Here is a 56088-nt window from a genome sequence, read left to right on the forward strand (position 1 = left end):
CTCTGGTATCTGATATAGCCCATCAGCACCCCTATGCCGACGGTGCTTCCATTGGCGACGCTTCCCCAGGGACTTCCGGATCTTTGCCGCATCTGTTGCAAGAATGGACGGCGGAGGAGTAATCCCGAACCTCGGCAGTGCAGTTCTGCTTCCTGAAGTGTTTCTCAAGGCCCTGTCTATAGCCCGGAACCTGGGAAACAACTTCAGAAACATTATTACGGCCAATATGGACATGATCCAGCATTACCGGCCCCTGACCGACGTTGTGACCCGTCCGGTCATTTCTGGAGGACAGGGATACTTATTTTCGGGTCATCACGAAATCATGATTCTCCTCCTTGCGGCCGCTGTTTGCGAGGAAGCATTTTGTGAAGAGATGAGCCCCGTATTCCGGGGGTCCGGGATGATTCTTTCCTCGGAAAGGAAACTGAACAAATGATGCAGAATCCTGAAAGGTTCAAAAACCTCAACATCCTTGTCCTCGGGGATGTGATGCTTGACCGGTATGTTTCAGGGGATGTTCTCAGGGTCTCCCCGGAGGCTCCGGTCCCGGTCCTGTCGGTTCGGAGCAGAAGGGAAGTGCTTGGTGGTGCGGGGAACGTGGCTGCCAACCTTGCCGCCCTGGGATGTTCAGTGAATCTGCTGGGTGCCTTAGGTAATGACTATGAGGGAAAGAGGATAACGAAACTGCTTGATGAAAAGGGAATCAGGAACTACCTTGTCGAGACAGATGACCGGCCGACAACCACAAAAACGAGGATTATCGGAGGAAACCAACAGATAGTCCGGTTTGATGAAGAAACAGCCGAAGTCGTTTCTCCGGGTACAGAAGAGAGGATTTCCGCGGCAATGCTCCGTTTGCTCGAGTCTGCTAATGGTGTTCTGCTCTCCGATTACGGCAAAGGAGTGCTGAAAGGAAACCTGTGCAAAACTGTGATATCCGGGGCTCTTCGACGGGGGGTGCCGGTTTTTGTCGATCCAAAGGGCCGTGACTGGGAACGATATCGCGGTGCGACGTGCGTCACCCCCAACGAAGCGGAGTTCTTTGCTGTTTCCGGAGAATCAACTGACGAACGTGGAGATTTTTCGCGGAATGCCCTGGAAATAAAAAGCAGGTTTGATATTAATAATTTGCTCGTCACCAGGGGCGCGAAAGGAATCGCCTTTTTCCCGGAGGAGGGGGATCCCTGTTTTGCTCCCGCCCCCAGGGTTAGGGAAGTATACGACGTCTCGGGAGCAGGCGACACGGTTGTTGCGGTTCTCGCGGCATCAGTGGTTTCAGGATATTCCTGGGACTATGGAGTATCTCTCGCCAACAGGGCGGCGGGAATCGTCATAACACGGGCGGGTACTTCACCTGTGTCTATTGAAGATTTGTCCGGTCCGGCAGATGAGGACACGAAGATTTGTACCTGGGCTGAAGCTGAAAGAAGGGTAGCGCTCTGGAAAAAGAACGGGGCTTCCGTTGTTTTTACGAACGGGTGTTTCGATCTTCTTCATCCTGGTCATATAAAGGTGCTTCGCCAGGCCGCACAGGAAGGTGACAGGCTCGTTGTCGGGCTGAACTCCGACGCGTCGATACGCCGCCTCAAGGGACCTGACCGCCCGGTTCTCCCCCAGGCTGACCGTGCCTCCATTCTGGCTGCCCTTGATTGCGTGGATCTTGTTGTTGTGTTCGATGAAGATACACCAGAGAAATTAATTCGTGCCCTTATACCCTCCGTTCTTGTCAAAGGAGGAGACTACACCCCGGAAAGCGTCGTAGGAAGGCAAATTGTCGAAGAGGGGGGCGGCAGAGTTGTTATCGTTCCCCTGATGGAAGGAAAAAGCACGTCCAAAATTCTCCTATCCTTTAAGAAACGGTGAAAGCGGCTTGGATAAAATATCCTCCGACGGGAGTGAATCAAGGGTGAAAATCATCCATATCCTTCCAGAACTCGAGGAAGGAGGAGTCGAACGCCATGTTCTCTGGCTGACGGAAGAACTTTCCTTCCGGGGACATGATGTGACCGTTATTTCGTCCGGAGGGAAAATGGTTTCCCGGCTGGCATCGGGAGTGAATCACCTTGCCTTGCCGGTGGACGTAAAAAATCCGCTGACGGCTTTCTTCTGCGCGAGGAAGATAGCACGCTTAGCGGCAAGGGAGAATGTTCAGCTTCTTCATGCCCATTCGAGAGTCCCGGCGTGGGTAGCTTACTGGGCATCGAGGATGGCTAAAATTCCTTTTGTAGTCACTGCTCACGGCGTATTCAGCAATAAGACGGCATGGATTTATCGTCCCTACAGGAAAGCTGAAAGGGTGATCTGTGTCAGTTCTGCTGTGAAAAGAACCATGGAGCCATGTTTCGGTAATAATACAACAGTTATTCTCAACGGAATGCCGGAGAAGGACCTTTCATGGAAGGGTTCCAAGGATGGAATGTTCCGCTTTCTCTTTATCGGTCGCCTTTCTCCCGTAAAGGGGATTCAGGATATAGTGGAGATTCTTCCTCTGCTGCAAGGCGACTGGACGCTTGACGTAGTGGGAAACGGCCCGCTTTTCAGCACACTATCGGCGAAAATAAAAGAACTTGCTCTGAACGATCGGGTTTTCCTCCATGGTTTCCGGGATGATACGGACCGCTGGCTTTCGGAGTGCTCTTGCCTGCTTTTTCCCTCCTACACGGAAGGGATGCCCCTGACACTGGCCAGGGCGGTCCAGATGGGTGTGCCTGTACTTGCTTCATCCATCCCCCCTGTCATCGAGATGGCTGAAACTGAAGAAGGATTATTGCCGCCGGGGGAAAAAGATCTTTGGAGAAGGGCGTTACAGGGGGTACTGGAGGGAAATAAAAGTTTCCCCCGCTTCTCTTCGGAGAAAATCCCTACGATCAAAAAAATGACTGACGAAGTTGAAGCAGTGTATGCCGAGGTGTCTTGCAGCAGGTGAAATCGCGGAATAACCGTGTCGCAAGAAGACAAGTCGAAGGAGAGAGGAGTAAGCCGTTTGAAGGTGCTCCATTACGTTAACGAATCCGTTCTTTCCTGGTCGGTTCCCTTCCTTCAGCTCTTGAGGGCCCTTGAGGACAAAAGTATAAACAATGTCGTGCTTTGTTCTCCCGGGGGAAGATTATCGAATGAAGTTGAAAAAATCGGAGTGGAGTGTGTTGTTGCCAAAGCCCTCTTTCCGTGGTGTCCCCGTTTGTGTAAGAAAATTGGAAAGATAATTGGTGACGTCCAGCCTGACATTATCGTCACCCGTCTTTCGTCCGCTGCCCTTATCGGCGGGTATTGGGGCAAAAGACTAGGAATCCCCGTAATAGGTGCTCTCGACAAGTTCTCTAAACCCAGGTATTATCGTCACGTTCAAACTGTGCTGGCAGTGTCGTCATTGTTGGCATCATTTGCGAAGAATGCCGGAATGCCTGATGTGGTTGCAATACCGAACGGAATCGAAACGAACTTCTACCGGCCACCGGAATCCCATGAAGCGAAAAATCGTCTTCGGGAACAATGGTCCGTCGGCAGTGATGAAAGAATTGTCCTTGCCGCTGGGCGTTTCGTGGAATGGAAAGGATTCGATGTTCTCCTGAACGCCTTTGCTAATGTACATAGGCGTTTCCTTTCTTCTGGGAAGGATTTTCCGGTCCGACTTTTTCTTGCGGGGGACGGGGAAGAAAAAGACAACTATAGAAATTTAGTAAAAAGCTTGGGTATCGAAAATCTCGTTATATTTCCCGGTTTTGTCAGGGATATACGTCCGTTTCTTCAAATGTCGGATATTTTTGTCCTTCCGTCAAAAGAACCGGAGCCCTTCGGTTTGGTTCTCCTGGAAGCGATGGCTGCTGGAAAACCGTCTATTGCCACCTCCTGCGGCGGACCTCAGGATATGATAGAACACGGCCGAAACGGATGGTTGGTACCCTGCAACGAAAAGGATGCTCTTGCTGATGCTTTATCTGAAGCCCTTCTTTCTTCTGATCTTCTCTCCATCGGCGAACGGGCAATGTCCAAGGCTTCTGAATTCGATGTCACCCGTGTTGCTGAGCGGCTACTTTGCCTTTTTGAAAATATGATTTTGAATTATCCGAAATAGTTTTCCTCCTGTGTTTTGCCGCGGGATACTGACTGGCCTTCTTGGCCAGCAATTCCCAGCAATAATAGGTTCCGATGCATGTTCAGAAGAAGTTTACGGAAGGTCGGTTTTATTATGAACTTCAGGATTTTCAAGCCGGATTTCTGGCAATCGGTCACCCTGGTGGAATTCGGTTTTCTATGGTCGGTGTTGTTTGCGGTCTGGGGTCCTGTTCCCAGGTATCTTGGGTGGCTTCTGGCCATTATCGGCCTCCTTTCCGGGAAGCTCCGGGGAAATGGGCGGACAGGTGTGCTTCATCCTTTCCTGAAGGCGGGGTTGTTGTTTGTTCTTCTTTGGGGGCTGCCGTCCAGCTTTTTCAGAAAACCGGACTTATTTACTTTTTTGAAGGGGTATTCTTTAGCCTTGGAGTTTGCTTTTTCCCTGTGGCTTGCTGCAAGAGTCTTTTCAAAAGAATCTCTGCAGAGATTCTGGGTCGTTCTTTCCGCTTCGGTCGTTCTTGCCATCATTCAGACACTTTACGCTTTCTTCTTTGAGAATCATTTTGCCGGACTCTTCAGCAACATCAATACGCTTGGATTTTACGGGGTTATTCTGCTCCCCCTCTTTCTTTCAAGGACTTTCGAGAAAGGAAGCGTAATATCGTGGCTGGTTTCGGCAGGTATTCTGTTCGTTATCTGCTTAAGTTCCAGCTCGTCTGCCTGGATTGCGGGAGCGTTCAGCCTTGTCCTTCTTTCGATAATGGGGGGGGCGAAGTATCTTTTCAAGATGTTTTTTCTTTTTTCCCTCTTTGCTGTTATCTTTGCCGGTGTATGGGGCGGCCTGGAAAGATTAAATCCGGAACTGAAGCAGACTTTTGCCAGATACATGGACCGTGAACTGGAACAGCTTCTTTCTTTTGGGAATCCGTCAAAATTCACGACAAACCGGTCGTTCATATGGCAGGGAGCGGCTAATCTTATCGAAAAATACCCCCTTTCCGGCTGGGGATGGGGGGCTTTTAACGATCCTTTCGCCAAAATAAACAGTTCCTGGTGGGATGTGAAGAAAACCCGCCTGAGAGCCCAGAATGTTGATGATGCCCACAATATGTACCTGAATCTGTCCGTTTACGGCGGAATCCCGACAACTTTGTCTGTGCTTGCTCTATTTCTGTTTTCCGCATATAGGGCTTATGTATTTTCCAGAAAAAAAGCAGGGGATCAGTGGTTCTGGATTGCAGTATCCGCGTCAATTTTATCCATTCTCTTTTATAGCCTTGCAGGAGATGTTTTTTCCATACGATATAAATTCGCCTGTATCTTCTGGTACTACATGGGTTTTGCCGGAAGATCGGATGTGGAGTGATTCCCATGCTGTTCTCGCAACCGTACCTTGCGCTCCTTGGGAAGGGAGAAGGGGAGAAAATCCTCTTCATCCGCTACAGTGCCCTGGGAGACATCCTTATCGCGACTCCTTTCGCAAGGGCCTTGAAAGAGAGATACCCCAAGTCTGAATTGATATGGCTTGCGGCCTGCCCTTATGAGCGGATTCTCGAGGGACAGCCCTATATAGACGGGATCTTGCCCTGGGACAGAAGGCTGGACAATAAGGCTTTTTTTCAGCTTCTCCGCAGAATAAGAACAATGCGCTTCACCAGGATTGTTTCTCTCCAGGCCACGGACAGGGGAGCGTTGATGGCTCTCTTTTCCGGTGTTCCCCAGCGTTTTTGCACGGCCGGAAAATGGGAGTTTCTTTATAACGGAGGGAAATCATCGTCCTTCTGGGAAACGTATGACATTCCCGTCCCTGAGGGTCCGGGGAGCGGTTTTGTAACTACCGAAAAAATGATAAAAAGTGCCTCGGATATTCTTGGGGAAGTTAAACCTCCTTTTTTGCTTGCCGCCATAGGGGCGAGCAAGGAAGTAAAACAGTGGCCTGCACGGAATTGGGTTGAGTTTTGCAGAAATGCCTGTGACAATGGAATTCCTGTGGTTCTTGCCGGAGACGGGGCCGAAGAACTGGAGAAAGCGGAGGAAATCTGCGGATCTGTCTCCAGCGATCTTCTGTACGACCTTGTGGGGCGGATTCCTCTTTCCGTTCTCGGAGGCGTTGTGGGGATGGCATCTCTCGTCCTTGCGGGCGATACAGGGATTCTCAACATGGCACGGATCATGGGCGTTCCCTCCATGGCTCTTCTGGGGCCGACTCCTCTTCCAGTCGGCGTCGGCCTTATGGATCCGGAACAGGTTTTCAGCGCCGATTGCAGTTATCTTGGGTGCGGTAAAAACCATTGCAGGAAAGCCTGCCTTGAATCCGTTGAAGCTGAAAATGTATTTCAGGCAGTCGCCACGGCATGGAAAAGCAAATTTTCTCAGTAATTTTACGTAAAATAGTTCTTAGGTCCTATTTGCAGAAATGCGGTCCTCGTCTACAATGCATCAGGAAACGGTGTATTGGCGTACTTTGACAATATAACCTTGGATTCATCAGCTTCTACGCTTCCGTGAAGAAATCCCGACGGCGCGAAAGGAGGTGCAAACCCCCGGCCAACAAGGACGAGCGGGAGCTGAAGGCGGAAAAAATCTGTTTTGCGAAGCGGAAGGGAAAAGGGAAAAGGAAACGAGGAAACTTCGTCCCGGACCCCCGAAGCGGAAAAAGCAGAAACCGCGAAATAAAAAAAACACACAAACCAAGGGGGTTAACACACAATGAAAAAGATTCTTGCGCTTGTTGCAGTAATCGCGCTCGTGGCCTTCGCAGCTCCTGCGTTTGCCGCCGCCAATCCTTTCATGGATGTTCCTATGAACCACTGGGCATACGACGCAATCGGCCAGCTTGCCGCCCGTGGCGTGCTTTCCGGCTATCCCGATGGCACCTACAAGGGCAACCAGCCCATGACCCGGTACGAAGTTGCTTCCGCAGTCGCCCGCGCTCTGGCAGTCGTCGACATGACCAAGGCCAGCAAGCAGGACGTCGAAATGCTGAAGAAACTCGTTGTCGAATTCAAGGACGAACTTGACGCCCTCGGCGTGAAGGTCGACAAGCTCGACGGCAGGGTCGCAGCACTTGAAGCCGGTGTCGGCGGATGGAAATTCTGGGGCCAGTTCCGTATGGATGCCAAGTGGGCAAGCGAAAAAGATGGCCTTTACACCACTGGCGATACGGACTTCAACCTGAACCGCTTCCGGATTTTCGGGCAGAAAAAAGTTGATGATAACATCTCTGTAACTTTCCGTATCGGCAAGAGTGGTGTGAATACCGTAGCATGGGAACGTTACTTTGTCACCGCCAAGATGCCTTGGGACGTTACAATGCATGCTGGTCTGTATCTCACCGACTGGGAAGGCGACGACAGGCTGTACCACGGTTCCGAAAACGATGCCAAGTTCACTGATCGGAGCATGACCGGGTTCTGGTTTACGAAGGATTTCGGCATGGGAATGTTCCAGGTGTTTGCTGCTCACTTCGACGAGGATCTTAACACCTCTCCGACACAAAAATGGTTCTATGATAACAATCTTGGACAGTATATTCTGAAGACAACTCACGAAAAAGAAGGCTATGAGTTCGGCGCAAGGTTCCGTGTGAACTTTAATGAGAACTTCTGGCTTTCCGGAAACTACATCAAGAGAACCTTTGATGATTCTCCTTTCCTTGGAGAATCCTATGGCAGACCTGACCCTTCGCCCAATCCGTCCGGTACTGTGGGTGTAACCGAAGACAAGCAGGCCTGGTGGGTAGCTCTCGGCGGTAAGTTCAACAGCGGTTGGACCGCAACGTTTGCTTACTATGATGTTGATAACGGCGGCACGAATAACAGTGGCAACGCTTACCAGGGAATCGTCAACATCGACCAGAGTGTCCTTAAGTTTACGTCCCTCTGGCTCGAGTACATGAAGATCGATGATGCCACCTTCAACGTCTGGACTGCCGGTACGTGGGATACTTACGGAACGGTTACCGGTACATCGCTCGGAAACTACGACGATATTCTCTTTGTTCGTGCCGACCAGAAGTGGAACGACAAGTGGGCCACCTTCCTTCGCTATTTCCATGGAAGCGCCAGAAATCCAGCTGCTGACAATACGAAGAACTACACATTTGGCGTGAAGTACTGGTACGCTCCTGCAATGTCCTTTGAGCTTGCCTATGACAAGATCGAGTCTGCTGGTACTGTTGCAGGTGCAGACGACCACGTTATTCGCCTCCGCACCATAGTTGATTTCTAGGTCAAGCGAAATAAAAAGGAACCCGAAAGGGTTCCTTTTTTTGTTGCCATTCTGTATAATCAACATCTAAGAATTATTGATTTGGGGGCGGCGCAAATGAAAATTCACAAGTATCTAATGACGGTTATTTGGGTTTTAGCAGTTTGTTTTGCACCTTCGCCGGTGACGGGTGATGAGAAAGTACTCAACAGATGGAGCCAGAAGCAGGATTTCTACGATAAGTTCGGCAGCGAGCTCGAGGTTCGGGCGACCTATTATTCAGCCGAATATATCGAAGCTCTTGTACAGGTGGAAGCCCAGAAGAACCTATGGACTTCGGACGAAACGGAGCAATACAAGTACCAGTTGCTGAAATCCCTTTCCCTTGACGAATACATCCCCATCCATATCGCATTTGACAACAGGGGGCCCGCCATGCATATGTCCCCTTTTGACAAGTTGGCCACACTCTGGATCGGTAAAAACAAGGTATCTCCGGTCGACTACGACAAACGGTTTAACTTTCGTCTTCAGGGAAAACGTGATGGTCTCGTCTTCTTTCCCAGATACAACGAAAAAGGGAAGCCGTACCTCGAGAATGCCAAAACGATCCGTTTTTCTCTGAGCAATGCGATTAGCAGTACGACTATGGACAGGTCTGCTGTTGACTTTTTCTGGGACGTTCACCGCGACAACCCCGAAGGTCTCTACAAGGGCCGTGCGGCAGCCAGACTCGAACTCGATCGCCTCATCAAGAGAATCGAAAAGCTCAACGCAGAAAAACGGGACCTGGAAAGCAAGCTGAATGAACTGAACAATGAGTTATCTTCCGTAAACAAACGGGTAGAGGAGCTCCAGAAGCAGTAAAACAAGCTGAAAGTGAAAGAGGGTCCGGTTTCGGGCCCTCTTTTTTTGTGCCTGCTGTGGTAGGATAATTCCTGTCTTTATTCAGCGGGTTCAGGAGGGAAGAAGGGAATCATGATGAAGCGCATTGCGGTACTGACGAGCGGGGGAGATTCGCCGGGAATGAACGCGGCCGTACGGGCGGTGGTCCGGACAGCCCTGTATCATGGCATGGAGACCATCGGGGTGATGCGGGGCTTTGAAGGGCTCATGGACGGCGACTGCATGACCCTGGACCGTGCCGCCGTAGGGGGCATTATCCACCGGGGGGGTACCATCCTCCGGACGGCCCGGAGCGAACGGTTCAAGACCGAAGCAGGGCAGCGGGCAGCCCTTGTGCAGATGGAGAACCGCAAGGTGGACGCCCTGGTGGTGATCGGCGGCGACGGCTCCTTCCGGGGGGCCCTTGAACTGGAGAAGAAAGGACTGCCAGTTATCGGCATACCGGGCACCATCGACAACGACATCGCGGGGACGGACGTGACCATCGGCTACGATACGGCGGTGAACACGGCCCTTTCGGCGGTGCAGAAGCTCCGGGACACGGCGAGCAGCCATGACCGGCTGTTCATCGTAGAGGTCATGGGGCGGGACGCCGGTTTCCTTGCCCTTGAAGTGGCCGTTTCCAGCGGTGCGGAGTACGTGGTGGTGCCCGAGATCCAGCTTGACATAGCAAAAATGTGCGACCATCTCCACTACTCCCGGAAGCGGGGAAAGACCCATTCCCTCATCATCCTGGCCGAGGGGGTCATGTCGGCCCACGAGCTGAAGAACCGCCTCCAGGACACGGGCGGGTATGACGCCCGGGTGACGGTGCTCGGCTATATCCAGCGGGGAGGGAGCCCGTCCTCTTTCGATACCGTGCTGGCGTCCCGGATGGGGGCCTTCGCGGTGGAGTCCCTGCTTGAGGGGAAATCGGGATCCATGGTGTGCTCCATCTGCGGGCAGATGACCCTCTGCCCCCTGGAGGACGCATGGAAATCGCCGAAGCATCTCAATCCTGAACTGCTGGCCCTCGTGGAAAAGCTGAGCGTGTGAGATGGATATCCGCGGCTCCGTCGAAAAGCTGATAGCCGCTGACCGTGGGGGGAGAAAGGTCTCTTCTCTCTTCCGCCCCGGTTTTCTGGACGACGCCCTCGGATTGCTGGAGGGTTCGTCCAGAGTTGCCGTGGTGACGGGCTTTTTTGTTCCGGCCTGCGGCGCCCCGGAGACCGACGGGCCGGGCGGGGCCGTGATGCTTGGACGGTCTCTTGTGCGGAGCGGAAAAGAAACGGTGCTGTGTACCGACAGGCTGTGCCTCGAGGCGGTGAAGGCCTGCTCAGCATCGGTCGGGGGGCCGGTGGTTCGGGAGGCGGCCGGTGTGGAGGAGATTCTCGCTTTCCGGCCCGACCTGCTGGTCTTCATCGAGCGGCTGGGGCGGGCGGAAGACGGGCTGTACTATAACATGCGGGGCGAGGACGTCTCCGCGACCACCGCTCCCCTGGACGGAGCGGCTCTCTCCGGGAACGGCCTGAAGGTCCTGGCGGTGGGCGACGGGGGGAATGAGGCCGGCATGGGCCTGTTCAGGGAAAAACTGGCGGAGCTCCTCCCCGGCTATGCTCCCTGCCTCTCCGTGGTGGGGGCGGACACGGCCCTTCCGGTGGATGTCTCTGACTGGGGAGGATATGCCCTTGCCTCCCTGCTTTCTCTGGAGTGCGGGGAATGGATCGGCCCGGAGGACCGGGAAACGGGCACCATGCTGGACGCCCTGATTTCTGCCGGTGCGGTGGACGGTGTGACCCGGCGCCGTGAACCCACCGTGGACGGCTTCCCGGAAGAGGAGCACCGGCATGTCATCAGGGAGCTGAAGGAGCTTGTTACATTCCGTCTCCGGAGCTCCGGGAAAGGGCTTTCCTGAGGGGTTTCAGCGCCGCCAGGGCAAGGGCGGCCCCCATGCCGCACTGTACCAGGTCTGTGACCAGTTCCACCGGTGCGGCGGCCCATCCGTAGAGCACTCCGGCCATGGTGGTATAGCCTGCGATCATGACGGCGGCTCCGGCGGCGATGCCGAGGAGAGGTGACCGTTTCCCGAGCTTTCCTGTGACGTAGCCTTCGGCACCCTTGATGATCAGGGTGAAGGGAGCCCAGAGCGGATAGCCGAGGACAAGATCCGCCAGGGACGCGCCGATGCCCCCGGCTGCCGCTCCCCAAGCCGGGCCGAGGAGCAGGGCGGCAAGGTAGATGATCCCCTCCCCGAAGTTGAAGTAGAGCCGGAAGCCGGGCACGGGGATGCTGAGCATGGTGGCTCCGGTGACGGCGGCGATGAGGAGCCCGCGAAGGGCGACTTTTTTCGAGAGTGTTGCGTTCATGGGATGATGCCTCCTTTTTTGAGTCTGGTTGAGGAACGTCATGTCTTCGTTTCTGTCATCCCGATGAGGTTCCTCAAGAGCGAGATCCTTCGCTCCGCTCAGGATGACAGGCAAGGGCAACCCCGCGATCACTCTGTTAGGGATGACAACGGTTTGGTGTCATCCTGAGGGTAGGCTTCACCGCCCGAAGGATCTCGCTTTTGATCATGGCCCCATTCAAACCCGAGATCCTTCGTCGCTGCGCTCCTCAGGATGACAAGCAAGGGCAAAACCGAGATTCCTCCCCTCCGGGGATGCTCCGCGATCGCTTCGCTCGGGATGACAACAAGAGCAAGACCGAGATCCCTCCCCTGCAGGGATGCTTCGCGATCGCTTCGCTCAGAATGACAGGCAAGGGCAACCCCGCGATCACTCCGTTAGGGATGACAACGGTTTGGTGTCTTCCTGAGGGTAGGCTTCACCGCCCGAAGGATCTCGCTTTTGATCATGGCCCCATTCAAACCCGAGATCCTTCGTCGCTGCGCTCCTCAGGATGACAAGCAAGGGCAAAACCGAGATTCCTCCCCTCTGGGGATGCTCCGCGATCGCTTCGCTCAGGATGACAGGCAAGGGCAACCCCGCGATCACTCCGTTAGGGATGACAACGGTTTGGTGTCTTCCTGAGGGTAGGCTTCACCGCCCGAAGGATCTCGTTTTTGACTCTGGGTTCCTCAAGAGCGAGATCCTTCGCTCCGCTCAGGATGACAGCAGGGGAGAATCCTCCCTCGCTGAAACCCGTTCCTTCTTGCCTTCTACATGATATTCGTGGTAGAGTGCTTCGGGGAAGATCCAGGCGGCGCGGTTTTTTCGTTTTTCTGGACTGGTTTTCGCGGCCGTTCCGGATAAAGGCATCTTCTTTTTCTTCGTGCACTTGTGTTTTTTCGGGGGCGGTGGGTATAATGTCGAGGAACGGAAGATTTTTTCTTCTTCTGATGTCCTGTGTTATTATTTTGCTGCTGTTTTTCTCTTTTTGGGCTGTGCGCTCGAACAAGGCTGCGGGATCCTTCGAGATTCACAACGTTCTCATGTGTGACGAAGTGGACGACCGGATGCAGCCTCTCGGTGCGGGATCGGTGTTCAGCTACGGTGCCAGGCAGTTGTGCCTCTGGTTCGATTATTCCCGGGCTTCCGGCGGAGACGGGGTTAGGGTCCGCTGGTATTTCCGGGGGCGGCCGATTCATTCCGAAGTGCTCAGGCTGACGCCTGGCGACGGGGCCAAGGCATATTGCCTTCTTCTCGAGGATGGCTCCCCTCTTCCCAAGGGTTCGTATTCTGTTCGCATTTCAATGTATGACAGGGTTTTTTCGGATGTGCCCTTTGTAATTTCCGAGTGAGCTTTGCCGCTATTCATTTTGCCGCGTTCCGGCGGCTTCGGGCATTCATTGCCGGGTTCCGGGACGGGGGTTTCAGGAAGGGGATGCTTTTTTTCGTGTTGTCAATTCTTTCCATTTCCCGCGCAGTATTCCAGAGTCCTCCGGGGCCGGGGAACCGGTAATTCCGATCATGTCCGACACCATACTCGAAAACGAATTGAACGGGCAGGAAGCGGAGCCGGTCGAACAGGACCTTCCGGCGGTCACCGCCGGACAGGATTCTGAAGGCGAAGCGACGCTCAAGCCCGCGCCCAAACCGCGGTACACCTTCGGGCAGCTTGCCGCCCTCCTCAATCCCGAGCTTCGCAAAATTGCGAAAGAGCTCGGCCTTACAGGTTTTTCCTCTCTCCGCAAGGACGACCTCATCATAGCCATCCTCAAAGCCCAGGCCGAGGAGCTGAATTACAGGTTCGGTGGCGGAACCCTCGAAATTCTCCAGGAAGGGTACGGTTTCCTGAGGCCGAAGGGGCTGCTTCCCAGCGATCATGACGTGTACGTGTCCGCTTCCCAGATCCGCCGGTTCGGTCTCCGGAACGGCGACGTCATCTGGGGCCTGGTCCGCCCTCCCAGGGATTCCGAGCACTACGAGGCCCTGCTGCGGGTGGAGATGGTCAATTTTTCCGATCCCGAGGCTGCGAGACGCAGACCCCACTTCAGCGCCATCACCCCCATATTTCCCGATGAACGGCTTGCCCTGGAGACAGATCCCAGGGAGATTTCCACCCGGCTCGTGGACCTTTTCGCTCCCATAGGAAAGGGCCAGAGGGCGCTGCTCGTGTCGCCCCCCAAGGCGGGAAAGACCACCCTGCTGAAGAAGATCGCCAACGCCGTCACGGTGAACTACCCGGACATCATCCTCATGGTGCTCCTCATCGACGAGCGGCCGGAAGAGGTGACGGACATGTCCCGTTCCGTGGACGGCGAGATCATCGCCTCCACCTTCGACCGTCCCGCCGACGAGCACCTCCGGGTGGCCAACCTCGCCCTCGAGAAGGCGAAGCGCCTCGTGGAAGTGGGGAAGGACGTGGTCCTTCTCCTTGACTCCATCACCCGTCTCGCCCGGGCGTCGAACCTGGTGGTTCCCCCGTCGGGGCGGACCCTCTCGGGCGGCATGGACCCGGCGGCCCTGTATTTCCCCAAGCGCTTTTTCGGCGCCGCCAGGAACATCGAGGAGGGAGGCAGCCTGACCATCATCGGCACTGCTCTTGTGGATACGGGCAGCCGCATGGACGAGGTCATCTACGAGGAATTCAAGGGTACGGGCAACATGGAGCTCCACCTGTCCCGGAAACTCTCCGAGCAGCGGATTTTCCCCGCCATCGACATCACGAAGTCCGGTACCCGGAGGGAGGAGCTTCTCCTCGGGGAGGACGAGCTGAGCCGTGTCTGGCTTCTGCGGAGGCGCATCGTGAACGTGGACGAATCAGGGGCGCTGAACCTGATCATCGATAAACTGAAACAGTCCGGCACCAACAGGGATTTCCTGCTGACCATCAAGAAATCGTAAGACGGAGGCGGGATTGACCCCAAAAATTGAAAGTGCAGAGGAGGTTGAGGAGATGAAGAAAAAAAGAACTTCTCCTTCATCCTATGGAGTCCGCGGCGATCGCCCAAAGGAGCATTTCCCCGCAAAGGGCGGTTCCGGCGGACTGAAAACAGGGCGTTTCGGTTTTATGCTTGTTATTTTATGCATGGTCGGTGCCGCAGTGCTTCTCGCCGTGGGGGCGGGAAACAGGACGGCAGGAGTGGCCTGGGGCGGTCTCTCCGATTCCGATGGCCCGGAGGAATTTGTCCTTCCCTCTTCGGGATTTATCGTGGTTGATATGTCCAGCGTGTACCTGACTGACGACGGCAGGGAACTGAGCCACCGCTCCCTGAAGCCCCGGGGCTCCTCCGGAAAGAATGCGGCCGCCCCGTCGGGCGCCCCTGTGTGGAGCTTCCCCGAAAGGGTTGTGGTCAGTGCGGGAGGCGACGGCGTTTCCGGCTCCCTGTCCGCCAATTCAGGCACCTCCCGCCTTTCAGGCTTCCGCCTGAAGATGCCGGAGCAGCTTCCTGTGGAGGGAGAGGCCTTCGGGCTGTCCGCCGAATCCCTTTCCAGCACGGGGATGTCCCGGCTTTCGGGATTCCGGATCCCCCTGCCCGAAACCCTTCCTGTGGAGGGAACTCTCTTCGGAACCGGTGGAGCGGATATGGCGAATTCGGCCGAGTTTCGCCTCGGAGCCTTTGCGGTGAACACTCCTGCGTCCGAAGCGGCCCCGACTGCGTCAGGGACCGCCCCCCCTGACCTTGGAAGCCTGATGCCCGGCAAAATGGAATCGGACTACGATTTCGTCGTGCTGAGCACTGCTTCTGACGGAAGGAGCCTTCCGGCCGAAGAGGACCCGGAACTGGCGGCAGAGGAGGAGGACGTGGTGCTCACGGAGGTGAAGCCTCTCTGGAAGGAGCATATCGTGAAGGCCGGCGAGACCATGTCCGACATCGCCGTTTCCTATAATGTTCCCATGAGCGACATCGTGAAAGCCAACGAGCTGAAGGATCCCAACAGGCTCTCAGAGAAGCAGCTTCTTCTCATTCCCGACAGCAGCGACGCCGTGGATGCCACCCTGGAAGAAGTGATGACCCGGAAGGCCCGGGTTCTTGCCGCCCAGGAGAAAGTCGTTCCCGTGAAGGTGACCGCCTACGTGGTGGCCCAGGGCGACAGCCTGTGGTCCATCGCCAACTCCCAGAATCTCGAAATCGACACCCTTTTCGGATGCAACGACCTTAAGAATCCCGACCTTCTGAAACCCGGGGTGACCCTGCGGATTCCCAACCAGGACGGCATTTTCTATACCGTGAAGAAGGGCGACACCCTGGAGAAGATCGCGAAGACCTACGGCATTCCCGTGGACAGGATCCGGAAGGGGAATGCCGCCGATTCCCTGAACCCTCTTCAGGAAGGCCGCGAAGTGTTCCTGCCCGGTGCCAGGCCGGAAGCCGCCGATTCTTCCCCGGCCCCGAAGGGCGGAAGCGGAAAAAGTTCTCCCAGGAGCGGCGGGAGCACTGTTTCTTCTCCTGCCTCCAGGAGCTACCGGTGGCCGGTGGTGGGGAAGATAAGCAGCCCCTTCGGATGGAGGCGGCACCCGGTGACCCGCAGAAGGGACTTCCATACGGGCATCGACATCAGGGCCCCCAGGGGCAGGGTAATCAAGGCGGCGAAAGCGGGCCGGGTGGAGTATGCCGGCTGGATGGGCGGTTACGGCAGGGTTGTGGTTATCCGGCACAACGACGGCTATTCTACCCTTTATGCCCACTGCAACTCACTGTCGGTGCGGAACGGACAGTCGGTGTCCCAGGGACAGACCATCGCGTCGGTGGGAACGTCGGGCAGGACCACCGGACCTCATCTTCACTTCGAGATACGGCAGGGAAAGAGCCCCATGAACCCTCTGAAGCTGTTAAGATAGGCAATAGTGACCATGACATACCGTGACAATTTCGCTATTCTGGACCGGGGAATTCCCTGGTCCATGTTTTTTTGAAGCTGTCTGACGAAAATTTCTTGATCGTGGAGGATGGAGGAAATGGCGAAGTACGTTTTTGTTACCGGCGGGGTTGTTTCTTCGTTGGGCAAGGGAATTACCGCGGCGTCCCTCGGGGTGCTTCTGAAAAAACGGGGATTCAGGGTATCCATAATCAAGCTCGATCCCTATCTGAACGTGGATGCCGGGACCATGAACCCCTTCCAGCACGGGGAAGTTTTCGTGACCGACGACGGCGCCGAGACCGACCTGGACCTGGGCCACTACGAGCGCTTCATAGACGAGTCCCTCAGCGCGGACAACAACGTGACCACGGGGAAAATCTATTCTTCCGTCATCTCCAAGGAGCGGAGGGGCGACTACCTCGGCGGAACGGTGCAGGTCATCCCCCACATCACCAACGAGATCCAGGAGCGGATCCTCCGGGCCGGCGAGGGGCGGGACGTGGTGATCGCCGAGATCGGCGGCACCGTGGGCGATATCGAGGGGCAGCCCTTCCTTGAGGCCATACGGCAGATGGCGACCCGGGTGGGGCGGGAGAACGTGATCTACTGCCACGTGACCCTGGTGCCCTGGCTGGAGGCCGCCAGGGAGCTGAAGACGAAGCCCACCCAGCACAGCGTGCAGGAGCTTCGCCGTATCGGCATCCTGCCCCAGATCCTTGTATGCCGGTCTCATTACGCCATCGAGGACGAGATGCGGGACAAGATGGCCCTGTTCTGCAACGTTCCCCCGGAGGCGGTGATCCAGGCCCTGGACGAGCCCACCATTTACAAGGTTCCCCTGAGCCTCTACGAGCAGAAATTCGACACCCTGGTCCTGAAGTATCTCTCCCTGGAGTCTCCCCGGGAGCCCGACCTTGCCGACTGGCAGAGGGTGGTGGACGGATTCTGCGCTCCCTCGGGCGAGGTGGAGGTCGTCATGGTGGGGAAGTACATCAATCACAAGGACGCCTACCTCAGCGTCACCGAAGCGCTTTACCACGCAGGCATCCACCACGATGTCAGGGTAAGGATCCGGTCGGTGGAGGCGGAGGATATCGAGGAGCAGGGAGCCGACGCCATTTTGTCCGGCGCCTGCGGCATTATCGTGCCGGGAGGATTCGGTTCCCGGGGTATCGAGGGCAAGATTGCCGCAGCCAGGTATGCCCGGGAGAAGAAAATTCCCTACCTCGGCCTGTGCCTGGGCATGCAGGTGGCGGTGGTGGAATTCGCCCGCCACGTGTGCGGCATTCCGGGCGCGAACAGTTCGGAAATCGACCCCGGGTGCACCAGCCCTGTGATACACTTAATGGAAGAGCAGACCCACGTGGAGGACAAGGGCGGCACCATGCGCCTCGGCGTCTACCCCTGCGATCTCGTTGCCGGTACAAAGGCCGCGGATGCCTACGGGGCGGACCAGGTGCTCGAGAGACACCGCCACAGGTACGAGTTCAACAACGACTACAGGAGCCGCCTCGAGGAGAAGGGAATGAGAATCGCGGGCGTCTATGCGAAGAAAAACCTTGTGGAAATCGTGGAGCTTCCGGACCATCCGTGGTTCGTGGGCGTCCAGTTCCATCCGGAGTTCCGGTCCCGCCCTGTGAAGCCCCACCCGCTGTTCATGGGCTTCATCGGCGCGGCGGTGCAGCTTGTAGATTCCAAACCAGGGAGGGAATAGGCATGAAAAAATCGGTTCTCGGTCTTGTGCTCGCACTTTTTGCGGTGTGTGCCGCCGGTATCGGGGCATATGCGGAAGAGCAGCAGTCCACGGTATTCCTCATGGGCAGGGTTGAGCGCCTTCTGTACGGAAGCGAACGGACCGGAGGCCTTATCGAGCGGCTGAACGGCGTGGAAAAGGAAATGTTCGGCCGGGAGCTTCCCGGAAGCATCGCCGAGCGGCAGAATGCCCTTCTGAACTTTATCGAAAAGGGAGCCCCCGAACAGCCCTCCGTGTTGTTCAAACTCGCGGTGGCCGAGTGGGCCGTGGGGCAGAAGATCAACTCCCTTTCGCCCGCGGTCAGGAGGGTGGAAGCCCTGGAAGTGGATCTGGAAGGAACGCCCCAGGTGGACCGGCCGGTGTCCATGCGCCTTGAGAGGATTCTCAGCCTTCTGCTCTCCGACACCGTCACCATGCAGGACGCCGAGGTTCCCGCCGGAACTGTGGTCCGGGGAGCCCTCAGCAAAACCCTCTCCCCCAGGACAGCCAAAAAAGGCGACCTGGTGGACATCACCCTCGAGAGCGATCTCGCCGTGGGGACAAACCTCGTGGCCCCGCGAGGGAGCCGGATGCAGGCCACGGTCACCGAGGTGACCAAGCCCCGGAGTTTCGGCAGGCCTGCGGAGGTCAAGATCTCAGTCGAGAAGCTCTTCCCCCTCGGGCCTGAAGAGATATTCCTGACGGTGGGAGAAAACACCAAGAAGGCCACGGAAGCCGAGTCCGCACAGATGGCCGCCGCCGGAACCAGCGTGGTGGGTGCCATTCTCCTGGGGCCCATCGGTCTTGCGGGGGGATTCCTCGTCCGGGGCGACCTCAAGGAAATTCCCGAGGGAGCGGTGGTCTTCGCCGAGACCGCAGATATCGTCAGGGTGTCGGCTTACCCCGTGCCCCTGGGACTTCAGGGAATGCTGAAGAAGGAAGAACCGAAACCTGAGGAGAAGAAAGCACCGGATTCAAAGTAAGGAGGTACGCACATGAATACACTGAAAAAGAAAGCCCTTGCCCTTGTGTTGGCTTCAGCTCTCGCCCTGGGCGGGACAGCCTGGGCGTTCAACCTGGGGGACCTCATCGGCGTCGTGGGCGGCGGGTTCGTCGTCTCCGCCATTGCAGGGCCCATCAATGACTTCATCAACACCATCACCCTGAACAGGGGGGCGAAGGTGGAGGGACACACCAAGGTCGTTCCCATCGTTTCCATCGGATCGGGCACCCATATCGGCGCGGCCCAGGTTGCCGGGCCCCGGGGCGACTCCATCAACGGAACGAAGGCCGTGGCCCAGATCGAGGCCACGTTCCAGAACCGCCTGAGGGTGAAAATCCTCGTGCCCATCGACTCGGAGAACCCCATCCAGAGGTTCCGGCGGGTCCAGGGCGTGGGCGTTTCGGCCATTATCGACCTGCGGCTTTAGGAGGCAGATTTTTCTGTGGTATTTTCCGGTATAGCAAAAATCAGGAAAAGGATCCTTCCCCTTCTGGCGGTTCTGCTGCTCTCCGCCGTTCCTGCGGCCGGGAGCGAGGCCATCAGGGAGGCGACGGAAATCCTCGAGCGCTGGACCTCTTTTCACTGGGGACGGGACTGCCTCGTCTGGATAGTCCATTACCCGGAGGAACTTGTTGACCCGTGGGTGGAGTCCGAAGCAGCCCGGGGCGGGATGTCCGAAGGGGAAAAGGAAGAATACAGGAGGGCTTTTGTCTCCGAACTCCGGATTTCCGAGACGGAACCCTTCCTTGTCACCATTTACGCCTTCGGCCCCCGCCCCCTGGACTTCGGAGGATTTGCGTCGGCCATCAGCCTGGTGAACAAAAACGGGGATAAGGCGGCTCCCCTGAGCTACGAACGGAAATTCGACCAGCCCGTGAGCGGGATCGTCCAGGGGCTGGTCTTCTTTCCGAAACAGACGGACAAGGAATTTTCCGTCGCCATGAGGCGCCTCGGCGTGGTGGAGGAACAACTCTTCAGCTTCCGCCGCGATGCGGGGGGAAACACCCCAGTGGCTTCCGTTCCCGAGGTGAGGGAGAAGGAAGTGGTGGTTGTGGAACTTCCCCCGGCCCCCCGGAAGGAGCCGCCGAAACCGAAACCCGTGAAGGAGCCTGAACCGCAGCAGGTGCTGCCCCCTCCGCCGGTACCTGCCCGGCCCATAGAGCTGGCGGAGCTGCAGCCCCAGCCTGCTCCGGAGCCCGTCAGACCCGATCCGCCAGAGGAACCGAAAAAGAACGTGATCTTCATCAGCCGGGACAAGACGCTGGAGCTTTTCATCGGCCACTGGATAGAAGGAAATACCGAGGCCATGTACGGTCTTCTCTCTTCGGCCACGAAGACGCTGCTGAACGAGGAGGAATTCCGAAGACAGGTGGCCTCCACGGGGCTCCGGGTATCCCTCCGGGACGGCTACAAGGTCCAGTGGCTCGACGGCGACCGGGCCAAGGTAGTCACCGCCCAGAAGATGCTGGTCTTCCGGACTCTGCGGAGCAAAAGCCTGTCCATGGTCAAAGAAGACAAAATCTGGAAAGTGACGTGGTAGAATCGTGTCGGATGCGCCGGTGAGAGAAACCAGCCCATGGAGAAAAAGGATACTCATCCTTCTGCTGATTCTGGGCATTGGGGGATACTTTGCGTTCGAGGTCATACAAGATGCTGCCCGTGACCTGAGCGAGGGGCGGATCCCCGCGGGAATACCCGATTCCATTCTCGAGAACATCACCATGGACCGGGAAATGAACGGTGACCTCTGGAAGGCGAATGTCGGAAAGGTCGAACGGGGAAAGGACTGGGCAAACCTGTTTTCCATCGATGTGGAAGTGCTGAGGGGAAACGGCCAGATCTGGACCCTGAAAGCGCCCAAGGGGCGGTACTTCGAGAAGAATATGCGGGCCGACATAACCGAGCCGAAGGGAACCATGACGGACGGCGGGATTCTTTTTCACTACAGGGCGCCCCTGGCCTCGTGGGACCAGAAGTCCAACAGCGTGGTTTTTTCCAGGGGGTTTGAAGCCTCGGGAGACCTCGGGCTGTTCGAAGCAGGACACATGACGCTTGTTCCCGGCGGAATTATGGAAGCCGACAAGGGAGCCACTCTGAAATGGTTCGACCAGGAGGGAAAACAATGAAACGAGGCTTTATCTTCATTTTTCTGTTCGCGGCCCTTTTCTTTGCCTGTGCCTTCCCGTCCGTGAGCCGGGCCGAGCCGAAGGGCGACATTACACTCGACGGAGACCGCGTAATCTTCGACCAGGCCAGCGGAATGGCCGAAGCCGAGGGGACGGTTCGTCTCAGACAGGACAACGTAAGGATTTTCTCCCACCGCATGGAGTATGACACGGTGAACCAGTTCGCCGTGGCAACCTCAAGGCCGGGAGAAGTGGTGACGGTGCTGTACGGCGGCAACCGCTTTACGGGAAAGACCCTTGAATACGACATGGATGCCGGGGAAGGCGTCCTCACCGATGCAACAGGAGATCTCCCTGCCGGGACAAGGGGTGGGACGGTCTATATCAGGGGGAAGAACCTCGAAGTGGTTCCCCTGAACTCAGCCCTCGAGAAGAAGTGGATTACGAAGCGTCACACCCGCCGGGTCAAGGACGAGGACCAGCAGGTCGCCAGATGGACCGACGCGTCCATGACCACCTGCCCCCTGCCGAAGACCCACTACCGCCTCATGACCAAACGCCTGGTGGTTATCCCCGGCGTCCGGGTCATCGCGAAGAACCCAAGGGTCTATATCGCCGAGAAGTTCCTCTTCTCCTACCCGTTCGACTACGTGGTGCCGCTCCACGGAGAGAAGGACTACCTGCTGGGCATATTCATTCCGAGCGTGGTGTACGATTCCGACAAGGGAGTCGGCTATGCCCTCACGGGGCCCTATGCCTGGGATACGGGGGAGGTGAACATGGCCTTCCGCTACTGGAGCAACATCGACTTCGAGGCCCGTGCGGGCCTGAGGCAGCGTTTCGGCAGGAATTTTTCCGTGTTCGCCAACATGGACTACTCCTGGGAGGAACTGGAAGAGGACGAGAGCGGTAAGAGCATCGGCGAGAAGAAGCACAGGCCGTCCTGGGGTTTTGATTACTCCCGGCAGGGATGGAATGCCAAAGTACTCTGGTCCCAGAGGGAGAACCTGGACATCGAGAAGCGGAACCAGGAGATCGACGGCGTCCAGCAGACGAGGAACTACCGGAATATGCTCCACCGGGAGCCTGAAATCACCATTTCGAGCCCGTGGTTTTCAGTGGGAGGAATGAAGGATTTCTCCTGGAGGGTCACGGGGCTGTGGGGAGAGTACGAAACGTCCAGGACGCGGCCGGGTGAGGCCCGAATAGGCACCAGGTCCGTCTGGGACGTGCAGGCCCAGTATATCGTCAAAACCGGGGACATCCGTCCTTTCTGGAGGGGGCAGTACCGGAAGTTTTCCTATTCCGGTTTCGACAACCCCACCGGCAGGCTCCAGGATCACCAGGAGACAACGAGCATGTGGCTGGGGTTCCGGACGCGGCTCGGCATGTTCGACTTCGCCAACGCATGGCACATCCAGAATGTCACGGGCCGCTCCCCCCTGGGGTGGGACCGGGCCGGCGACAGCGAAGTCTTCTACACGGAGCTGGGTTTTCCCGTGGGGCGCGACCTGTATCTTTCGGCCATGTCCACCTACAACATCAAAACCCACAACGTGAGCGAAGTGGCCTACCGGCTCATCCTGGACCACGACTGCAGCCGGTGGGAATTCATCTTCCGGGATGACCATCTCGCGAGCAACGATGACTGGATGACCCTCCGGTTCATGGTGAAAGCCTTCCCGGAGACGCCCCTGGCCTTCGGCGACAAAAAGCTCTCGAACCCCTTCCCCAACCAGGGCGAATTCAAGGGAAAAAAGCCTGAGGGGGTGCCTTCCCGCAGGCCGATCATGGAGGACGACTGGGGCGACGACGGCCTGACCTACAAATCCGACCCCACACAGCTGAAAGAGACAGGGGAGAACCCTGTCCCTTCAACCGGCGCCGATTCGGAAGAGGCTTCAGGCGAGGACGGAAATCTCCTTAATCCGTAAGTGCCTCACGCCCCGGGGAACCTTGACGTGCACCTCGTCGCCCACCTTCTTGTTGAGAAGGGCCTGTCCCACGGGGCTGGACGATGATATCTTGCTCGCCTTCGGGTCCGACTCTTCGGAGCCCACGATAGTGTAGGAGAATTCGGCGGAGTTGTTGATGTCCTGGATGGTGACCGTGGTTCCGAGGGTTACGCTGCTGTTGTCGATGGTGGAGGAGTCGAGGATCTTCGCCTTGCTGAGCTGGAATTCGAGGTATGATATGCGCGTCTCGAGTTTTGCCTGCTCTTCTTTCGCCGCGGCGTATTCGGCGTTCTCGCTGAGGTCCCCGAAGGACCTGGCCTCTTCGAGCTGGCGGGATATTTCCGCTCGTCCCGTGCTTCGGAGCTCCACGAGCTCCGCCATGAGCTTTTCGTATCCCTTCCGGGTCATGGTGGAGGGGCTGTCGCTGGTGTGATTGCTCAAACTTTCTACCTCCCGGTAACGTCCTCTGAGCGAGGCAAGGTTCATATTACGTTTGATATGGAATTCTAACAAAGAATTTTCTGTTCGGCAATATGGAAGGAAAGATTCCTCCTTCCCGCCGGAACTGAAACGGAGAAAGGTAAGGTGTTCCAATGGCGCGAGATTCAAGGAGCCGCAAGAAGAAAGCCTCCCCCTCGAAAAAAGACGGGAAGCTGCGGTATATACCCCTGGGCGGCCTGGGGGAAGTGGGTAAAAATATGTACGCCCTCGAGTACGAGGACTCCATCCTCGTGGTCGACTGCGGGCTCATGTTCCCCGACGACGAGATGTTCGGAATCGACTTTGTCATACCAGACATCGCCTATCTTGAAGAAAGAAAAGAGAAGATTGTGGGCATCGTGATCACTCACGGCCACGAGGACCATATCGGCGGCCTGCCCTTCATCCTGCCGAAGATTCCGTCCCCCCTCTACGGGACGAAACTCACCCTGGGCATGGTGGGAAACAAGCTCTCCGAATGGGCCCCCGCCTTCACTCCCGACTACCGGGAAATCCGGGCGGGTGAACGGGTGGAGATGGGCCCCTTCTCCGTGAGGTTCATTGCCGTGTGCCACTCCGTCCCCGACGGCGTGGGGCTGGCCATCGAAACTCCCGTGGGGACTGTGGTCCATACGGGGGACTTCAAGCTCGACCCCACGCCCATCGACGGCAGGCTGACCGACTATGCCGCTTTCTCCGAGGAAGGAAAGAAGGGCGTCCTCCTGCTGATGTCCGACTCCACCAACGTGGAGCGTCCCGGCTTCACACAGTCGGAGCATACTCTCTCCGGCACCATCGACAGGCTCTTCCGGCAGCACCGGTCGAGGCGCATCGTCATCTCCGCCTTTGCCAGCAACCTCCACCGGGTGCAGCAGGTGGTGGACGCCGCGGCCCGGTTCAACCGGAAGGTCGTCCTGGTGGGGCGGAGCATGGTCAAAAACGTGGATCTCGCCAGGGAGCTGGGCTACCTTCACGCCGACGACAAGACCATCGTGGACATCGAGGATATCGGGAAGGTCCCTCCGGGGTCGCTGGTGGTCATGACCACGGGCAGCCAGGGAGAGCCCTTTTCCGGCCTTGTCCTCATGAGCCGGGGAGAGCACCGGGTGATCACCCTTACGGAGAAGGACGTGGTGGCCATCTTCGCCACCCCCATCCCGGGAAACGAAAAGATGGTGAGCAGCACCATCAACCGGCTGTTCGCCTGCGGCTGCGAAGTGGTCTACGAAAAGGAGCAGGCCATCCACGTCTCCGGACACGCCGCCCAGGACGAGCTCCGGGTCATGCTCAACATGGTCCGGCCGAAGTTCTTCGTCCCCGTCCACGGGGAATACCGTCACCTCGTCCGCCACGCGAAGCTCGCCCGGGAGATGGGAGTGGCGCCCAAAAACGCCTTTGTCCTGCTGAACGGGGACGTGCTGACCCTGGAAAAGGACAAGGCCGTCGTGAAGGACCGGGTCCAGGCGGGGGGCATCATGGTGGACGGTATCGCCCTCGGCGAGATGCAGGGGAGCGTGCTGAAGGAGCGGAGGGAACTTGCCGAAGAGGGGACCGTGGCCGTCTCCCTCATCCTCACGGGCGAGGGGACCCTCGCCTCGCCTCCCGTCTTTGAAAGCAGGGGATTCCTTCACCTGGAGGATGCGGCGAAACTGAGGGAGGACCTGACGGTTTCGGTGGAAAAGGCGGTGGAATCCCTCGGGGCCAAGGCTGCTTCCGACAGGGAACTCCTCGAAACGCGGATAAAGGGCAGAATGCGGGATGCCCTCCGGCGGTTCGGAAGAGGGCGGCCCATGATCCTTCCCCTTGTCACCGTTCTCGGTGAAAAGCCGCTGCCCGAACGGCCCAGGGCCTCTTCCCAGGGCAGGGGGCGGAGGAGGAAAAGCTGATGGAAGCCCTTCCTGCAGTGTTCCTCGGGCTGGTCCAGGGAGTGACCGAGTTCCTCCCCGTGAGCAGCTCCGGGCATCTTGCCCTGTTCCAGCAGCTTTTCGGCATCGAGGAGGCGGCTCTCTCCTATAACCTTCTCCTTCATTTCGCCACCATGCTCGCCACCCTGGTCTTCTTCGGCAAGGACGTCGGCCTTCTCCTGTGCCAGTGGTGCAGGGGGTTCCTGTCCGCTGAAAACAGAACGGCGGAGGGATGGACCTTCGGCTGGGCCGTCATTGCCGGAACGGTGATCACCGGGGCGATAGGGCTTTCCCTGAAGCCTCTCGTGGAACGGGCCATGACCCTCCCCTGGGCAGTGGGGACCGGACTCCTGGTCACTGCAGCTGTCCTCTGGTACGGTTCGTCCCTCGCCACCGACCTCTGCGGCCGGCCCGTGACCCCGGCCAGGGGGGTCATGGTGGGGATCGTGCAGGGGATTGCGGTCCTGCCGGGCATTTCCCGGTCCGGGTCCACCATTGTCGCAGGCATGAAGACGGGACTCTCCGCCCCGTCCGCATTCCGGTTTTCATTCCTTCTCTCCCTGCCCGCCATTTTCGGGGCGACCCTGCTGGAGATGAAGGATCTTCTCCAGGTTCCGGACTGGTCCTCCACCCTGCCCTCAGGCTGGGCCGCAGGAACCGCCGCCGCCTTTTTCTCCGGCCTCGTCTCCCTGGCGGTGCTCCGCAGGCTGGTCACCCGGGGGAAATGGCGCCCCTTCGCCATCTACTGCGCCCTCGTCGGTTTTCTGGCGCTGGCGCTCTCCCTGGGGAGGTAACGGCATGGCCGCCTCGTCTTCCGCGAGATGGTGGATCATCATCGCTTCCCTTGTCCTCGGGTCTCTTCTCGGGGTGTATCTCCAGCGGTTTGCCTTGACCGGGCCTTATTTCAGGGATATTCTTTCAACCGGCTTCAACGTGCCGGAGGTTAACCTTGCCTTTGCCGACTTCGGGTTCCGCTTTTCCCTGAGGTGCAACCTCGGAACCCTCATTGGGGGCGTCTTCGGACTATGGGCCGCCCGCTAGAACTGGTCCTCGCCTCGGGGAGTCCGAGACGAAGGGAGCTGCTCTCCTCCCTCGGATGGACCTTCTCCGTCCTTGTGCCGTCCGTGGACGAGTCCCTTCTGCCCGGAGAAAGCCCCGGGGAGGCTGTGAAGCGCCTTTCCCGGGAAAAGGCGGAGACTGCCGCAAAAGAGTGCCCCGGCAGGTGGGTCGTGGCGGCGGACACGGTGGTGGCTATCGGGGACAGGATACTGGGGAAACCGTCCAGCAGGGAGGAAGCCCTTGAGATGCTCACTGTGCTGAACGGCAGGACCCATTCGGTCTTCACGGGAGTTACCGTGGATTCCCCCCGTGGAAAGGAAACTGCCGCCGAGAGGACCGACGTGGTCTTCCGGGAGCTTCCCGAAGACGCCCTCAGGGCCTACGCGGCGAGCGGCGAGGGAGACGACAAGGCCGGGGCCTATGCCATCCAGGGACTTGGAGCCCTCCTCGTGGATTCCATCAGGGGAGATTATTTCAACGTGGTGGGCCTGCCCCTGTGCAGGCTCAGCAGAATGCTTGAATCCCTCGGCTTTTCACTGGCCGATCAATGGAGGAAAACGCCATGAAGAAGAGAATATTCCCTCCCGAAGGAGCCCGTATCAACCTGGGACTCTGCGTCGTGCTCGCCCTGTTCCTCCTTTCATCCGCGGCACTGCTGCCCCGCATGGGTGCAGAGCGGGCATCCCGGAACGCGGGCATTGTCCTTGACTTCCGGGACGTGGCCTCCCTTGCGGCGTCCACCGGCAGAAATGCGGAGGGGGCCTGGGGAGAAATGGCCGGGAAGGGCGCCACGGGACTGATGATCTCCGAGCTTACGGGCACCCAGCTCTCCCTCGGCGTTCTGCCCCTCTATTACGGTCCCGCTTCGGGGCTGCCCGATGCTGCGAGGAAGGCCCTGTCCGCCCCGCTTTCCTCCGCGGCTCTCTTTTTTCCGAAGACGTTCCCCGCCGGCCGGAAGGCCCTGCCCTACCTTGCGGCCCGTTTCCCCGGGATGCGGACGGCGGAAGCCGACGGAGGCACGGCGGTCCATCTTCCCCGTACCCTGGAAGAACTGTTCCTGACCGGAGTTCTTCCCGACATGGACGGCCTTCTCCTGGCTGAAAAACTGCAGATTCCCGTATTCTACCGGATCGCCCCCGCTCTTCCCCGGGACACTGCCCCGTCGGTCTCCGCCCTTGACAAGCTTCTCGCTGATTTCCCGTCCATCCGCACTCTCGCCCCCGCAGGGGAGACGGCCATCGGCTTTCCCGACCTGAGGCCCCTCGCCGGAGCGGTGAGGAAAGCGGGCCGGTCCGTGGCGGTGGTGGAGTTTTCACGGCAGCTCGGCGCCCCCCAGCTCAACTGGCTTGTCTTTCCCTCCCTGCTGCCCCTTCACAGCGTGACCCACGAAGAACTCCTGAGCAGGAACATCTCCCGGGCCGCCCTGTTCGAACGGCTTCTCCGGGCAGTCAAGGAGCGGTCCGTCCGCCTGCTCGTCTTCCGTCCTTCCGCCATGGAATCCTCCGCCGATCCCTACGGCACTTTCCTCAGCGAGCTGGGTGACCTCTCGGCGGGACTTACGGCCCACGGCATCGCCGTCACCTGGCCTGAACCCTTCTCGCCCTGGAGGACGGGGATAATCGGCGCCGCTGCCCTGGCTCTCGCCTTTGTCTACTCCCTGCTCCGGTACCTCCAGCGGTTTTTTCTTTTCTCCGGAGATGATGGCCGTGAGCGGACAACCAGAGTATCGCGAAAAGGAGCCCTTCTTCTCGGCGCTCTCGTTCTCGTGACGGCCCTCGCGGTCCGTTTCGTTCCCCCGGCGGCCCGGATCATCGGGGCCCTGGCCGCGGTGTTCGTGGTCACCGAGGCGTCCTTCCTCGCCCTTGACGGCTGGCGGCGCCCATGGGCAGGGCTCGTGGGGAGCTTCCTGTTCGCCGTGGCCGGCGGACTGGCCATCGCCGCCTTCTTCAGCGAACCCGTCTATATGCTTCGCCTCCGGGCCTTTTCCGGCGTCAAGGCGACCCTCTTTCTTCCGCCGCTCCTGGTGCTGCTCGCCGATCTCAGGCGCAGGGAACATCCCGAGTCCCTGGGAGAAATATTCCGCCGTCCCCCTCTCTGGGGGGAACTCTTCCTCATCGGCATTCTCCTGGCCGGAGCGGGACTGGTTCTCTTCCGCAGCGACAACGTCCAGTTCGTGCCCGCCTTCGAGGTCCGCATGAGGGAATTCCTCGAGCGCATCCTCGTGGCCCGGCCCAGGAACAAGGAGATCTTCCTCGGGTACCCGGCGCTGCTGCTCTGGTACTACGTCCGCAAGGCCGATATCTGGCCCCGGTACAGGGAAGTGCTCCGGATGGCCACGGTCCTCGGCTTTTCGTCGGCGGTGAACAGCTTCTGCCATTTTCATACGCCCCTCTATTTCATTCTCTTCAGGCAATTTAACGGATTGTGGACGGGAGTCCTCGTGGGTATGATGGGAATCGTTCTTCTTCGGTTCGTGATTCTTCCCCTATGGGAGAAGTACGGGAGGATGGTGACGGAGTGAACCGGCGCTACCGCGCTGTACTCTGCGGCTATTACGGATTCGGCAACCTGGGGGACGAGCTTCTTGCCTCGGCCCTTGTGGATGCGTTTGAAAAAAACGGCGTTCCGAGGGAGGAACTTGCCATACTCTCCGCGTCTCCCGAGGATACGGTGAGATCCCTCTCCATCCGGGCCGTGAACCGGTGGAAAACGACGGAGGTTTTCCGGCTTCTCCGGGAGAGCGATACTCTCCTTCTCGGCGGAGGAGGTCTCTTTCAGGACGTCACGAGCGTCAGGTCCTCCGCCTATTACTGGGGGATGATCCGCCTCGCGTCCCTTGCGGGCGCCCTGCCCTGGGCGGTAGGGCAGTCGGTGGGGCCGTTCCGTACCCTGTCGGGGATGTTCTTTGCCCGGAATGCCCTGGGGAAATGTGCCCTCAGAAGCGTCCGGGACGAACGGTCCGGCGCGTTGCTGAACTCCTGGGGGCAGAAGACCTCCAGGTCACCGGACCCGGTGTTTCTCCTGGGTCAGCATTCCTCATGCAGCGAGCGGAGGGAGGGTCATTTCCTGGTGAACATCCGGCCCTGGGGGGGAAGCCTGCCGCTCCGCACGGTGACGAAGGCCGCCAGGATGGCCGCAGAGAAAAAGCTGCCTGTGGTCGGAGTGGGTCTCTCCGCGGAGGATGTGGTCCTCATGGAGCGGCTTGCCGGAAGCCGGATCTTCCGCCCGGAGAGAATCATCCTGCTCTCGGCGACGAACTGGCGCACAGAATCGGAGCCGCTCTTCTGCAACGCCGCCGGCGCGGTATCCATGCGGTACCATTTTGCCCTTCTCGCCCTTCTCTCCGGCGTTCCCCTGAGCCTCTCGGCCTATGACCCGAAGGTGGAGGAGTTTGCCGCCGAATGGAAACTTCCCGTGTGGAAGGGGGAGGGACCGCTTCCGCACCCTGCCGTGTCGCCGGAACAGGAGAAGACCGCCTATCGGGCGGAGCTCTTCCTCGAAGAATTCAGCCGGATGTGGAACGAAGCCCGGCGGCTCGTACTCAGAAAGGGGACTGGTCGTTCATGACCCCGGAAACGGATATTCTTGCTGAACAGGCTTGCGCGGTCCGGAGGGACGTGGTCCGGATGATCGGCGTTGCCCGGTCGGGCCACCTGGCCTCTTCCCTCTCCATAGTGGATCTTCTTGTCTGGCTGTACTGGGAGGTTCTTTCCCTGCGGGCGGACGAACCGTCCTGGGAGGAAAGGGACCGGTTTGTCCTCGGGAAGGGGCATGGATGCCCCGCCCTGTACGCCGTCCTGGCCAACAGGAGCTTCTTCCCCCGGGAAGAGCTGTGGAGCTACCGCCGCCTCGGCGCCATGCTGCAGGGGTTTCCGGAATTCCGCAGGACCCCCGGCGTGGACGCCCCCGGCGGGTCTCTCGGCCAGGGGCTCGGCCTCGCTAACGGGCTGGCCCTTGCCCTGAGGGAAAAAACTTCCGCTCCGTCGGTCTACTGCCTTGTGGGAGACGGGGAGCTCCAGGAGGGAGTCTTCTGGGAGTCGGCCATGACCTCCGCCCATTTCTCCCTGGACAGTCTGCTGCTCCTTGTGGACAGGGACGGTCGGCAGATGGAGGGGGCCACAGAGGACATCATGTCCCTTGAGCCCCTCCGGGAGAAGTTTCTCGCCTTCGGCTGGGCCGTTGAGGAGTGCGACGGCCATGACTTCGCCTCCATGAGGGAGGCTCGTGCCCGTCTCGGCTCCCGCCGGGGAAAGCCGGGATGCATCGTGGCGAAAACCGTGCTTGGAAAGGGAGTTTCCTTCCTCGAGAACGACCCCTCCGGAGGACGGATGGTCCTTGGACGGGATTTTATGGACAAGGCCCTCCGGGAACTCGAGAAAGGAGGGGACTGACCTATGCCGGCCCCTGAAAGAAGCACCAGGGACGCCTACGGGCAGGCGCTGATCGAACTCGCCGCAGCAGACCCTTCGGTGGTTGCCGTTGACGGCGACGTGGGATCCGCCACCCGGGCGGCGAGGTTTTCCGCCCTGCATCCCCGCAGGGTATTCAACGTGGGCATGGCGGAGCAGGACATGATCCTCACCGCTGCCGGACTGGCCCTCGGAGGAAAGAACGTCTACGTGTCCTCCTACGCGTCCTTTCTCGTGGGGCGGGGATACGAGCAGATCCGGTCCGCCGTGGCCATTCCCGCTCTTCCCGTGAAGATCGTTGGAAGCCACTGCGGAGTTACCGTGGGAGAGGACGGCGCATCCCACCAGATGCTCGAAGATCTTGCCCTCATGAGGGCTTTCCCCGACATGACCGTCCTTGTTCCTGCCGATTACGTCTCCGCCCTCGGGCTGCTCAAAAACGCGGTATCCTCCCGTGGCCCTGTGTATATCAGGCTCGGCCGGGCCCCGGTTCCGGACGTCTACGCCGACGGGGATGAAGGCTTTGTTCCCGGCGGGGGAAGGGTGCTCCGGGAGGGAACGGAAGTGACGGTCTGCTGTTGTGGTATCATGGTTTCCGAGGCGCTCCGGGCTGCGGAAGTGCTGGCGCGGCAGAACATCAGCGCCGAGGTGATCGACTGCTACAGTGTATCGCCCCTTCCTGCCCAGATCATCCTCGATTCTGTCCACAGGACGGGATGCTGCGTCACCGCCGAGGAGCATTTCGCCCGGGGCGGCCTGGGCGAAGCGGTCGCCTCCCTCGTGAGCGGCGCCTACCCCGTCCCGGTGAAGCCGGTCGCGGTATTCGACAAGTTCGGCCAGAGCGGTTCGCCGGCCGAGCTGCAGGAATATTACGGCCTGACGGCATCCCAGATCGTGAGTTCCGCAGTGCAGGCCTGGACCATGCGCAGGAGGTAAGAAATGGATATTCGCCTGGCAGGAGTCACCAAGGTATTCGAACCCGACATTGTCGCCCTTGAGGACATTTATCTCTCCATCGACAAGGGGGAGTTCGTCTACCTTGTGGGAACCACAGGCTCGGGAAAGACCACCCTCCTCCGGCTCATCTCCCGGGAGTACCTTCCCACCAGGGGGCAGATCACCGTGGGGGACGTGAATCTGCGGAAGATAGGCCGGGGCCAGCTTCCCTTCTACAGGAGGGACGTGGGGGTCGTCTTCCAGGACTACAAGCTGCTGCCCAACCTGACCGTGTTTGAAAACGTGGCCTTTGTGCTGGAGGCCATGGGCATTCCCCCGAGGGTCGTGCAGAACAGGGCCAACGAAGTGATCGACCAGGTAGGGCTGTGGAGACGGCGGTTCCTCAAGCCTCCCCAGCTTTCAGGGGGAGAACAGCAGCGGGTCGCCATCGCCAGGGCCATGGCGAACTCCCCGTCCATCTTCCTCGCCGATGAGCCCACCGGAAACCTCGACCTCCGGACGTCCGAAGAAATAATGCGCCTTCTCCTTTCCATCAATGCCGCAGGAACCACCGTTCTCGTGGCCACCCACGACCAGTATCTCGTCGATGCCTACCGCCAGCGCCTCGTGGAGCTCCACAACGGACGGCTCAAGCGCGACGAGAGGAGAGGGAGGTATTTCATCGATGGCGAGCTTTAAATATGCCCTGCGGGACACCTTCCGGCTCATCTGCCGCCACTGGGGACTGAGCATCCTTACCCTCATCACCGCGGCCTCGGTGCTCTACATCCTCGGCTTTACCGCCCTTTTCGCCCTGAACGTGCGGCACATGGTCTCCCGGATCGAGGGCGGGCTGGTGGTACAGGTCTACATGAAGAAGGGCGAAAAACCTGACGACGTCTTTGCCAGGGTGAAGGCAAACCCCACGGTCACCAGCATACGGGCCATTTCTCCCGAGGAGGCCCTTGACAGGCTCCGGGCCAAGCTGGGGAACCAGGCCAGGGCCGTTACCCTCATGGGGGAGAACCCCCTGCCGTGGAGCCTGGAGATCCAGGTCCAGCGGGCGGAGCACATTACTCCCCTCGTCCGGGATCTCGTGGTCTTTCCCTCCGTGGAGGAAGTGATCTACTCGGGCAAGCTGGTGGAGCGCCTTTCCACCATCTCCAGGGCGTCGGCGGCGGTATCGGCAACCATCCTCGTCCTTGCGGTGATCATCAGCGCCCTGGTGATTTTCAACACCATCCGGATTGCCATCTATTCCAGAAAGGAAGAAATCGAGGTGATGCTCCTTATCGGGGCCACCAAGACCTACATTTCCCTTCCCTTCGTTATTCAGGGAATGTTCCTCGGCGCAGGGGGGGCCCTTCTGGCCGTGGCGGGCCTCTGGGCCACCTACGCGTCGGCGGTGAACGCCGTGCGTTCGACCCTCGCGTTTCTTGATATAATTGTCAACCAGCAGGTCCTGCTCCAGTTCTTTCTCCTTCTCTTTGCCACTGGTGCGACCATGGGCTGGATGTGCAGCTGGCTCGCCGTGAGCCGCTTTACGTCGAGGGCGCTTCGCCCCCGCTGACTCCGACGAAGGGAGCTGACCACAGTGAAGACCGCACGAACAGCCTGTTTTCTCCTTGCGATCGCCCTTTTTCTCGCCTCCGCCGGCCCCCTTCCCGGTGCCTCCGGCCTTGACAGCAGGATAGCCCAGGAAGAGGCCAGGATGAGAATCCTGGAAAAGCAGATTTCCGAGCACCAGAAGCGGGCAAAGCAGATGGGGGAGAAGGAGAAGGGTGTGCTCACCCAGCTCAATTCCCTGGACCAGAAGAAGAAGGTGACGGAACAAAGGATACGGGTGCTCGAACTGAAGCTTGAAAAAGTGAAAAACACCATCTCCAACCTCAGGGCGGAAGTCCGGCTGACGGAGCAGGAGCTCGCGGAGATGATGCACGTCTTTGAAAACCGTCTCGTGGACATTTACAAGTACGGCGGCGTGGCGGAATTCAACCTTCTTCTTTCCTCCACCACGGCCCACGAGGCCATGGAAACCTCCTACCTGCTGAACCGCATCGCCCTCCAGGACCAGGCCATGATCAGCGGAATGCTCGAAAAGAAGGACCGCCTGCTTCAGGCGGCCGCCCAGATGGAGCAGCAGGAGAAGGAACTTGCCGTCAACACCTCCCATCTCGGCAAAGAGAGGAAAACTTTCCGGGAAGAGATCAACAAGAGCAACGCCTTTCTCGGCCAGGTGAGGCAGGAGAGGGCCCTCCACGAGCAGGCGGTGAAGGAGCTGCAGCAGTCCCAGAAGGAAATCCAGCAGACCGTGACGGCCCTCATGAGGAAAAAGCGGGATGAAGAGTCCCGGGACAGGGGGCGCTCCGCCCAGTACACCTATCTTCCTTCGGGAGGGCAGCTCTCCTGGCCTGTCCAGGGGCAGATCAGCAGCACCTTCGGCACAAGGGTCCATCCTGTGTTCAAGACGAAGATGATGCATACCGGGATCGACATCCGTGCCCCCAGGGGAACCCCGGTGAGGGCCGCCGGACCCGGCGAGGTGCTGTTCGCAGGTTGGCTGAGAGGGTACGGCCAGGTGATTATCATAGACCACGGCAATAATCTCTCATCCGTCTACGCTCACCTTTCAAGCATGTCGGTCCGGGAGAGCGCGGCGGTAAAAAAGGGACAGACCATCGGGTCAGTGGGGAGCACGGGAACGGCCACGGGCGCCCACCTTCATTTCGAGGTGCGCGTCGGCGGCGATGCCAGGGATCCCATGCGGTATCTGAGAAAATAGAAAAGGAGAAGGACAATGTCCGAACAAAAAACACACTTTCGAAAAAGAGTTCGGGACTGGCTCGGAGGCATCGTTCTCGGAGCGGCTGCAGCGGGGCTCATCGTGGCTGCGGGTGCGGCCGACCTCGGCGACTTCGAGCGGATCGCCCCCTTCAACCCCCAGGCCATGTGGCTCATGAAACAGGCCCGGGCCATCATAGAGACCTACCAGGTGGATTCCGCCGAGAAGCCCGCCGATGAAGACAAGCTCCTCTACGGCGCCATCAAGGGGATGGTGGAGGCCTGGGGGGATCCCTACACCCGTTTCGTTGACCCCGGCCAGCTCAAGGAAGAGGAAATCGAGATGGAAGGGGAGTACGGGGGGCTCGGGATATACATCGGCCAGCGGGACGGAAAAACCCTGGTCATCAGCCCTATCGAGGATACCCCCGCAGACCGGGTGGGCCTCAAGCCCCAGGACCAGATCGTGAAGATAGAGGACGAGATTATCCTCGGCTGGGATTCCCAGCAGGTGGTGAAGCGCCTTCGGGGCAAACCGGGTACCTCGGTGACCATCTGGGTCCGCCGGGAAGGCGAGGAGGAGCTCCTGAAGTTCGAGATTGTCCGGGAGAACATCAAGCTTATCTCCGTCCGCTCCGAGATGATAGACAAGAACCTGGGGTACGTGAAGATCACCCAGTTCAAGCAGAAGACCGCCCAGGAAGTGCGGAGCGCCTTCTCCGCACTGATGAAGGACGGTGCGAAGGGGTTCGTGCTGGATCTCCGGAACAACGGCGGCGGCCTCCTCAACGGAGCGGTGGAGATATGCGACATGTTCCTCAACGGCGGTCTGGTGGTCGGAATGAAGGGACGGGTGGATCGGGCCAACGATGAAATCTACGCCAACCCGGGCACCTTGACGAGCCTGCCCATGGTGGTGCTTATCAACGAGGGAAGCGCTTCGGCCTCCGAGATCGTTGCGGGCGCCCTTTCCGACCGCGGCCGGGCTGTCTCGGTGGGAAAGAAGACCTTCGGCAAGGGATCGGTGCAGACCCTGTTCAACCTTACGGACGGATCGGGGCTCTACGTGACTATCGCCCGGTATCACACTCCTTCGGGGAAGGTGATCGACCACGTGGGACTGGAGCCGGACATCGTGGTCGAAGGCGAAGTCACCCGGGAGAAGGACAAGGACGAGCAGCTCAAGCGGGCCCTGGAAGAGCTCCGGAACATCATCTCCGGTAAAAGTTCTCCTGCGGTGAAACTGCCGAAGGCATCCTGAGAGCAGGACGGCTGAGTTTTGAAACACGGAAAAGACCTTCGGGGTCTGTTTGTTGGTTTATGTCTTCTCGCTGCCGGCGCCGGGGTGCTTTTTTTCGGAGCCGGCGGCGGGAAAACGTTGCCGGAACCTGTACGGGAAGAGCCGGCCGGGCCGGGTGCATTCCCCGCTGAAAACGGAGACTATCCGGGACGGGAAACTCCGGGCGGAGAAAAAGAAGAAACCGCTCCCTCCGCAGAAAAAGAGGGAGGCGGTTCCCGGAAGCTCGGGCCGGGACCCTATATCGCCATCGTCATCGACGACTTCGGTTTTTCGAAAGCCATTACGGACGGTTATGCTGAGCTGACCCTCCCGCTGACATGGGCTATCATCCCCTTCCAGTCCCACTCTCTCTATGCCGCCGAGCGGGCGGAAAAGGCAGGGATTCCCTTCATGATCCACATGCCCATGGGTGCCGGTGGAGACAAAAAGTGGGATGAAAAGACAGGAGTCATCGACTCGGGCATGTCCGCCGAAACAGTCACCCTGCTCCTTCGGAGGGCAATGGCTTTCCTCCCGGGAGCCCTCGGGATGAACAACCACAGGGGGTCCAGGGCGACCAGGGATGAAAAGCTCATGGAAACCGTTATGACCGAGCTGGCCTCCACCTCCCTTTTCTTTCTCGACAGCAGGACATCTTCAGTCTCGGTAGCGTATAATACAGCCCGGGCAAAGGGCATACCCGCAGCATTCTGTTCCATTTTCCTCGACCACGAGCCGGCGGAGGAATTCATGGAGACGCAGTTTCAGCGGGGACTGGCCCTCGCTTCCAAAAGAGGATGGGTGGTCATGATCGCCCACACCCGGCAGGGGACTCTGGATTTTCTGAAGAAAAAAAGCGATTCCCCTCCGGAAGATGTTACGTTCGTCACCATGCCCGAACTGATGCACATCCTGTGGGACCGGAGCGGCATGTCGTCCCGGGAGCACCTGTCCGGAAGAACGGTATTCAATGCAGGCTGCCGAAGCCGGGCGGCCAACGAGGAGGATTTTTCGTGAAAGGTCGCGTTGAGGTCATTATAGGCGCCCAGTGGGGCGATGAGGGAAAAGGAAGGGTTGTGGACGCCCTCGGGTCAAGGGTGGACATCTTTGCCCGGTACCAGGGAGGCGCCAATGCCGGACACACGGTGATCGTGGAGGGAAAAAAATACGTTTTCCACCTCCTGCCCTCGGGAATGCTCTATCCCTGCAAGATATGCGTCATAGGCAACGGGGTGGTCATCGATCCCGAACAGCTTCTCAACGAACTGAGGGAACTCCAGGACCAGGGGAAGGACCGGGCCCGGCTCGTCATCAGCGGCGCCGCCCACGTGGTCATGCCGTACCATAAAAAGCTGGACACCGCCCAGGAAAACCAGCGGGGGAAGGGGCGGAAAATAGGCACCACCGGAAGAGGCATCGGTCCCGCCTACGTGGACAAGTACAGCCGGTGCGGCGTGCGGGTGGAAGACCTGCTCGACGCCGATTCCCTCCGGGAAAAGCTGGAATACAACCTGGACGAGAAAAATTTATTTCTCTCCAAGATATACGGAGAGGAACCTCTTCCGTTCAACGAGGTCTTCGAGCAGGCTGTTGAATGGGGCAAAGCCCTCGCCCCCTACGTCGGAGACGCTTCACTCGTCATCGGGGAGGCCATACGGGAAGGCCGGGGAGTCCTTTTCGAAGGAGCCCAGGGTACTCTCCTCGATGTGGACCACGGCACCTATCCCTATGTCACAAGCTCATCGCCCGTGGCCGCCGGAGGCTGCGTGGGGCTGGGCGTGGGGCCTTCCGCGGTGGACAGGGTCATCGGCGTGGTGAAGGCTTACTGCACCAGGGTGGGAGAAGGTCCCTTCCCGACGGAAGATGGGGGGGAGAACGGGAACCGACTGAGAGAAAAGGGATGGGAGTACGGAGCCACCACCGGAAGGCCCCGCCGCTGCGGCTGGCTTGATCTCGTCGCCCTGCGCTATGCTGTCAGGGTGAACGGCATGTCCTCCATCGCTCTCACAAAGCTTGACGTGCTCACGGGTTTCGAGCGGATTCCCGTCTGCACGGGGTATGAGATCGACGGAAAGGCTGAGGAGCATTTCCCCAGCGGAGCTCACCGACAGTGGAAAGCGAAGCCGGTGTACGGATTTCTCGACGGGTGGAACGAAGACCTCTCGGCGTGCACTGAATTCGGGCAGCTTCCTCTCCAGGCCAGGAAATACGTGGAATATATCGAGACAGCCTGCGGTGTTCCCGTAAACCTTGTCGGTGTCGGTCCGGGAAGGGACCAGACTATCCTCAGGAATTTCTAGAAGGGAGAATCCTCCGATTCTGCCCGTGGAACTGGACTTCTGCTCCTCTGCCGACCTGGAAGGGATCTGCTCGGTGGAGGAGCAGTCCTCTGCTTCCCCCTGGCCCCGGAAGGTCATTGAGAGCGATCTCTCAGGCGACAGCCCCTATCTCTACCTGTGTGCCAGGGCGGGCGGCATCATCCTCGGTTTCGGTGCCGTTCTCAGGAAGGGGAAAACCGCCGGGCTTGCAAACCTTGCCGTGCTTCCGGAATTCCGGAGGAGGGGAGTGGGCTCCCAGCTCCTGGCCGGGCTTGCGGAAATCGCCGAATCTCTGGGATGCAGCCGGATGAGTCTCTATGTGAGACAGTCGAACACCGGAGCGGCGGACTTGTATCGCCTCTTCGGGTTTTCTGTTCTCGGGCGGCACAAAGGATACTACGCCGGCGGAGAAGACGCCCTGCTCATGGAAGCGCCCCTTCCTCTCCGTCTTCCGGGGGACAGAGGGGAAGGCCCTTCGGAGCAGGGCTGAGCACTACCTGCGGCTTACCACGTGGGCTCGAAGACGCTCGGCTCGTACTCCCTGACCTTTCGCCGGATCTCTTCCAGGGATTTCCGCACCCGTTCTCTTCGAAGCCGCTCGGCCTCGTCCAGGTATTCCTTCATGTCTTCCGGGTTCCCTTTCCGGGCTTTCACTCCCTGCTTCAGCGAATCCAGGTCCCTGCCGTTCTTCTCCGGCTGCTTTTGGGGAGGGGCTGTGAGCCTGGAGAGAGGAGTTCCGTCCCTGTCCGCTGAAGCCGGTTCCTGGTACTCCCGGTCGGCGGAAGGCACGAAAGCGTCCGAAAAAAGACCGGCCTCTCCCTCGAAAACAAGCACTGTTCCCCTGTTCCCACCCCGGAACGAAAGCGGTTCCCCGGAGGGCAGGGCCCTGAAAAGAGCCCCCAGCAAAATGAACACCACCATGGCTCCCCATGCGGCTACGTTCTTTCTCATGCCGTCCTCCTTCTTCGGGTGTATTATAAATCAAAATCATTCCCGGCATTCTTCCGGCACGTACAGGCCGGAAAGCCGGTGCCGCCCTTTTCCCTGTCCTTCCGGTCCGTTCATGCCGCGGAATCATTGACAGGAAAAAATCTGTCGTGCTATCATTTCGTCAAATGCAGAAATAACAAAAGGTAGGCGAGACAGTGTGGAATCGATCCTTTCCATCTCAAAAGCACTCGGCGAAAAGAACAGGCTCCGGGCATTTCTGGCGCTCATGGACACGGAAGAGCTTTGCGTATGCGATGTGGGTGACTTCCTCGGACTTGCCCCCGCGACTGTTTCCCGCCACATGAGCATACTCCACCGGGCCGGGCTCATCGAATCGGAAAAAAGAGGGCGGTGGGTTTACTACCGTATGGGGACAGCCGTCGATCCCCGGCTGCTTGAGTGGATACGTCACTCGGTGGGGAAAGACGGCTTCCCGGTGCAGGACAGGGCAAAAATCAATGAAATCGTCAGACTGCACAGGGAGCATGACAATTGTGAAGGCAAGAGGGGGTAACAAGTGTATGAAGGAGAAACTGAAGGTGCTTTTTCTCTGTACTGGAAACTCGTGTCGCAGCCAGATGGCGGAAGGGTGGGCCCGGTATCTCCACGGAGACGCCGTAGAGGCATGGTCAGCGGGGATCGAAACCCATGGTCTGAACCCCAATGCCGTGGCGGTGATGAAAGAAGTCGGGGCGGACATCTCCGGGCACAGGTCGAAAAACGTCACGGAACTGCTGGACATTCCTTTCGACTTCGTGATCACCGTATGCGGCGACGCCGATGAACGATGCCCCTTCTTCCCAGGAAGCGCACGGATCATCCACCGGGGGTTCGACGACCCCCCGAAGCTCGCCCTGGACAAGGAAACGGAAGAGGAAAAACTGGACTGTTACCGCCGGGTCCGGGACGAAATACGGGCATTCATAGAAAGCCTTCCCGGCTTTCTGGATAACCTCCCTGAATAGAAAAGGAGCTGGACTCACAATGGACGACATACGCGACTATGTGAAAGAACGGTACGCCAGGGCGATCAAAAACAGCACATCCTGCTGCAGATCAGGAGCGTGCTGCTGCGGCACGACGGGTGCCTCCGACATCCTGAACATGACCCGGGGAAATTACGACGGTGAAATACTGGAGAACACTCCCGAACACATGGCCGATCAGTCCTTCGGCTGCGGCAATCCCTTCACCGAAGCCCGCATCCATCCGGGGGAGACCGTCCTCGATCTGGGAAGCGGCGCGGGCCTGGACCTTTTCCTCGCTTCGGAAGCCACGGGACCCTACGGAAAAGTCATCGGACTCGACATGACCGACGAAATGCTCGAAACCGCGGCCGAAAACCTCAGGGGGCTGGACAACGTCACTCTCGTGAAGGGGTACATCGAGGACATGCCCCTCGAGAGCGGCACCGTCGACGTGATCATCTCCAACTGCGTCATCAATCTCTCCCCGGACAAGGGGAAGGTACTGAAGGAGGCCTTTCGGGTGCTTCGTCCCGGCGGCCGGTTCTGCGTCTCCGACACGGTGTTTCTCCGTCCTGTGACGGAGCGGGCCGTGAAGAACCTCGCCGCATGGTCCGGCTGTATCTCCGGGGCCCTGCAGGAGGCGGAGTACGCCGCTCTTCTGAAGGAAGCGGGATTCATTGATGTCGAAGTCCGGCGAACGAAGGTCTACGAAATGCCGGACGCTCTGGCCGCCATGACGTTTCCCGAACTTTCGCCCGAAGAACGGAATGAGATCAACGGCGCGCTGGCCAGCGCGATCATTCTGGGCAAAAAGCCCCTCGTGAAACCCGAAGAGGGGCGGGACTTCACCGTCAGACGGGCGACCTCAGGGGACGTGCCCGCCATCGCAGCGCTTCTTGAGGAGAACGGACTCACACCCCTCGGCGTTGCCGAAACGCCGGAGAACTTTCTGGTGCTCGAGTATTCCGGGATAGCTGCCGTCGCCGGCATGGAGATTCTGGGCGATACGGGGCTGCTCCGTTCTCTCGCGGTACGGCGAAAGGACAGGAAGAAGGGCTTCGGTGAGCGGATGACCGATGCCGTCATCGACCGGGCCCGGGAGAAGGGCGTCCGGACGGTGTATCTTCTTACCGAAACGGCGGAGCGGTTCTTCGGTCGTGCCGGATTCACCGCCGCCCGGAGGGAAGATATCCCGGCCCCGCTGATGCAAAGCTCCGCGCTGGACAGGGTGTGCCCCCAGGGCAGCGCTGTTCTGCGCCTCTTTCTCGGATGAACGATGCGTATCGAAGCCGAAGAAGCTCTTACAATGTGAGAAAGGAGTGGCTGATGTGTTTCAAAAGATTCTTGTAGCGACGGATCTCTCGGACGCTTCCGAGCGAATGGCGTGCAGCCTGGGGGAGTTGAAGGCCCTCGGGACGAAGGATATCGTTCTTCTTCACTGCATCAACATCCGCGACGTGGGAACGCTTGCCTCGCAACTTATCAAGGCGGCTGAACCGCATTTTCGAAAACAACAGATATTCCTTGAGAATCGTGGCTTTTCCGTTACCCCGAAAATAGCGCTGGGTCTTCCGCAGATCGAGATCAATCGCCAGGCTGAGGAACACGACTGCTCCCTGATTGTTGTCGGCTCCAGGGGAGGAACCATGGCGAAGGAGATTCTGCTCGGCGGGGTGGCCTCGGAGGTCGTGCATGGGGCGTCGAAGCCCGTCCTCATCCTGAGGGTAGGAATCCATGAAGAGAAAGGGGATGCTGTTTGCATTATGGAAAAATGCTCGCCGCTTGGACACATCCTCTTTCCAACCGATTTCTCTGACAATGCCGAACATGCGTACTCGCATCTGAAAAAGTTTGCTGAAAAGGGTGCGGAAAAGATCACTCTTCTTCACGTCCAGGACGAGGTGCGCATCGGAAAACATCTGATGGAGAAGCTCGACGAGTTCAACCGGATCGATTCCGGCAGGCTGGGGAGAATGAAGGAGGAGCTTCTCCGCTGCGGAGCGAAGGAAGTGAATACGGAGATAGTCTTCGGCAACCCAAAGAAGATCCTTGTCGACAAGGTGAAAGCGAACGGCTACTCTCTGGTGCTTCTCGGCAGCCAGGGGAGAGGATACATCGGGCAGTTTTTCATGGGGAGCGTAAGCCTCGCGGTGGCCAGACAGTCAATTATACCAGTCCTGCTTGTCCCTGCGGCAGTCTGCTGAATTTATCGCGTTCCTTTTTTATCGGAATAAACAACGAAACATAGCGCCTTCGACGTTTTTCAAAATTATCAAGGAGGTTCTCAAGGCGACCATGGAAGACAAGGCCTGCATCACTAAGGAAGCAAAAGGACTCGGTTTCTTTGAAAAATATCTCACCGTCTGGGTCATATTGAGCATCCTCGCAGGGGTCGGACTCGGCAAGGTCGCCCCGGACTTCGCGAAGACCCTCGACGGCATGGCCCTTTCCGTGGGAGGGGCGCCGGTGGTCTCGATTCCCATCGCCATATGCCTCTTCTTCATGATGTACCCCATCATGGTGAAGATCGATTTCACCGAGGTGGTGAAGGCGGGAAGGAGCATCAGGCCGGTCGGGCTGACCCTCTTCATCAACTGGGCGGTGAAACCCTTCACCATGTACGCCATCGCCGTATTCTTCCTCGGGAAGGTCTTCATCCACTTCATCGGACCGGACGCCGTGGACCTGGTGCGGCTTCCCTTCGGCCTCGACCTCGAGCCGGGGGCGACGTACGGCCTCGGCACAGTGGTCCTTGAAAACGGCGTTCGGATGCTCTCCGTCCCCCTGTGGCGGAGCTACCTCGCAGGGTGCATTCTGCTGGGCATAGCCCCCTGCACCGCCATGGTGCTGGTATGGGGGTACCTCGCTCGGGGCAACGACGGACACACCCTCGTGATGGTGGCCGTCAATTCCCTCACCATGCTCTTTCTCTACGGCCCCCTGGGAGGGTTCCTTCTCGGCGTGGGACGCATTCCGGTACCGTGGCAGGCCCTCGCCCTCTCCATCGCCGTCTACGTGGCGCTGCCCCTGGCGGCGGGCTACATTTCCCGGAAGATGATCCTCAAGGCAAAAGGGGAGGCCTGGTTCCGGGAGAAGTTTCTCCATTTCCTTACGCCTGTCACCATAATGGCGCTGCTCATCACCCTGGTGCTGCTCTTCTCCTTCAAAGGGGAGGTCATCGTCGCCAGGCCGCTGACGATCCTCTGGATCGCCGTCCCCCTCTTCCTTCAGACAGTGCTGATCTTCGGGCTGGGGTACTGGATGTCGAAGAAACTGGGGCTCTCCTACCAGGACGCCGCTCCTTCCGCCATGATCGGCGCGTCCAACCACTTCGAGGTAGCCATCGCTACCGCCACGATGCTCTTCGGCCTTTCTTCAGGCGCCGCCCTTGCAACGGTGGTGGGCGTGCTCATCGAGGTGCCTGTGATGCTCATGCTGGTCAAGTTCTGCAACAACACGACGCACTGGTTCCGGCAAGAGCACTAGAACCATCTCCCTGCTGAAGAGGGGGTGCATGTATTCCCCTCTTCAGCCTCTTAATGTTTATCAATTAGAAAAAAACAACATTCTGGAAAGGAAGATCAGGCCGAATGGAGCAAAATCACCAGTCCCCGGCATCGATCAAAAGGCCGTTGCTCAAAGTGATGGCGATCCTTCTCATCTCCCTAGTCATAGGCGGCATCTGGCTCGTCAAGAACAGGGAAAAAGAGGCTCTTCGGGAACTCTCCTCCGCTCCAGACCGAAATCCCGATTTCGCTCTCTACGTAACGGAAGCGATCAACCTTGAAAAGCTGAAGTCCTACGGGCTGCCGATCATCATCGACTTCGGCGCCGACTCGTGCGTGCCGTGCAAGGAGATGGCGCCCGTACTCAAGGAGCTGAACGAAACGCTTCAAGGAAAGGCGATCATAAGGTTCGTCGATGTCTGGAAACACAAGAACCTTGCGGAAGGTTACCCCCTCCGGGCGATACCGACCCAGTTCTTTTTCGACAGGGAAGGAAAGCCTTTCACTCCCTCCGAGTCAATAGGAGTTCCGATGCAGATGTATGCCACAAAGGATACGAATACGCACGTCTTTACCGTCCACGAGGGCGGCATGACGAAGGCGCAGCTCCTCGCGGCGCTGAAGGAGATGGGCGTGGAATGATCGACGGCTGGCTTGCCGCACTTTCGGAATCCATTCGTGCAGGCACGACGCTCGCGCCGCTTCTCGCCCTGCTGGCCGGATTGGCGACCTCCGTCACTCCCTGCGCACTGACGAGCGTCCCCCTCGTGATTGCCTACGTCGGAGGGACGGCTGCAGGCGACCCGCGGAAAGGGTTTGTCCTATCAGCGGTCTTCTCGGCTGGTATGGCGCTGACCTTCACGGTTCTCGGCGCCGCTGCCTCCATGCTGGGCCGGCTCATGGGGACGTCCTCCTCGTGGTGGTATATCCTCCTCGGAGTCCTCATGTTGCTCATGGGACTCCAGATACTGGAAATCTTCAATTTCCTTCCGTCGACGAACCTGCTGTCGAAGAACACAAAACGAGGGTACGCCGGAGCCTTCCTCGCGGGTGTCCTGGGCGGCTTCTTCTCGTCCCCCTGCGCCACGCCGGTCCTCGTCGTGCTGCTGAGCATCGTCGCGGGAAGCGGGGAAATCGGTCGCGGAATATTGCTGCTCCTTCTTTATTCCCTGGGGCACAGCATTCTTGTACTGGCGGCGGGAACCTCGGTCGGTTTCGCGGCGAAACTTGTCGCGAACAAAAAGTACGGTGTTTTCAGTATCGTGTTGAAGTACTGCCTCGGCGCGGGAGCGCTGCTAATCTCCTTCGCCATGTTCTATCTGGGTTTTTAAGACGAACACTCGATCTGTGAAAGAAGGGATGCAATGAATACGTTCGTCGATTCGCTTCAGTTCTTCGCGTTCATATTTCTCGAATTGACGATTCTCTTCCTCGGGGTGAGCACGCTTATCGGGCTGATCTTCGAGTACGTCTCCGACGACGCGATCCGCCGCCGGATGTCTTCGAAAGGGCTGCTCGGGAACTTCCTTGGCGCGGCGCTCGGGGCCATAACGCCCTTCTGTTCCTGCTCCACCATTCCCATGACGGTGGGCTTCCTGCGCGCCGGAGTGCCTTTCGGAGCGACGCTCTCCTTCGTCCTCGCCTCTCCTCTTCTGAACCCGATCATCATGGCCATGTTCTGGGCGTTGCTTGGGTGGAAAGCATGCCTGACGTACGGGGCCGTGACCTTCGTGATCGCGATGTTCAGCGGAATGCTGCTCGAATCCTTCGGTCTCGCCAAAGACGTGAAGAACGTCCGCGTAAGCGGAGGACACGGTGCGCGGGAGCGGCTTCCCTCGTTCTGGGCGAAACTCCGCCGGGCATTTTCGGGTGCGTGGGCCGACTTTCGGGGGGTCCTCGTCTATCTCGTCGCCGGCGTCGCCATCGGCGCCGTCATCTACGGCTACGTTCCGAACGAATTCGTCGCGAATCTCGCCGGACCGGGGAATCCCCTGGCCATACCGGTCGCCGCGATCATCGGCATTCCCCTCTACGTCCGGGCGGAAACGGTGATTCCCATAGGCGTCGCCCTGACGCAGAAGGGGATGAGCCTCGGGGCGGTGATCGCCCTCGTCATCGGAGGAGCGGGAATGAGCATCCCGGAGATGAGCATGCTTGCGGGGATTTTCAAGCCTCGCCTCGTGTGCGTCTTCGTTGCGCTGGTTTTTTCGACCGCCGTTCTGGCGGGCGTGGTCTTTAATTTCATTCAGATATAGGAGGCGGTTCTAATGACGGAAAAGAAAGAGAGTTTCTTCGGCAGGATGTTTAAAGGCGGCTGCGGATGCGGGTGCTGCAACGTGAAGATCGAAGAAGTCCCGGAAGAAGAATCAGTGAACAAAGAAACCGCGCAGGAGAAAAAGGAAGAAAAGTAAATCCTGTGGAGATGGGAATCTGGAAAGGTTTCCCATCAGGATGAAGAGGTCCGGATCGATGAAAGGGACTTCACGCTTGATCTTTTTTCATTATGTGGTATTATTGCCACATAATGGGGGGAAGGCGGTTGAAAACAAAAGAAAAGCTCCAGGAAGAAAAAGCGGCGATTCTGAAGGGGATTGCCCATCCTGTCCGGCTTCGGGTAGTGGAAGCCCTTGCCTGCCGGGAAATGTGCGTCTGCGATATAGCGGAAATGTTTCATTTTGACAGGACGACGATAAGCAAGCACCTTGCGATGATGAAAAGCCTGGGCATACTAGAGAGCCGCAAGGACGGTCTTAATGTGTATTACAGTCTGCGGATCCGGTGCCTTGCTTCCCTCCTTTCCTGCGTAGAGAAAGTTGTACTGGGAGAGAAGGTCGAGGTGGTTCTTTCACCCTGTTTGTGCGGAAGCTTACCAAACGATGAAAATGAGGAGGAGACATAGGAAATGAAGATTCAGATACTGGGAACGGGGTGCCCCAAGTGCAAAAAACTGGCTGAACTGGCTGAACGGGCTGCCGGTGAACTCGGGATAAATTTCGAGATTGAAAAAGTTACGGGAATCTCCGAAATTATAGCCTTCGGCGTGGTATCGACACCTGGACTGGCAGTAAACGGAAAGGTGCTTGCCGCAGGAAGCCTTCCCTCATTTGAAAAAGTGAAGGAGCTCCTCGCATCGGCGCAGAACTGATAAGCGAAGGACAGTCCCCCGGGGTACCGGGTTTTTTTGGACAAATTAAGTGAAGAAAATGCCACCTAGATGGAGATGAATATTTCATGAGTGACCGCAAGAAATTTTTCTGGATAGCCGCTTTCTTCCTGACCTTTTACTTCCTCCCCGAGGGGAACGAACGTGTATTGGCAGGTCTGGCGGAATCCGTGGCCATGATGTCCGACTATGCCAGGGAGCACGTTCTTCTCTGCCTGATCCCCGCATTCTTCATCGCAGGTGCCATTTCGGTGTTCGTGAGCCAGCAGTCGGTGATGAAGTACCTCGGGGCGAAGGCGAGGAAATGGATTGCCTATTCCGTGGCATCTGTCTCCGGGACGGTGCTTGCCGTCTGTTCCTGTACAGTGCTTCCCCTGTTTGCCGGAATTTACATGCGGGGTGCCGGTCTGGGCCCTGCGACAGCCTTTCTATACTCCGGACCCGCCATCAATGTTCTCGCCATCGTTCTCACGGCCCGGGTTCTCGGCCTTGAGCTGGGCATTGCGAGGGCTGTGGGAGCGGTGATCTTCAGCGTGGTGATCGGCCTTCTCATGGCCGCCATCTTCGGCAAAGAGGAACAGGTCCGCCAGGAGGGGTTCGCCCAGCTCCCGGAGGAAGAGGTCGGTCGTTCCCTGTGGAAGACGGTTGTGTACATGGCCGGCATGGTGGTGTTTCTCGTATTCGCCAATTGGGCCGCCCCGAAGACCTCCAGCGCATTCTGGGAAGGGGTTTACAACCTGAAGTGGATGCTCTCAGGGGCAGGACTCGCCGTCACGGTGCTGACCGCCCGGATGTGGTTCTCCCGGGACGAGCGGCAGGACTGGTACACGTCAACATGGGGATACGCCCTCCAGGTCATGCCCCTGCTCTTCGGCGGTGTTCTTGTGGCGGGCTTTCTCCTGGGGCGTCCCGGCCACGAGGCCCTCATCCCGAGCCGCTACGTGGCCATGCTCGTCGGAGGGAACTCTCTCGGGGCAAATTTCTTCGCCTCGGTATCCGGCGCGTTCATGTATTTCGCAACCCTCACCGAAGTGCCCATACTCCAGGGACTTATCGGGGCCGGCATGGGCAAGGGGCCGGCCCTCGCCCTGCTTCTGGCGGGTCCGGCCCTCTCCCTGCCCAGCATGCTGGTCATCAACAGCATTCTGGGGCCCAGGAAGACGGGAACGTATGTCGTCCTGGTTGTCCTTCTGTCCACAGCGGCGGGCATGCTGTTCGGCATGATGTTTTCCTGACGGTATAGGTGGAGTTTTTTAGAGACGGACGGCGGGAATGCCCGGTACGGACCGGGGCCTTCCAGACTCCTTCCCTGAAAAGAAAAAAAAGGCTCCGGCATTTTGCCGGAGCCTTTTCTCATCAATGGTGGGCGATACTGGGATCGAACCAGTGACCTCTTCCGTGTGAAGGAAGCGCTACTTCCGCTGAGCTAATCGCCCGAAACACGCGGTATTATACCGTGCCTCGGGCCCCTTTGCAAGCCGAAAAATCTTTGGAAGACATCGTTTTGGTTCATCATTCTCCAGGAAACCTTACTGAATTTTTGATAGAAATTACGGCGGAAGGGAACTTAAATCCCTTCCTATTTTTTCTATGAGGAGTATAATCGGTGCGGCAGGTGATGGTTAAGTGACCGATATTTCAGACTTGGGACTGGTTTCCGACCTGTGGGAATACTGGGGCTTTTCCCCCTGGAATTCCGACGGAATGAAAGGGGTTTGCCGAAGGGTTACATTCGTAAAGAGTGCGCTGATAGGCGAGGTTTGCAGATACTACGCGGATGACTACATCATTTGGAGCCACCACGGGAAGGCGGACAGGCAGCGGATTCTAAAAAGCTGCAGGCCCCAGCCCGACCTCATGACGCAGCGCTATCTTTTCGTTGAGGGAGCGGAATCAGCTGAGAAATGTTCCATCCGGTCGTTTCTTTTCGGGTTCCGCGGGTATGCGGAGGTACACACCTTTACGCCCGGGGGACGCTTTGAAAAACGGGTCAAGGATCTTGCCCCCCTCGTGGATAAAGCGCTGGAACTTCTCCGCTCACGGAAAAGCGAGTCTGGAGGTGGTGTACTGGAAAAATAGCGGTTCCATCCATTTTTTCACACTCTTTTCATATTTTCGGAGGTGAATGATTTGCTCGCAATCCTGTTCCTTATTGCTATCGTCTTGTTTGCAATTTGTTATAAGGTGTATGGTTCGTACATGGCCGGGGTATACGATCTGAACGACAACAATCCGACCCCTGCTGAAGCGATGTTTGACGGTATCGACTACTGCCCGGCCCATCCGGCCGTCCTTCTGGGTCACCATTTCGCATCCATCGCCGGCGCAGGCCCCATAGTCGGTCCCATCACCGCAGCCGCCATGTTCGGCTGGCTGCCGGCCTACCTGTGGTGCCTTATCGGCTCCGCTTTCATCGGCGGTCCCCACGACATGGGCGCCCTCGTGGCATCCATGCGCCATGACGGCAAATCGGTGGGAGAAGTTGTGGACAAATGGATCGGGCGGAGAGGCAAGGTCCTCTTCCTCTGCTTCACCATCCTTGCCCTCATCCTCGTGGTCGCCGTGTTCCTGCAGCTTTCCGCAGGATCCTTCGCGGCAGACCCCGCTGTGGCCTTCTCGGCCTCCCTGTACATCGGCATGGCCCTTCTGTTCGGCGTGCTGATCTACAAGTATCGCGTGCCCCTGTGGCTCATGACCGTGGTCATGGTCCCTATCGTCATCTACGCCTGCTGGTACGGCAACTACTCTCCCTGGGTTGCAACAGTTTTCCAGCTTCCTATGGAGACCTGGCGCTGGGCCCTTGTGGGCTACATCTTCTTCGCGTCTGTCCTTCCCGTATGGCTTCTTCTCCAGCCCCGGGATTACCTTGCCTCCTACTTCCTCTATTTCGCGGTCATCATCGGTGCCATCGGCATGATCATGGGCAGGGGCGAGAACTTCCAGGTCGTTCTTCCTGCCTTCAAGGGATTCGTGGCCAACGGGCAGTACATCTGGCCCATGCTCTTCATCATCGTTGCGTGCGGCGCAGTGTCCGGTTTCCACTCCCTGGTCGGCAGCGGCACCACCTCCAAGCAGCTGAAGAAAGAGAAGGACACGGTTCTCGTGGGCTACGGCTCCATGCTGCTTGAAGGCGTCGTGGCAGTCATTGCCATCGGCACGGTCATGCTGAGCGGCGTCATCGCAAAGGGCGGCCCCACCATCACCTACGCCGAGGGCTTCGGAAAGTTCGCGGCCATCGTCGGTATCGACCCCAAGGTCGGCATGTCCCTGGGGCTCCTGGCCATCAACTCCTTCCTTCTTACCTCCCTTGACACGGCCACCCGTTTGACCCGCTACCAGATCCAGGAGCTTTCCAACATGAAGGTGGACAAGTACACTGCCACCATCATCACCATTGCTGCGGCCATGGCCCTTCTGCTCACAAAGACCCACGGTCCCACCGGCAACGTCATACCCGCCTGGGCTGCGATCTGGCCCATTTTCGGTGCGTCCAACCAGCTTGTTGCGGCCCTTGCTCTTCTGGCCATCGGCGTCTGGGTTGCCAAGGGACTGAAAAAGAACAACCAGTTCGCCATGGTTCCCATGTGGTTCATGCTTGTGACCACCGTGGCGGCCCTGGGCATCATGATCAAGGACAACCTCGCCTACGCCAGCCCGAACTACGTCCTCGTGGTTCCTTCCATCATTCTCCTTGTCCTTGCCCTGTTGATGGTCTTTGAATCCATGAAGGCCCTGAAGCAGGCCCAGAAGGATCTGTAAAGGTCAGACCGGCAGAAAAGAGAGGGAAGGCCGTTATTCGGCCTTCCCTCTTCTGTATTCCGAAAAAGTGTTTCTGCGGTGCATGCTTACGGTTATTTGCCGCTTTTTCCCACGCTGAACGACTTGGCGCTCCAGGACTTCCCCCGCTTTCTGTTGGCGGCGTCGAGCACTTCTACGAACCTGCTCCCGCACCTGGGACATCTCATGGCTGCCGCCTTTTCTTCCAGTTCAAATTCGCTTTTGCACGACAGGCATCGAAATTTTCCCATGGAAAATCACCTCCGCATTTTTTCCGGCATTGATGAAATGCTCGTGTATCGGCAAAAGAACTTATCCCATATTATACCAGATCGCCCCGGAGAGGAAAGGTCTCCGCACCTGCCTGTGCCAGAGGGTATAATAAGTCCAGCTTGAAATCGAAGGGAGGACGAACATGCTCTTTTCATCGCTGAAGGAGAGGCGGGACGTCTGCTGCGTCCTGTGCGGAGCCGCGGGGCTGGGTATCCAGACCGTGGAGGACATGCTGGCGGGAATCATAGTGGACGAAGGTTTTTGCGTCTTCGGATCCAGGGAGTACATGTCCCGCGTCCGGGGCGGGAACAACTCCACCGAGCTCCGGATAGCCTCCGAACCCGTGGATGCCCTGATCGACAGGATAGATATTCTCGTTGCCCTGAGCCGGAACGTTCGCAGGAACATCCTGGAGAGGATCACCGCCGGCACGGTCATTCTCGGAGACAGGGAGGAACTGAAGGGGGAGCTTGAAGACCTCGGAGCCTCCTATGTGGACATTCCCCTGTCGTCCATGGCGAAAGAGGCCGGGGGAAAGATCTACTCCAACTCCATCGCCGCCGGTGTCCTCCTCGGAGTGCTCGGACTGGGAACGGAAGGAGCGGAGGCTTTTTACAGGAAGCGGTTCGCCGGTAAGGACGACGTGGTGGCACGCAATATCGGAGCTGTCAGGAAGGGGTACGAACTGGGCCTTCCTCTTGCCGGTGAAGGAGGCGTACTGCAGGGCCGGTCCAGGAACCCGGGAGGGCGGAAGGTCATACTCAACGGGAGCGATGCCGTTTCCCTGGGAGCCATGGCGGCAGGCTGCAATTTCGTCACCGCCTATCCCATGTCCCCGGCGACGGGGGTGCTCTCCTTCTTCGCGAAGCACGCCGGAAAAGCGGGAGCGGTGGTGGAGCAGGTGGAGGACGAGCTCGCCGCCATAAACATGGCGGTGGGGGCTTCCTATGCGGGAGCCCGCCCCCTGGTGACTACCTCAGGGGGAGGTTTCGCCCTCATGGCGGAGGGGCTCAGCCTGGCGGGCGTCATGGAGGCCCCGGTGGTGGTGCACCTTTCTCAGAGACCGGGCCCTGCCACGGGCATGGCCACCCGGACGGAGCAGGCGGACCTGGAGCTTGCCCTTTATTCCGGCCACGGCGAATTTCCGCGGGCTTTGTTTGCCCCCGGAACCATGGAGAGTGCCTTCAGGCTGACCCAGAAAGCCTTTGAAATAGCACTGCAGTACCAGACGCCGGCCATCGTGCTGACGGACCAGTATTTCATGAACGCCTTCTACAACCTGGATTCGGACGCCCTCGAGTGGCTGGAGGAGCCCTCCCCGGTCCCGGAGACGGCGGCGGAGTACCGGCGCTACGAGGATACCGCTGACGGCTGCTCGCCCTTCGGCGTTCCCGGCTGGGGAAAGGGCATCGTGGGGGCGGACAGCCACGAGCACGACGAGGTGGGGCACGTCTACGAGGACTTCGATCTCAGGACCAGGATGCAGGACAAGCGGATGCGGAAGTTCGCGGGAATGGAGGAGTGTGCCCTTCCCCCGGTGCTGGTCGGACCGGAATCCTTCTCGAACCTGGTGATCTGCTGGGGATCCACCTTCCCCATCGTCCGGGAAGCCCTCGAATGTCTCGGGCGGGACGACACGGCCCTGCTGGCCTTCGAACAGGTGTGGCCCCTCTCGCCGTCCGCCGGGGATCTTCTGCGGAAAGCGTCGTTCACCGCCGTGGTGGAGGGAAACAGCACCGGCCAGTTCGCCGGGCTGCTTCGGAAAACCTTCGGCGTGGCGGCGGACCGCACGGTGCTGAAATACAACGGACTTCAGTTCTCTGTGGAAGAGGTCGCGGACAGGCTCGGCGAAATTCTTCCCGGCAAAGGAGGCGGCAGATGATGGACTCCACGGCATTCGATCTTCCGGGAATTGATCTTTCGTGGTGCCCCGGATGCGGGGATTTCAAAATCCTCGACTCCATCAAGAAGGCCCTTGCCGAGCTCGGTCTCGGGCCCCTGGACGTGGTCATGGTCTCGGGGATAGGGCAGGCGGCAAAAACACCCCATTACATGAAGGCCCATTTTTTCAACGGCCTCCACGGACGGGCCCTCTCCAACGCAACGGCCATCAAGGCGGCAAACCCCGCCCTGGAGGTCATCGCCGTGGGAGGGGACGGCGACATGTACGGCGAGGGCGGGAATCATTTCACCCATACCATCAGGCGGAATCCCGGGATCACCAACCTTGTGTTCAACAACATGGTCTACGGCCTCACAAAGGGGCAGGCTTCACCCACGAGCCCGAGGGGATTCCGCACCTCCGTCCAGGTGGACGGGGTCCATGCACAGCCCTTCAACCCTCTGGCAGCCGCCCTGGTACAGGGAGCGACCTTCGTGGCCCGGGCCTTCGCCGGAAACGGCGACCAGACAAAGGAAATCATCAAGAGGGCCGTCCGACACAAGGGATACGCCCTGGTGGACATCTTCCAGCCCTGTGTTTCCTTCAACTCCGTGAATACCTACAAGTGGTTCATGGACAACACCTACACCCTGGAGGGGCATGAGGAGGAGGATTTCGGCAAGGCCATGGAGCTGGCCCTCCTCCAGGAAGGTCCCTTCCCCCTGGGCGTTCTCTACAGGAAGGAAGGGGTTCCCCTTTTCGAGGAAACCCTGGCGGCCTACCGGAAGGACGACCGGCCTCTCTTCCGCCGGGAGGCGCCCCGGAAGGCAGTGAAGGAGCTGCTGGCCTCTATGGCCGGTTAAGAAAGGGAGGAAACGGACATGAAGGAAGGAAACGGGCTCCCCCCGTTCCGCCTCTCCGACGGAGACGGGAAAGAATGGACGGCGGCGGATTTTGAAGGCAGATGGCTTGTCCTCTTTTTCTACAGCAAGGACAATACCTCGGGGTGAACCAGCGAAGTGAGGGACTTTGCGGACAGGATGCCCGCATTTGAAGCACTGCACTGCGCAGTGGCAGGAATCAGCCCCGATTCGCCGGAGAGCCACCGGAAATTTGCCGAAAAACTGGGCATTTCCTTCCCCCTTCTGAGCGATCCGGACCACGGCTTCATTGAAGCCTGCGGATTCTGGGCGGCCAAGAAAATGTACGGCAGGGAATACATGGGAGTGGAGCGTTCCACCGTCATCGCGGATCCCGGCGGGAAGGCCGTGAAGACCTTCAGGAAGGTGAAGGTGGCCGGGCACGCCGATGAGGTTCTCGAGGCACTGAAGGGACTGGCCGTCTGACGCGCGGAACGGATGAGGCGGAGATTTTTTCCGCCTCTTTTCCGTCATGCCGTATCAGAGGGTGCAGATCCGGAGGATGCCGCCGGTCTCGGCGGGGGGCAGAAGCCGGATCATTTCCTCAGGCGTGAGTCCCGTTTCGGGGTGCCTCCATTCCGGGGCAATCTGGGCCAGGGGCAGGAGCACGAAGGCCCTTGCCGCCATTTCCCGGTGTGGGACGGTCAGCCGGTCCGACCGGACAGTCAGCCCGTCGTAAAAAAGAATATCCAGGTCGATGACCCGGGGCCCCCACCGTTTTTCCGGGGTCCTGCCCAGGGCGCCTTCCATCTGTTTCAGCAGATCGAGGAGATCCTCGGGGAGGAGGCTGGTTTCCGCCAGGACACAGGCGTTCAGAAAGCGGGGCTGGTCTTCCACGCCCCAGGGAGGGGTTTCAAATACGTCGCTGGAGGCAAGGACGGCAAGGCCGGCGTTCCTGAGCAGAGACACTGCCTTCCGGAGGAGGAGCAGCCGGTCTCCGAGGTTGCTGCCCAGGGAAAGGCCCACGGTGCTCATTCCCGGCACTCCCCGATGGCGCCGAGCATGGAGAGAACCCGGACATTTTCCTCCACGTCGTGAACCCGGACGAGGGCTGCATGGTGCAGTCCGCAGAGCGCCGTGACCGCCAGAGTGCCCTCCAGCCGATCCTCCGGGGCGTCAAGACCGAGGGTCGCGCCGATGAATCCCTTTCTCGAATGGCCGATGAGCAGGGGGCGTCCGAAAACGCGGAACGCGTCCAGATTCCTCAGGATCCTGAGGTTGTCCTCTCGGCGCTTGCCGAATCCCAGTCCCGGGTCGAGGATGATCCGCTCCGCCGGAATTCCCGCCTTTTCGGCCAGGGAGAGCCGTTCCTCGAAATAGCGGAGGATGTCCCCCACGGTGTCTTCGTATTTGGGGTCTTTCTGCATGTCCCGGGGCGTCCCCTGGATGTGGGAGAGGACGAGGGCCGCTCCTGATTCCGCCACCGCTCCGGGGAGATCGGGGTCGAAGCCCAGGCCCGAAATGTCGTTGATGATGTCGGCTCCTGCCCGGACGGCTTCGAGGGCTACTTTTGCCTTCCAGGTGTCGGCGGAGATCACCGTCTCCGGAAAGGCCTTCCGGACGGCCGCGACGGCGGGGAGAAGCCGTCCCGTTTCCTCCGCTTCCGGCACCGGGTCCGAGCCTGGGCGGGTGGATTCCGCTCCGAGGTCGAGAACGGCTGCGCCTGCTGCAACCATGGACCGCGCCCGGGAGAGGAGGTCGTCCTCAGGCGGGATCCGGCTCTTTGCGTAAAAGGAGTCGGAGGTCAGGTTCAGGATGCCCATGACGGCGGTCCGTTTCCCGAGGGAAAGGACTCTGCCCTCCCGGAAGGAAAATGTCCAGGCGGACCTGTCCATGCCGGCAAGAGCCCGGGACAGGCCTTCTCTGATTCCGGGAAGGCCCCAGCAGGGGAGGGCCCCCAGTTTCTCCGTCAGTGACCGGAGCTGCCCCGGGGTCCCCAGGAGGAGCACGGCGCTCTCTGACGCCTCGCAGGAGATGACGCCCCGGTTCACCACGGCGTCCCCGCCGCGGGCGAGCAGCTCCTGCTTCAGGAAGGCCGCCGCCCGGAAGTCGGCTTTCGGAATAAACAGGGAAAGAAGATCCCTCTTGGGTTCGAAGTACGCGTTGGAGCGAGGGTCGGCGCCGATGAGGCGCAGTGCCGCGAGGAGGTCTTCACGGCTTTGTGCAGGAAGCGGGTAAGCGATCACGGCGGGAGCTCCTTCCCGGGAATGTGGGCAGTGCCGTTCCGATGATATAG

57 protein-coding genes and 1 tRNA gene are annotated in these 56088 nt (G+C 58.8%); 50 read left to right on the plus strand and 8 right to left on the minus strand.

The genetic code is table 11. From position 1 onward, the window contains the following. Positions 1 to 435: 435 nt before the first annotated feature. From rfaE1 to C8D99_RS01300, 9 genes are all read left to right on the plus strand, one after another. Positions 436 to 1866: a D-glycero-beta-D-manno-heptose-7-phosphate kinase gene (gene rfaE1 / locus C8D99_RS01260; RefSeq protein ID WP_133955517.1), complete on the plus strand. Its 1431-nt coding sequence runs from the start codon at positions 436 to 438 to the stop codon at positions 1864 to 1866. Between the two features lie 43 nt (positions 1867 to 1909). Next, positions 1910 to 2929, plus strand: a complete 1020-nt coding sequence (locus C8D99_RS01265) for a glycosyltransferase family 4 protein (RefSeq protein WP_133955519.1) — start codon at positions 1910 to 1912, stop codon at positions 2927 to 2929. Between the two features lie 63 nt (positions 2930 to 2992). Continuing rightward, positions 2993 to 4075 carry a glycosyltransferase family 4 protein gene (locus tag C8D99_RS01270; protein WP_243833807.1) on the plus strand — a complete coding sequence of 361 codons (1083 nt, stop codon included), beginning with the start codon at positions 2993 to 2995 and terminating at the stop codon, positions 4073 to 4075. 114 nt (positions 4076 to 4189) lie between these two features. Further along, complete coding sequence (locus C8D99_RS01275) at positions 4190 to 5419, plus strand: O-antigen ligase family protein (RefSeq protein ID WP_166669944.1); 1230 nt, start codon at positions 4190 to 4192, stop codon at positions 5417 to 5419. Positions 5420 to 5898: 479 nt separating this feature from the next. Then, positions 5899 to 6432, plus strand: coding sequence for a glycosyltransferase family 9 protein (locus C8D99_RS15345; protein ID WP_208321027.1), 534 nt, complete (start codon positions 5899 to 5901; stop codon positions 6430 to 6432). A gap of 330 nt (positions 6433 to 6762) precedes the next feature. Further along, on the plus strand, positions 6763 to 8283 hold the full coding sequence (locus C8D99_RS01285; protein WP_133955527.1) for an S-layer homology domain-containing protein: 1521 nt from the start codon (positions 6763 to 6765) through the stop codon (positions 8281 to 8283). A gap of 96 nt (positions 8284 to 8379) precedes the next feature. After that, entirely contained in the window at positions 8380 to 9129 is a 750-nt protein-coding gene (locus C8D99_RS01290; RefSeq protein WP_133955528.1) for a hypothetical protein, read from the plus strand. A gap of 114 nt (positions 9130 to 9243) precedes the next feature. Continuing rightward, a complete protein-coding gene (gene pfkA, locus C8D99_RS01295; RefSeq protein WP_133955775.1) occupies positions 9244 to 10203 on the plus strand; it encodes a 6-phosphofructokinase in 960 nt (319 codons plus the stop codon). 1 nt (position 10204) lies between these two features. Next, positions 10205 to 11062: a DUF4392 domain-containing protein gene (locus tag C8D99_RS01300; RefSeq protein ID WP_133955530.1), complete on the plus strand. Its 858-nt coding sequence runs from the start codon at positions 10205 to 10207 to the stop codon at positions 11060 to 11062. Here the strand turns inward: C8D99_RS01300 and C8D99_RS01305 are convergent. Together C8D99_RS01305 and C8D99_RS01310 are read right to left on the minus strand one after the other, a co-directional pair. Further along, positions 11022 to 11513, minus strand: coding sequence for an ECF transporter S component (locus tag C8D99_RS01305; protein WP_133955532.1), 492 nt, complete (start codon positions 11511 to 11513; stop codon positions 11022 to 11024). The two genes, C8D99_RS01300 and C8D99_RS01305, sit on opposite strands and share 41 nt — an antisense overlap. A gap of 631 nt (positions 11514 to 12144) precedes the next feature. Then, on the minus strand, positions 12145 to 12543 hold the full coding sequence (locus C8D99_RS01310; protein ID WP_133955534.1) for a hypothetical protein: 399 nt from the start codon (positions 12541 to 12543) through the stop codon (positions 12145 to 12147). Between the two features lie 34 nt (positions 12544 to 12577). On the opposite strand from C8D99_RS01310, the gene C8D99_RS15350 reads away from it, so the two are divergent. The 9 genes from C8D99_RS15350 to C8D99_RS01350 all read left to right on the plus strand — a co-directional run bounded on the left by C8D99_RS15350 (position 12578) and on the right by C8D99_RS01350 (position 23186). Next, positions 12578 to 12886: a hypothetical protein gene (locus C8D99_RS15350; protein ID WP_208321028.1), complete on the plus strand. Its 309-nt coding sequence runs from the start codon at positions 12578 to 12580 to the stop codon at positions 12884 to 12886. Positions 12887 to 13055: 169 nt separating this feature from the next. Further along, a complete protein-coding gene (gene rho, locus C8D99_RS01315; protein WP_133955536.1) occupies positions 13056 to 14432 on the plus strand; it encodes a transcription termination factor Rho in 1377 nt (458 codons plus the stop codon). Between the two features lie 52 nt (positions 14433 to 14484). After that, the gene (locus C8D99_RS01320) at positions 14485 to 16371 is read left to right on the plus strand and encodes a LysM peptidoglycan-binding domain-containing M23 family metallopeptidase (RefSeq protein WP_133955538.1); all 1887 of its coding nucleotides are present in this window, start codon (positions 14485 to 14487) and stop codon (positions 16369 to 16371) included. 117 nt (positions 16372 to 16488) lie between these two features. Then, on the plus strand, positions 16489 to 18105 hold the full coding sequence (locus C8D99_RS01325) for a CTP synthase (protein WP_133955540.1): 1617 nt from the start codon (positions 16489 to 16491) through the stop codon (positions 18103 to 18105). A gap of 2 nt (positions 18106 to 18107) precedes the next feature. Beyond that, on the plus strand, positions 18108 to 19106 hold the full coding sequence (locus C8D99_RS01330; protein ID WP_133955542.1) for a hypothetical protein: 999 nt from the start codon (positions 18108 to 18110) through the stop codon (positions 19104 to 19106). A gap of 12 nt (positions 19107 to 19118) precedes the next feature. Next, entirely contained in the window at positions 19119 to 19553 is a 435-nt protein-coding gene (locus C8D99_RS01335) for a hypothetical protein (protein WP_133955544.1), read from the plus strand. 15 nt (positions 19554 to 19568) lie between these two features. Next, positions 19569 to 20666 (plus strand): hypothetical protein, encoded by a 1098-nt coding sequence (locus tag C8D99_RS01340; RefSeq protein ID WP_133955546.1) that lies wholly within the window; start codon positions 19569 to 19571, stop codon positions 20664 to 20666. Between the two features lie 4 nt (positions 20667 to 20670). Then, positions 20671 to 21252: a hypothetical protein gene (locus C8D99_RS01345; RefSeq protein ID WP_208321029.1), complete on the plus strand. Its 582-nt coding sequence runs from the start codon at positions 20671 to 20673 to the stop codon at positions 21250 to 21252. Then, positions 21249 to 23186: an LPS-assembly protein LptD gene (locus C8D99_RS01350; protein ID WP_133955550.1), complete on the plus strand. Its 1938-nt coding sequence runs from the start codon at positions 21249 to 21251 to the stop codon at positions 23184 to 23186. Before C8D99_RS01345 ends, C8D99_RS01350 begins: the two co-directional genes overlap by 4 nt. On the opposite strand, the gene greA is transcribed toward C8D99_RS01350, so the two are convergent. Further along, complete coding sequence (gene greA, locus C8D99_RS01355; RefSeq protein WP_133955777.1) at positions 23154 to 23615, minus strand: transcription elongation factor GreA; 462 nt, start codon at positions 23613 to 23615, stop codon at positions 23154 to 23156. The genes C8D99_RS01350 and greA overlap by 33 nt on opposite strands. Positions 23616 to 23800: 185 nt before the next feature. Between greA and C8D99_RS01360 the strand changes: the two genes are divergently transcribed. The 15 genes from C8D99_RS01360 to rimI all read left to right on the plus strand — a co-directional run bounded on the left by C8D99_RS01360 (position 23801) and on the right by rimI (position 38863). Beyond that, positions 23801 to 25573 carry a ribonuclease J gene (locus tag C8D99_RS01360; protein WP_133955552.1) on the plus strand — a complete coding sequence of 591 codons (1773 nt, stop codon included), beginning with the start codon at positions 23801 to 23803 and terminating at the stop codon, positions 25571 to 25573. Next, complete coding sequence (locus C8D99_RS01365; RefSeq protein WP_133955554.1) at positions 25573 to 26385, plus strand: undecaprenyl-diphosphate phosphatase; 813 nt, start codon at positions 25573 to 25575, stop codon at positions 26383 to 26385. The genes C8D99_RS01360 and C8D99_RS01365 overlap by 1 nt, the downstream gene beginning before the upstream one ends. A gap of 4 nt (positions 26386 to 26389) precedes the next feature. Beyond that, positions 26390 to 26632, plus strand: a complete 243-nt coding sequence (locus C8D99_RS01370) for a hypothetical protein (RefSeq protein ID WP_133955556.1) — start codon at positions 26390 to 26392, stop codon at positions 26630 to 26632. After that, entirely contained in the window at positions 26617 to 27216 is a 600-nt protein-coding gene (locus tag C8D99_RS01375) for a Maf family protein (RefSeq protein WP_133955558.1), read from the plus strand. Before C8D99_RS01370 ends, C8D99_RS01375 begins: the two co-directional genes overlap by 16 nt. After that, entirely contained in the window at positions 27213 to 29171 is a 1959-nt protein-coding gene (locus tag C8D99_RS01380) for a DUF5693 family protein (protein WP_133955560.1), read from the plus strand. The genes C8D99_RS01375 and C8D99_RS01380 overlap by 4 nt, the downstream gene beginning before the upstream one ends. Next, positions 29168 to 30217 (plus strand): polysaccharide pyruvyl transferase family protein, encoded by a 1050-nt coding sequence (locus C8D99_RS01385; RefSeq protein ID WP_166669945.1) that lies wholly within the window; start codon positions 29168 to 29170, stop codon positions 30215 to 30217. The genes C8D99_RS01380 and C8D99_RS01385 overlap by 4 nt, the downstream gene beginning before the upstream one ends. Then, positions 30214 to 31041 (plus strand): transketolase, encoded by an 828-nt coding sequence (locus tag C8D99_RS01390; protein WP_133955564.1) that lies wholly within the window; start codon positions 30214 to 30216, stop codon positions 31039 to 31041. Before C8D99_RS01385 ends, C8D99_RS01390 begins: the two co-directional genes overlap by 4 nt. 3 nt (positions 31042 to 31044) lie before the next feature. Continuing rightward, complete coding sequence (locus tag C8D99_RS01395) at positions 31045 to 31995, plus strand: transketolase family protein (protein WP_133955566.1); 951 nt, start codon at positions 31045 to 31047, stop codon at positions 31993 to 31995. A gap of 3 nt (positions 31996 to 31998) precedes the next feature. After that, positions 31999 to 32694 (plus strand): cell division ATP-binding protein FtsE, encoded by a 696-nt coding sequence (locus C8D99_RS01400; RefSeq protein ID WP_133955568.1) that lies wholly within the window; start codon positions 31999 to 32001, stop codon positions 32692 to 32694. Continuing rightward, entirely contained in the window at positions 32681 to 33565 is an 885-nt protein-coding gene (locus tag C8D99_RS01405) for a cell division protein FtsX (RefSeq protein WP_133955570.1), read from the plus strand. Before C8D99_RS01400 ends, C8D99_RS01405 begins: the two co-directional genes overlap by 14 nt. 24 nt (positions 33566 to 33589) lie before the next feature. Beyond that, positions 33590 to 34777, plus strand: coding sequence for a murein hydrolase activator EnvC family protein (locus C8D99_RS01410; RefSeq protein WP_133955572.1), 1188 nt, complete (start codon positions 33590 to 33592; stop codon positions 34775 to 34777). Between the two features lie 15 nt (positions 34778 to 34792). Next, the gene (locus tag C8D99_RS01415; RefSeq protein ID WP_133955574.1) at positions 34793 to 36037 is read left to right on the plus strand and encodes a S41 family peptidase; all 1245 of its coding nucleotides are present in this window, start codon (positions 34793 to 34795) and stop codon (positions 36035 to 36037) included. A 117-nt stretch (positions 36038 to 36154) separates the two neighbouring features. Continuing rightward, positions 36155 to 37072, plus strand: coding sequence for a divergent polysaccharide deacetylase family protein (locus C8D99_RS01420; RefSeq protein ID WP_166669946.1), 918 nt, complete (start codon positions 36155 to 36157; stop codon positions 37070 to 37072). Continuing rightward, on the plus strand, positions 37069 to 38355 hold the full coding sequence (locus C8D99_RS01425; RefSeq protein WP_133955578.1) for an adenylosuccinate synthase: 1287 nt from the start codon (positions 37069 to 37071) through the stop codon (positions 38353 to 38355). Before C8D99_RS01420 ends, C8D99_RS01425 begins: the two co-directional genes overlap by 4 nt. 25 nt (positions 38356 to 38380) lie before the next feature. Next, positions 38381 to 38863, plus strand: a complete 483-nt coding sequence (rimI, locus tag C8D99_RS01430) for a ribosomal protein S18-alanine N-acetyltransferase (RefSeq protein ID WP_166669947.1) — start codon at positions 38381 to 38383, stop codon at positions 38861 to 38863. Between the two features lie 14 nt (positions 38864 to 38877). On the opposite strand, the gene C8D99_RS01435 is transcribed toward rimI, so the two are convergent. Further along, on the minus strand, positions 38878 to 39324 hold the full coding sequence (locus C8D99_RS01435; protein ID WP_133955582.1) for a DUF2985 domain-containing protein: 447 nt from the start codon (positions 39322 to 39324) through the stop codon (positions 38878 to 38880). A gap of 196 nt (positions 39325 to 39520) precedes the next feature. Between C8D99_RS01435 and C8D99_RS01440 the strand changes: the two genes are divergently transcribed. From C8D99_RS01440 to C8D99_RS01490, 12 genes are all read left to right on the plus strand, one after another. Continuing rightward, positions 39521 to 39877: an ArsR/SmtB family transcription factor gene (locus C8D99_RS01440; RefSeq protein WP_166669948.1), complete on the plus strand. Its 357-nt coding sequence runs from the start codon at positions 39521 to 39523 to the stop codon at positions 39875 to 39877. A gap of 7 nt (positions 39878 to 39884) precedes the next feature. Beyond that, the gene (locus tag C8D99_RS01445; protein WP_133955586.1) at positions 39885 to 40328 is read left to right on the plus strand and encodes an arsenate reductase ArsC; all 444 of its coding nucleotides are present in this window, start codon (positions 39885 to 39887) and stop codon (positions 40326 to 40328) included. A gap of 19 nt (positions 40329 to 40347) precedes the next feature. Beyond that, positions 40348 to 41604 carry an arsenite methyltransferase gene (gene arsM / locus C8D99_RS15105; protein WP_166669949.1) on the plus strand — a complete coding sequence of 419 codons (1257 nt, stop codon included), beginning with the start codon at positions 40348 to 40350 and terminating at the stop codon, positions 41602 to 41604. Positions 41605 to 41650: 46 nt separating this feature from the next. Next, a complete protein-coding gene (locus tag C8D99_RS01455; RefSeq protein ID WP_133955588.1) occupies positions 41651 to 42535 on the plus strand; it encodes a universal stress protein in 885 nt (294 codons plus the stop codon). A 91-nt stretch (positions 42536 to 42626) separates the two neighbouring features. Next, positions 42627 to 43817 carry an ACR3 family arsenite efflux transporter gene (arsB, locus tag C8D99_RS01460; protein WP_133955590.1) on the plus strand — a complete coding sequence of 397 codons (1191 nt, stop codon included), beginning with the start codon at positions 42627 to 42629 and terminating at the stop codon, positions 43815 to 43817. 155 nt (positions 43818 to 43972) lie between these two features. After that, positions 43973 to 44479 (plus strand): thioredoxin family protein, encoded by a 507-nt coding sequence (locus C8D99_RS01465; RefSeq protein ID WP_243833808.1) that lies wholly within the window; start codon positions 43973 to 43975, stop codon positions 44477 to 44479. Continuing rightward, positions 44476 to 45168, plus strand: coding sequence for a cytochrome c biogenesis CcdA family protein (locus C8D99_RS01470; protein WP_133955594.1), 693 nt, complete (start codon positions 44476 to 44478; stop codon positions 45166 to 45168). The genes C8D99_RS01465 and C8D99_RS01470 overlap by 4 nt, the downstream gene beginning before the upstream one ends. Before the next feature lie 33 nt (positions 45169 to 45201). After that, positions 45202 to 46092: a permease gene (locus C8D99_RS01475; protein ID WP_133955596.1), complete on the plus strand. Its 891-nt coding sequence runs from the start codon at positions 45202 to 45204 to the stop codon at positions 46090 to 46092. Positions 46093 to 46104: 12 nt separating this feature from the next. After that, complete coding sequence (locus C8D99_RS15110) at positions 46105 to 46248, plus strand: hypothetical protein (RefSeq protein WP_166669950.1); 144 nt, start codon at positions 46105 to 46107, stop codon at positions 46246 to 46248. A 128-nt stretch (positions 46249 to 46376) separates the two neighbouring features. Then, the gene (locus C8D99_RS01480) at positions 46377 to 46736 is read left to right on the plus strand and encodes an ArsR/SmtB family transcription factor (RefSeq protein ID WP_243833797.1); all 360 of its coding nucleotides are present in this window, start codon (positions 46377 to 46379) and stop codon (positions 46734 to 46736) included. Between the two features lie 3 nt (positions 46737 to 46739). Continuing rightward, positions 46740 to 46982: a thioredoxin family protein gene (locus C8D99_RS01485; RefSeq protein ID WP_133955600.1), complete on the plus strand. Its 243-nt coding sequence runs from the start codon at positions 46740 to 46742 to the stop codon at positions 46980 to 46982. A gap of 86 nt (positions 46983 to 47068) precedes the next feature. Further along, positions 47069 to 48235, plus strand: a complete 1167-nt coding sequence (locus C8D99_RS01490; protein ID WP_133955602.1) for a permease — start codon at positions 47069 to 47071, stop codon at positions 48233 to 48235. Between the two features lie 125 nt (positions 48236 to 48360). On the opposite strand, the gene C8D99_RS01495 is transcribed toward C8D99_RS01490, so the two are convergent. Further along, positions 48361 to 48436, minus strand: a tRNA-Val gene (locus tag C8D99_RS01495). A 190-nt stretch (positions 48437 to 48626) separates the two neighbouring features. Between C8D99_RS01495 and C8D99_RS01500 the strand changes: the two genes are divergently transcribed. Together C8D99_RS01500 and C8D99_RS01505 are read left to right on the plus strand one after the other, a co-directional pair. Continuing rightward, on the plus strand, positions 48627 to 49079 hold the full coding sequence (locus tag C8D99_RS01500; protein ID WP_133955604.1) for a hypothetical protein: 453 nt from the start codon (positions 48627 to 48629) through the stop codon (positions 49077 to 49079). A gap of 51 nt (positions 49080 to 49130) precedes the next feature. Further along, the gene (locus C8D99_RS01505) at positions 49131 to 50759 is read left to right on the plus strand and encodes a carbon starvation CstA family protein (RefSeq protein ID WP_133955606.1); all 1629 of its coding nucleotides are present in this window, start codon (positions 49131 to 49133) and stop codon (positions 50757 to 50759) included. 92 nt (positions 50760 to 50851) lie between these two features. Here C8D99_RS01505 and C8D99_RS01510 read toward each other — a convergent pair whose 3' ends face one another. Then, complete coding sequence (locus tag C8D99_RS01510; RefSeq protein ID WP_133955608.1) at positions 50852 to 51028, minus strand: TFIIB-type zinc ribbon-containing protein; 177 nt, start codon at positions 51026 to 51028, stop codon at positions 50852 to 50854. 164 nt (positions 51029 to 51192) lie between these two features. On the opposite strand from C8D99_RS01510, the gene C8D99_RS01515 reads away from it, so the two are divergent. The 3 genes from C8D99_RS01515 to C8D99_RS01525 are packed head-to-tail and all read left to right on the plus strand — an operon-like array spanning position 51193 to position 54278. After that, positions 51193 to 52932 carry a 2-oxoacid:acceptor oxidoreductase subunit alpha gene (locus tag C8D99_RS01515; protein WP_133955610.1) on the plus strand — a complete coding sequence of 580 codons (1740 nt, stop codon included), beginning with the start codon at positions 51193 to 51195 and terminating at the stop codon, positions 52930 to 52932. Further along, a complete protein-coding gene (locus tag C8D99_RS01520) occupies positions 52932 to 53795 on the plus strand; it encodes a thiamine pyrophosphate-dependent enzyme (RefSeq protein ID WP_133955612.1) in 864 nt (287 codons plus the stop codon). The genes C8D99_RS01515 and C8D99_RS01520 overlap by 1 nt, the downstream gene beginning before the upstream one ends. 18 nt (positions 53796 to 53813) lie before the next feature. Continuing rightward, positions 53814 to 54278 (plus strand): peroxiredoxin, encoded by a 465-nt coding sequence (locus C8D99_RS01525; protein ID WP_133955614.1) that lies wholly within the window; start codon positions 53814 to 53816, stop codon positions 54276 to 54278. Positions 54279 to 54332: 54 nt separating this feature from the next. Here C8D99_RS01525 and folK read toward each other — a convergent pair whose 3' ends face one another. Together folK and folP are read right to left on the minus strand one after the other, a co-directional pair. Beyond that, positions 54333 to 54827, minus strand: a complete 495-nt coding sequence (folK, locus tag C8D99_RS01530; RefSeq protein ID WP_133955616.1) for a 2-amino-4-hydroxy-6-hydroxymethyldihydropteridine diphosphokinase — start codon at positions 54825 to 54827, stop codon at positions 54333 to 54335. After that, the gene (gene folP, locus C8D99_RS01535; protein WP_166669951.1) at positions 54824 to 56038 is read right to left on the minus strand and encodes a dihydropteroate synthase; all 1215 of its coding nucleotides are present in this window, start codon (positions 56036 to 56038) and stop codon (positions 54824 to 54826) included. The genes folK and folP overlap by 4 nt, the downstream gene beginning before the upstream one ends. Positions 56039 to 56088 lie beyond the last annotated feature (50 nt).

This window comes from Aminivibrio pyruvatiphilus, from assembly GCF_004366815.1.
Classification (GTDB): Bacteria; Synergistota; Synergistia; order Synergistales; family Aminobacteriaceae; genus Aminivibrio; species Aminivibrio pyruvatiphilus.

What these genes read in the sequence shown, in the direction of transcription:
- C8D99_RS01275 (WP_166669944.1), top strand. Translation starts at nt 4,190, where the DNA reads ATGAACTTCAGGATTTTCAAGCCGGATTTCTGGCAATCGGTCACCCTG.
- C8D99_RS01350 (WP_133955550.1), top strand. Translation starts at nt 21,249, where the DNA reads ATGAAACGAGGCTTTATCTTCATTTTTCTGTTCGCGGCCCTTTTCTTT.
- C8D99_RS01330 (WP_133955542.1), top strand. Translation starts at nt 18,108, where the DNA reads ATGAAAAAATCGGTTCTCGGTCTTGTGCTCGCACTTTTTGCGGTGTGT.
- C8D99_RS01290 (WP_133955528.1), top strand. Translation starts at nt 8,380, where the DNA reads ATGAAAATTCACAAGTATCTAATGACGGTTATTTGGGTTTTAGCAGTT.
- arsB (WP_133955590.1), top strand. Translation starts at nt 42,627, where the DNA reads ATGGAAGACAAGGCCTGCATCACTAAGGAAGCAAAAGGACTCGGTTTC.
- C8D99_RS01445 (WP_133955586.1), top strand. Translation starts at nt 39,885, where the DNA reads ATGAAGGAGAAACTGAAGGTGCTTTTTCTCTGTACTGGAAACTCGTGT.
- C8D99_RS01400 (WP_133955568.1), top strand. Translation starts at nt 31,999, where the DNA reads ATGGATATTCGCCTGGCAGGAGTCACCAAGGTATTCGAACCCGACATT.
- C8D99_RS01305 (WP_133955532.1), bottom strand. Translation starts at nt 11,513, where the DNA reads ATGAACGCAACACTCTCGAAAAAAGTCGCCCTTCGCGGGCTCCTCATC.
- C8D99_RS01520 (WP_133955612.1), top strand. Translation starts at nt 52,932, where the DNA reads ATGGACTCCACGGCATTCGATCTTCCGGGAATTGATCTTTCGTGGTGC.
- C8D99_RS01390 (WP_133955564.1), top strand. Translation starts at nt 30,214, where the DNA reads ATGACCCCGGAAACGGATATTCTTGCTGAACAGGCTTGCGCGGTCCGG.
- arsM (WP_166669949.1), top strand. Translation starts at nt 40,348, where the DNA reads ATGGACGACATACGCGACTATGTGAAAGAACGGTACGCCAGGGCGATC.
- C8D99_RS15110 (WP_166669950.1), top strand. Translation starts at nt 46,105, where the DNA reads ATGACGGAAAAGAAAGAGAGTTTCTTCGGCAGGATGTTTAAAGGCGGC.
- C8D99_RS01515 (WP_133955610.1), top strand. Translation starts at nt 51,193, where the DNA reads ATGCTCTTTTCATCGCTGAAGGAGAGGCGGGACGTCTGCTGCGTCCTG.
- C8D99_RS01360 (WP_133955552.1), top strand. Translation starts at nt 23,801, where the DNA reads ATGGCGCGAGATTCAAGGAGCCGCAAGAAGAAAGCCTCCCCCTCGAAA.
- C8D99_RS01380 (WP_133955560.1), top strand. Translation starts at nt 27,213, where the DNA reads ATGAAGAAGAGAATATTCCCTCCCGAAGGAGCCCGTATCAACCTGGGA.
- C8D99_RS01475 (WP_133955596.1), top strand. Translation starts at nt 45,202, where the DNA reads ATGAATACGTTCGTCGATTCGCTTCAGTTCTTCGCGTTCATATTTCTC.
- C8D99_RS01395 (WP_133955566.1), top strand. Translation starts at nt 31,045, where the DNA reads ATGCCGGCCCCTGAAAGAAGCACCAGGGACGCCTACGGGCAGGCGCTG.
- C8D99_RS01470 (WP_133955594.1), top strand. Translation starts at nt 44,476, where the DNA reads ATGATCGACGGCTGGCTTGCCGCACTTTCGGAATCCATTCGTGCAGGC.
- C8D99_RS01300 (WP_133955530.1), top strand. Translation starts at nt 10,205, where the DNA reads ATGGATATCCGCGGCTCCGTCGAAAAGCTGATAGCCGCTGACCGTGGG.
- C8D99_RS01370 (WP_133955556.1), top strand. Translation starts at nt 26,390, where the DNA reads ATGGCCGCCTCGTCTTCCGCGAGATGGTGGATCATCATCGCTTCCCTT.
- C8D99_RS01485 (WP_133955600.1), top strand. Translation starts at nt 46,740, where the DNA reads ATGAAGATTCAGATACTGGGAACGGGGTGCCCCAAGTGCAAAAAACTG.
- greA (WP_133955777.1), bottom strand. Translation starts at nt 23,615, where the DNA reads ATGACCCGGAAGGGATACGAAAAGCTCATGGCGGAGCTCGTGGAGCTC.
- pfkA (WP_133955775.1), top strand. Translation starts at nt 9,244, where the DNA reads ATGAAGCGCATTGCGGTACTGACGAGCGGGGGAGATTCGCCGGGAATG.
- C8D99_RS01510 (WP_133955608.1), bottom strand. Translation starts at nt 51,028, where the DNA reads ATGGGAAAATTTCGATGCCTGTCGTGCAAAAGCGAATTTGAACTGGAA.
- C8D99_RS01405 (WP_133955570.1), top strand. Translation starts at nt 32,681, where the DNA reads ATGGCGAGCTTTAAATATGCCCTGCGGGACACCTTCCGGCTCATCTGC.
- C8D99_RS01375 (WP_133955558.1), top strand. Translation starts at nt 26,617, where the DNA reads ATGGGCCGCCCGCTAGAACTGGTCCTCGCCTCGGGGAGTCCGAGACGA.
- rfaE1 (WP_133955517.1), top strand. Translation starts at nt 436, where the DNA reads ATGATGCAGAATCCTGAAAGGTTCAAAAACCTCAACATCCTTGTCCTC.
- folK (WP_133955616.1), bottom strand. Translation starts at nt 54,827, where the DNA reads ATGAGCACCGTGGGCCTTTCCCTGGGCAGCAACCTCGGAGACCGGCTG.
- C8D99_RS15350 (WP_208321028.1), top strand. Translation starts at nt 12,578, where the DNA reads ATGTGTGACGAAGTGGACGACCGGATGCAGCCTCTCGGTGCGGGATCG.
- C8D99_RS01325 (WP_133955540.1), top strand. Translation starts at nt 16,489, where the DNA reads ATGGCGAAGTACGTTTTTGTTACCGGCGGGGTTGTTTCTTCGTTGGGC.
- C8D99_RS01320 (WP_133955538.1), top strand. Translation starts at nt 14,485, where the DNA reads ATGAAGAAAAAAAGAACTTCTCCTTCATCCTATGGAGTCCGCGGCGAT.
- C8D99_RS01435 (WP_133955582.1), bottom strand. Translation starts at nt 39,324, where the DNA reads ATGAGAAAGAACGTAGCCGCATGGGGAGCCATGGTGGTGTTCATTTTG.
- rho (WP_133955536.1), top strand. Translation starts at nt 13,056, where the DNA reads ATGTCCGACACCATACTCGAAAACGAATTGAACGGGCAGGAAGCGGAG.
- C8D99_RS01415 (WP_133955574.1), top strand. Translation starts at nt 34,793, where the DNA reads ATGTCCGAACAAAAAACACACTTTCGAAAAAGAGTTCGGGACTGGCTC.
- C8D99_RS01490 (WP_133955602.1), top strand. Translation starts at nt 47,069, where the DNA reads ATGAGTGACCGCAAGAAATTTTTCTGGATAGCCGCTTTCTTCCTGACC.
- C8D99_RS01335 (WP_133955544.1), top strand. Translation starts at nt 19,119, where the DNA reads ATGAATACACTGAAAAAGAAAGCCCTTGCCCTTGTGTTGGCTTCAGCT.
- C8D99_RS01285 (WP_133955527.1), top strand. Translation starts at nt 6,763, where the DNA reads ATGAAAAAGATTCTTGCGCTTGTTGCAGTAATCGCGCTCGTGGCCTTC.
- C8D99_RS15345 (WP_208321027.1), top strand. Translation starts at nt 5,899, where the DNA reads ATGATAAAAAGTGCCTCGGATATTCTTGGGGAAGTTAAACCTCCTTTT.
- C8D99_RS01365 (WP_133955554.1), top strand. Translation starts at nt 25,573, where the DNA reads ATGGAAGCCCTTCCTGCAGTGTTCCTCGGGCTGGTCCAGGGAGTGACC.